Origin of the sequence: Kitasatospora sp. NPDC101155, assembly GCF_044768305.1 — a bacterium.
Taxonomy (GTDB): Bacteria; Actinomycetota; Actinomycetes; order Streptomycetales; family Streptomycetaceae; genus Kitasatospora.
Genome location: NZ_JBIWPN010000034.1, coordinates 36,817 through 90,543, shown reverse-complemented (window position 1 = coordinate 90,543; position 53,727 = coordinate 36,817). Strand labels below are relative to the sequence as shown.

At 73.2% G+C, this 53,727-nt stretch carries 41 protein-coding genes, 1 tRNA gene, 1 pseudogene and 1 riboswitch; of the genes and pseudogenes, 13 read left to right on the top strand and 30 right to left on the bottom strand.

What is annotated here, in order from left to right; all coding sequences use genetic code 11:
* Positions 1–176 precede the first annotated feature (176 nt).
* A complete protein-coding gene (gene ilvA, locus ACIRYZ_RS34335) occupies positions 177–1,388 on the bottom strand; it encodes a threonine ammonia-lyase (RefSeq protein ID WP_393027244.1) in 1,212 nt (403 codons plus the stop codon).
* Between the two features lie 122 nt (positions 1,389–1,510).
* Between ilvA and ACIRYZ_RS34330 the strand changes: the two genes are divergently transcribed.
* Complete coding sequence (locus ACIRYZ_RS34330) at positions 1,511–1,993, top strand: MarR family winged helix-turn-helix transcriptional regulator (protein WP_402951973.1); 483 nt, start codon at positions 1,511–1,513, stop codon at positions 1,991–1,993.
* A 5-nt stretch (positions 1,994–1,998) separates the two neighbouring features.
* Here the strand turns inward: ACIRYZ_RS34330 and ACIRYZ_RS34325 are convergent, their stop codons facing one another.
* The gene (locus tag ACIRYZ_RS34325) at positions 1,999–3,153 is read right to left on the bottom strand and encodes a cystathionine gamma-synthase (RefSeq protein WP_380612138.1); all 1,155 of its coding nucleotides are present in this window, start codon (positions 3,151–3,153) and stop codon (positions 1,999–2,001) included.
* A 106-nt stretch (positions 3,154–3,259) separates the two neighbouring features.
* Here ACIRYZ_RS34325 and msrA point away from each other — a divergent pair, with 106 nt between their 5' ends.
* Both msrA and ACIRYZ_RS34315 read left to right on the top strand, forming a co-directional pair.
* Positions 3,260–3,922, top strand: coding sequence for a peptide-methionine (S)-S-oxide reductase MsrA (gene msrA, locus ACIRYZ_RS34320; RefSeq protein WP_402951979.1), 663 nt, complete (start codon positions 3,260–3,262; stop codon positions 3,920–3,922).
* Positions 3,923–4,060: 138 nt separating this feature from the next.
* The gene (locus ACIRYZ_RS34315; RefSeq protein ID WP_402951971.1) at positions 4,061–4,423 is read left to right on the top strand and encodes a cupin domain-containing protein; all 363 of its coding nucleotides are present in this window, start codon (positions 4,061–4,063) and stop codon (positions 4,421–4,423) included.
* Between the two features lie 10 nt (positions 4,424–4,433).
* Here the strand turns inward: ACIRYZ_RS34315 and ACIRYZ_RS34310 are convergent, their stop codons facing one another.
* The 5 genes from ACIRYZ_RS34310 to ACIRYZ_RS34290 form a co-directional block, all read right to left on the bottom strand.
* The gene (locus tag ACIRYZ_RS34310; RefSeq protein WP_402951969.1) at positions 4,434–5,231 is read right to left on the bottom strand and encodes a hypothetical protein; all 798 of its coding nucleotides are present in this window, start codon (positions 5,229–5,231) and stop codon (positions 4,434–4,436) included.
* The gene (locus tag ACIRYZ_RS34305) at positions 5,228–5,779 is read right to left on the bottom strand and encodes a SigE family RNA polymerase sigma factor (RefSeq protein WP_393027234.1); all 552 of its coding nucleotides are present in this window, start codon (positions 5,777–5,779) and stop codon (positions 5,228–5,230) included. The genes ACIRYZ_RS34310 and ACIRYZ_RS34305 overlap by 4 nt, the downstream gene beginning before the upstream one ends.
* 65 nt (positions 5,780–5,844) lie before the next feature.
* The gene (locus tag ACIRYZ_RS34300; protein WP_402951967.1) at positions 5,845–7,137 is read right to left on the bottom strand and encodes an Ig-like domain-containing protein; all 1,293 of its coding nucleotides are present in this window, start codon (positions 7,135–7,137) and stop codon (positions 5,845–5,847) included.
* A gap of 187 nt (positions 7,138–7,324) precedes the next feature.
* Positions 7,325–7,663: a hypothetical protein gene (locus ACIRYZ_RS34295; protein ID WP_402951965.1), complete on the bottom strand. Its 339-nt coding sequence runs from the start codon at positions 7,661–7,663 to the stop codon at positions 7,325–7,327.
* A 497-nt stretch (positions 7,664–8,160) separates the two neighbouring features.
* The gene (locus ACIRYZ_RS34290) at positions 8,161–9,564 is read right to left on the bottom strand and encodes a cystathionine beta-synthase (protein WP_393027228.1); all 1,404 of its coding nucleotides are present in this window, start codon (positions 9,562–9,564) and stop codon (positions 8,161–8,163) included.
* A 212-nt stretch (positions 9,565–9,776) separates the two neighbouring features.
* Between ACIRYZ_RS34290 and ACIRYZ_RS34285 the strand changes: the two genes are divergently transcribed.
* From ACIRYZ_RS34285 to ACIRYZ_RS34275, 3 genes are all read left to right on the top strand, one after another.
* Positions 9,777–10,883, top strand: coding sequence for an SGNH/GDSL hydrolase family protein (locus tag ACIRYZ_RS34285; protein ID WP_402951964.1), 1,107 nt, complete (start codon positions 9,777–9,779; stop codon positions 10,881–10,883).
* Between the two features lie 63 nt (positions 10,884–10,946).
* A complete protein-coding gene (locus tag ACIRYZ_RS34280; RefSeq protein ID WP_402951962.1) occupies positions 10,947–12,167 on the top strand; it encodes an acetyl-CoA C-acetyltransferase in 1,221 nt (406 codons plus the stop codon).
* 290 nt (positions 12,168–12,457) lie between these two features.
* A complete protein-coding gene (locus tag ACIRYZ_RS34275) occupies positions 12,458–13,387 on the top strand; it encodes a hypothetical protein (RefSeq protein WP_402951959.1) in 930 nt (309 codons plus the stop codon).
* Between the two features lie 91 nt (positions 13,388–13,478).
* On the opposite strand, the gene ACIRYZ_RS34270 is transcribed toward ACIRYZ_RS34275, so the two are convergent.
* The 3 genes from ACIRYZ_RS34270 to ACIRYZ_RS34260 all read right to left on the bottom strand — a co-directional run bounded on the left by ACIRYZ_RS34270 (position 13,479) and on the right by ACIRYZ_RS34260 (position 15,025).
* Positions 13,479–13,847 (bottom strand): hypothetical protein, encoded by a 369-nt coding sequence (locus tag ACIRYZ_RS34270; protein WP_402951957.1) that lies wholly within the window; start codon positions 13,845–13,847, stop codon positions 13,479–13,481.
* Positions 13,848–13,936: 89 nt separating this feature from the next.
* Positions 13,937–14,803 (bottom strand): Bax inhibitor-1/YccA family protein, encoded by an 867-nt coding sequence (locus ACIRYZ_RS34265; RefSeq protein ID WP_402951956.1) that lies wholly within the window; start codon positions 14,801–14,803, stop codon positions 13,937–13,939.
* Between the two features lie 137 nt (positions 14,804–14,940).
* Positions 14,941–15,025, bottom strand: a tRNA-Leu gene (locus tag ACIRYZ_RS34260).
* A 311-nt stretch (positions 15,026–15,336) separates the two neighbouring features.
* Between ACIRYZ_RS34260 and ACIRYZ_RS34255 the strand changes: the two genes are divergently transcribed.
* Together ACIRYZ_RS34255 and ACIRYZ_RS34250 are read left to right on the top strand one after the other, a co-directional pair.
* The gene (locus ACIRYZ_RS34255; protein WP_402951954.1) at positions 15,337–16,110 is read left to right on the top strand and encodes an ABC transporter ATP-binding protein; all 774 of its coding nucleotides are present in this window, start codon (positions 15,337–15,339) and stop codon (positions 16,108–16,110) included.
* Positions 16,111–16,175: 65 nt separating this feature from the next.
* A complete protein-coding gene (locus tag ACIRYZ_RS34250) occupies positions 16,176–18,734 on the top strand; it encodes an ABC transporter permease (protein ID WP_402951953.1) in 2,559 nt (852 codons plus the stop codon).
* A 286-nt stretch (positions 18,735–19,020) separates the two neighbouring features.
* Here ACIRYZ_RS34250 and ACIRYZ_RS34245 read toward each other — a convergent pair whose 3' ends face one another.
* The 7 genes and pseudogenes from ACIRYZ_RS34245 to ACIRYZ_RS34215 form a co-directional block, all read right to left on the bottom strand.
* Complete coding sequence (locus tag ACIRYZ_RS34245; RefSeq protein WP_402951951.1) at positions 19,021–20,388, bottom strand: NAD(P)/FAD-dependent oxidoreductase; 1,368 nt, start codon at positions 20,386–20,388, stop codon at positions 19,021–19,023.
* A gap of 428 nt (positions 20,389–20,816) precedes the next feature.
* Entirely contained in the window at positions 20,817–21,752 is a 936-nt protein-coding gene (locus tag ACIRYZ_RS34240) for an exopolyphosphatase (protein WP_402951978.1), read from the bottom strand.
* Positions 21,753–21,898: 146 nt separating this feature from the next.
* A pseudogene (locus ACIRYZ_RS34235) lies at positions 21,899–22,426 on the bottom strand (DUF501 domain-containing protein); the annotation flags it as partial.
* Entirely contained in the window at positions 22,398–22,868 is a 471-nt protein-coding gene (locus ACIRYZ_RS34230; protein ID WP_402951949.1) for a septum formation initiator family protein, read from the bottom strand. The pseudogene ACIRYZ_RS34235 and the gene ACIRYZ_RS34230, both read right to left, overlap by 29 nt.
* A gap of 165 nt (positions 22,869–23,033) precedes the next feature.
* On the bottom strand, positions 23,034–24,323 hold the full coding sequence (gene eno, locus ACIRYZ_RS34225) for a phosphopyruvate hydratase (RefSeq protein WP_393027208.1): 1,290 nt from the start codon (positions 24,321–24,323) through the stop codon (positions 23,034–23,036).
* Between the two features lie 266 nt (positions 24,324–24,589).
* Positions 24,590–25,402: a transglycosylase family protein gene (locus ACIRYZ_RS34220; protein WP_402951948.1), complete on the bottom strand. Its 813-nt coding sequence runs from the start codon at positions 25,400–25,402 to the stop codon at positions 24,590–24,592.
* 4 nt (positions 25,403–25,406) lie between these two features.
* Positions 25,407–25,573, bottom strand: a riboswitch (cyclic di-AMP (ydaO/yuaA leader).
* A 210-nt stretch (positions 25,574–25,783) separates the two neighbouring features.
* Entirely contained in the window at positions 25,784–27,073 is a 1,290-nt protein-coding gene (locus tag ACIRYZ_RS34215) for a cytochrome P450 (RefSeq protein ID WP_402951946.1), read from the bottom strand.
* Between the two features lie 267 nt (positions 27,074–27,340).
* Here ACIRYZ_RS34215 and ACIRYZ_RS34210 point away from each other — a divergent pair, with 267 nt between their 5' ends.
* Positions 27,341–27,766, top strand: coding sequence for an SDR family NAD(P)-dependent oxidoreductase (locus ACIRYZ_RS34210; protein ID WP_393027202.1), 426 nt, complete (start codon positions 27,341–27,343; stop codon positions 27,764–27,766).
* A gap of 22 nt (positions 27,767–27,788) precedes the next feature.
* Here the strand turns inward: ACIRYZ_RS34210 and ACIRYZ_RS34205 are convergent, their stop codons facing one another.
* From ACIRYZ_RS34205 to ACIRYZ_RS34190, 4 genes are all read right to left on the bottom strand, one after another.
* A complete protein-coding gene (locus ACIRYZ_RS34205; protein WP_402951944.1) occupies positions 27,789–28,826 on the bottom strand; it encodes a MazG family protein in 1,038 nt (345 codons plus the stop codon).
* A gap of 354 nt (positions 28,827–29,180) precedes the next feature.
* A complete protein-coding gene (locus tag ACIRYZ_RS34200) occupies positions 29,181–30,833 on the bottom strand; it encodes a protein kinase (protein ID WP_402951942.1) in 1,653 nt (550 codons plus the stop codon).
* The gene (locus ACIRYZ_RS34195) at positions 30,830–31,498 is read right to left on the bottom strand and encodes a hypothetical protein (RefSeq protein ID WP_402951940.1); all 669 of its coding nucleotides are present in this window, start codon (positions 31,496–31,498) and stop codon (positions 30,830–30,832) included. The genes ACIRYZ_RS34200 and ACIRYZ_RS34195 overlap by 4 nt, the downstream gene beginning before the upstream one ends.
* A 138-nt stretch (positions 31,499–31,636) precedes the next feature.
* Positions 31,637–33,805, bottom strand: coding sequence for an N-6 DNA methylase (locus ACIRYZ_RS34190; protein WP_402951938.1), 2,169 nt, complete (start codon positions 33,803–33,805; stop codon positions 31,637–31,639).
* 206 nt (positions 33,806–34,011) lie between these two features.
* On the opposite strand from ACIRYZ_RS34190, the gene ACIRYZ_RS34185 reads away from it, so the two are divergent.
* A complete protein-coding gene (locus tag ACIRYZ_RS34185; RefSeq protein ID WP_402951937.1) occupies positions 34,012–34,683 on the top strand; it encodes a DUF4352 domain-containing protein in 672 nt (223 codons plus the stop codon).
* Between the two features lie 128 nt (positions 34,684–34,811).
* Here ACIRYZ_RS34185 and mfd read toward each other — a convergent pair whose 3' ends face one another.
* The 4 genes from mfd to ACIRYZ_RS34165 all read right to left on the bottom strand — a co-directional run bounded on the left by mfd (position 34,812) and on the right by ACIRYZ_RS34165 (position 44,641).
* The gene (mfd, locus tag ACIRYZ_RS34180) at positions 34,812–38,441 is read right to left on the bottom strand and encodes a transcription-repair coupling factor (protein ID WP_402951935.1); all 3,630 of its coding nucleotides are present in this window, start codon (positions 38,439–38,441) and stop codon (positions 34,812–34,814) included.
* A 738-nt stretch (positions 38,442–39,179) separates the two neighbouring features.
* A complete protein-coding gene (locus tag ACIRYZ_RS34175; protein ID WP_402951933.1) occupies positions 39,180–40,553 on the bottom strand; it encodes a hypothetical protein in 1,374 nt (457 codons plus the stop codon).
* A gap of 265 nt (positions 40,554–40,818) precedes the next feature.
* A complete protein-coding gene (locus ACIRYZ_RS34170; protein ID WP_402951931.1) occupies positions 40,819–43,572 on the bottom strand; it encodes an SUKH-4 family immunity protein in 2,754 nt (917 codons plus the stop codon).
* A 67-nt stretch (positions 43,573–43,639) separates the two neighbouring features.
* Entirely contained in the window at positions 43,640–44,641 is a 1,002-nt protein-coding gene (locus ACIRYZ_RS34165) for an SMI1/KNR4 family protein (RefSeq protein WP_402951929.1), read from the bottom strand.
* A gap of 666 nt (positions 44,642–45,307) precedes the next feature.
* Here ACIRYZ_RS34165 and ACIRYZ_RS34160 point away from each other — a divergent pair.
* Positions 45,308–45,769, top strand: a complete 462-nt coding sequence (locus tag ACIRYZ_RS34160) for a YwqJ-related putative deaminase (protein ID WP_402951927.1) — start codon at positions 45,308–45,310, stop codon at positions 45,767–45,769.
* A gap of 61 nt (positions 45,770–45,830) precedes the next feature.
* On the top strand, positions 45,831–46,388 hold the full coding sequence (locus ACIRYZ_RS34155; protein ID WP_402951976.1) for an SUKH-3 domain-containing protein: 558 nt from the start codon (positions 45,831–45,833) through the stop codon (positions 46,386–46,388).
* 54 nt (positions 46,389–46,442) lie between these two features.
* Here the strand turns inward: ACIRYZ_RS34155 and ACIRYZ_RS34150 are convergent, their stop codons facing one another.
* Positions 46,443–47,711, bottom strand: coding sequence for a sensor histidine kinase (locus ACIRYZ_RS34150; RefSeq protein ID WP_402951926.1), 1,269 nt, complete (start codon positions 47,709–47,711; stop codon positions 46,443–46,445).
* A 335-nt stretch (positions 47,712–48,046) separates the two neighbouring features.
* On the opposite strand from ACIRYZ_RS34150, the gene ppc reads away from it, so the two are divergent.
* Positions 48,047–50,782: a phosphoenolpyruvate carboxylase gene (gene ppc, locus ACIRYZ_RS34145; protein ID WP_402951974.1), complete on the top strand. Its 2,736-nt coding sequence runs from the start codon at positions 48,047–48,049 to the stop codon at positions 50,780–50,782.
* Positions 50,783–50,842: 60 nt separating this feature from the next.
* Here ppc and ACIRYZ_RS34140 read toward each other — a convergent pair whose 3' ends face one another.
* From ACIRYZ_RS34140 to ACIRYZ_RS34125, 4 genes are all read right to left on the bottom strand, one after another.
* Positions 50,843–51,565 (bottom strand): sigma factor, encoded by a 723-nt coding sequence (locus ACIRYZ_RS34140; protein WP_402951924.1) that lies wholly within the window; start codon positions 51,563–51,565, stop codon positions 50,843–50,845.
* Positions 51,566–51,658: 93 nt separating this feature from the next.
* On the bottom strand, positions 51,659–51,982 hold the full coding sequence (locus tag ACIRYZ_RS34135) for a hypothetical protein (protein WP_402951922.1): 324 nt from the start codon (positions 51,980–51,982) through the stop codon (positions 51,659–51,661).
* A 139-nt stretch (positions 51,983–52,121) separates the two neighbouring features.
* Positions 52,122–52,700, bottom strand: coding sequence for an aminoacyl-tRNA hydrolase (pth, locus tag ACIRYZ_RS34130; protein ID WP_393027172.1), 579 nt, complete (start codon positions 52,698–52,700; stop codon positions 52,122–52,124).
* Between the two features lie 112 nt (positions 52,701–52,812).
* On the bottom strand, positions 52,813–53,391 hold the full coding sequence (locus tag ACIRYZ_RS34125; RefSeq protein WP_402951920.1) for a 50S ribosomal protein L25/general stress protein Ctc: 579 nt from the start codon (positions 53,389–53,391) through the stop codon (positions 52,813–52,815).
* Between the last annotated feature and the right edge of the window lie 336 nt (positions 53,392–53,727).

Sequence of the window (53,727 nt, the reverse complement as noted above, 5' to 3'; positions counted from 1 at the left end):
GCTCGTGCAGCACCACGCCGTGCGCCGCGACCAGTTCGCCGAGGTTTGCGATGTCGCCGTCGACCACCTCGTAGGAGCCGTCCGGGCCCGGCTCGCCGACCGTCGTGAGGTTCTCGAAGCCGGTCAGGTACTCGTCGACCGCCGCGTACCGGCCGGACAGCCCGATCCGGGCAGCCTCAGCTGGAGACCACGTACCCCGCGTCCCGCAGCTCGCCGACCACCAGCGCGCAGTGCTCCGGCCCCTTGGTCTCCAGGTGCAGGTCCACCTCGACCTCGGTCAGCCCCAGCCGGGGGTCGATCCGCACGTGGGCGACGTCCAGCACATTGGCGTCCACCCTGGTCAGCACGCCCAGCAGGTCCGCCAGCGAACCCGGCTTGTCCGCCAGGCGCACCCGCAGCGACAGGTAGCGCCCGGCCGCCGCCAGCCCGTGCCGCAGCACCCGCTGCATCAGCTGCGGGTCGATGTTGCCGCCGGACAGCACCGCCACCACCGGGCCCTCGAAGGAGTCCGGCTGCTCCAGCAGCGCCGCGATCGGGGCCGCCCCGGCCGGCTCGACCACCAGCTTCAGCCGCTCCAGGCCGAGCAGCAGGGCCCGCGACAGCGCGTCCTCGGAGACCGTGCGGATGCCGTCCGCCAGCGTGTTGACCACCTCGAACGGGATGTCCCCTGGGCGCCCGACCATGATCCCGTCGGCCATGGTGCCGAAGTGCTCCAGCGACACCGGCCGCCCGGCCGCCAGCGAGGGCGGGTACGCGGCCGCGGCCGCCGCCTGCACCCCCACCACCCGAACGTCCGGTCGCAGCGGCTTGACCGCTGCCGCGATCCCGGCCAGCAGCCCGCCGCCGCCCACCCCGACCAGGATGGTGCGCACCTCGGGGCACTGCTCCAGGATCTCCAGGCCGACGGTCGCCTGGCCGGTGACGATGTCCCAGTGGTCGAAGGGGTGGATGAACACCGCACCGGTCGCCTCCGAGTACCGCTGCGCGGCCAGCAGCGCCTCGTCCACGGTGGCGCCGTGCAGCCGCACCTCGGCGCCGTACTCGCGGGTGGCCGCGACCTTCGGCAGCGGCGCCGCGACCGGCATGAAGACGGTGGAGCGCACCCCCAGCAGCGAGGCCGCCAGCGCCACCCCCTGGGCGTGGTTCCCGGCGCTCGCCGCCACCACCCCGCCGGCCCGCTGGACCGGCGAGAGCCCCGCGATCCGCACGTACGCCCCGCGCAGCTTGAAGGAGCCGGTGCGCTGCAGGTTCTCGCACTTCAGGTGGACCGGCGAACCGATCAGCCCGGACAGGTGTCGGCTGCCCTCCATCGGGGTCACCCGGGCGACCCCGGCGAGCATCTTCTGGGCCCCGCGGACGTCGTCGAGGGTGAGCGGCCAGTTGTGCATGATCCCAGCGTAGGGGTCGCGACACCGCCAATCGGGGACGTCGGGGCTGTTCCCGGGTCCGCCCCGCCCGCGTACGCTGCTGCTTCTGAGACTCTCTCACCGCACGACGATCGTGAGCCGCGATGACGACGACCTCGCCCCGGGCCACCGACCGAACCGAGCCCGTGCACACCCAACTCCAGTACCAGCTGGCGGTGTTCGCCCGCCGGATGGAACAGGTCCGAACCTCCGGCGGCGGCGTCGCCGCGCTGGACCGGGCCGCCTACCTGCTGCTCGACCGCCTGGAGCGGCACGGGCCCGCGAACGTCAAGGCGCTGGCCGAGGCGCTCGGAGTGGACTCCTCCACGGTGACCCGCCAGGTCGCCCCGCTGGTCGCGGCCGGACTGGTCGGCCGGGTCCAGGACCCGGCCGACCGCCGCGCGGTACGCCTCGCGCTGACCCCGGGCGGCACCGGTCGGCTCGCCGAAGTCCGGGACGGCCGGGCCGAGTTGACCCGCCGACTGACGGCCGGCTGGCCGCCCGAGGAGCAGCAGGCGTTCTGCGCCCTGCTGGCCCGCTTCAACCACGCGATGGAGTCGTACACGGCGGACCAGCAGGGGCAGTAACCCACTCAGCCCAGCGCCTGCTTGAGGTCGGCCAGCAGGTCGTCGACCGACTCGATGCCGACCGAGACGCGCACCAGGTCGGCCGGCACCTCCAGCGGCGAACCGGCCGCCGAGGCGTGGGTCATCCGGCCCGGGTGCTCGATCAGCGACTCCACGCCGCCCAGCGACTCGCCCAGGGTGAACAGCTGCGCGCGGTTGCAGACCTCGACGGCCGCCTCCTCGCCGCCGGCGACCCGGAACGAGACCATGCCGCCGAAGGCCTTCATCTGCTTGGCGGCGATGTCGTGGCCGGGGTGCTCGGGCAGGCCCGGGTAGAGCACCTGGCTGACCTTGGGGTGGCTCGCCAGCAGCTCGGCGACCTTCTCCGCGTTGGAGCTGTGCCGGTCCATCCGGACGCCCAGCGTCTTGATGCCGCGCAGCACCAGCCAGGCGTCGAACGGGCCGGAGACGGCGCCCATCGCGTTCTGGTGGTACGCGACCTCCTCGCCCAGGCCCGCCTCGGCCAGCACCAGCGCACCGCCGACGACGTCCGAGTGGCCGCCCATGTACTTGGTGGTGGAGTGCACGACCGCGTCCGCGCCGAGCGCGATCGGCTGCTGCAGGTACGGGCTGGCGAAGGTGTTGTCGACCACCAGCAGCGCCCCGGCACCGTGCGCGACCTCGGCCAGCGCGGCCAGGTCGGTGATGCCCAGCAGCGGGTTGGACGGGGTCTCCACCCACACCGCGCGGGTGTTGGGGCGCAGCGCGGCCCGGACGTCGTCCAGGTTCTGGGTGTTGGCGACGGAGAACTCGACGCCCCAGCGGGTCAGCACCTTGGCGAACAGCCGGAAGGTGCCGCCGTAGGCGTCGTTGGGGATCACGATGTGGTCGCCCGGCTTGAGGATGGTGCGCAGCAGGGTGTCCTCGGCGGCCAGGCCGGAGGCGAAGGCGAGGCCGCGGGCGCCGCCCTCCAGCGCCGCGAGGCACTCCTCCAGCGCGGTGCGGGTCGGGTTGGCGCTGCGGCTGTACTCGTAGCCGCCCCGCAGGCCGCCCACCCCGTCCTGCTTGTAGGTGGACACCTGGTAGATCGGCGTGACGACGGCCCCGGTCTGGGGGTCTGCTTCCTGACCCGCGTGGATGGCGAGGGTCTCGAAGCCCTGGGGAAGCTGGTGCTCGGTCATGGCTCCGAGCCTAGTGGCCGTACGCCGGCGCGCTCGCCGGAATCCGCGGACCGCCCGGTGCGTTGAACCCAGGGCAACCCTCCCTAGCCCGCTGGAGCAGGCCGTGATGTTCAGCCGCGACAAGACCTCGCTCGTTCCCGCCGACCAGGCGCTGCCCGGCCGCCAGGCGCCGGCCTTCACCCTGACCGAGCCGCACACCGTGCTCGGCCACCCGCTCACCGGGCCGTACCCGGAGGGACTGGAGGTGGCCGACTTCGGGCTGGGCTGCTTCTGGGGCGCCGAGCGCACCTTCTGGCAGCTGCCCGGCGTCTGGACGACACTGGTCGGCTACCAGGGCGGTTACACCCCGAACCCGACGTACGAGGAGGTGTGCAGCGGGCTGACCGGGCACACCGAAGCGGTCCGGGTGGTGTTCGATCCGGCCGTGGTCTCGTACGAGCGGCTGCTGAAGGCCTTCTGGGAGGCGCACGACCCGACCCAGGGCAACCGCCAGGGCAACGACGTGGGCACCCAGTACCGCTCCGCGCTCTACACCCACTCCCCCGCCCAGGCCGCCGCCGCGACCGCCACCCGGGACGCCTTCCAGCCCGCGCTGACGGCACTCGGTTTCGGCTCGATCACCACCGAGATCGCCCCGGCCGGCCCGTTCTACCCGGCCGAGCCGTACCACCAGCAGTACCTGTCCGAGGCCAAGAACCCCAACGGCTACTGCGGTCTCGGCGGCACCGGCGCCTCCTGCCCGATCGGTGTGGCCCGCACCCGGGGCTGACCGGTCGCATCCGGGCCCGACCGGGGGCCGGGCACCCGAGGTGACCGCTCCCGGGCCCGGGCGCAGACTGGAATGGCCGGCGAGTCCGGCCCGGCCACTCGCTGGCGGCCGGGCCGGACTCGCGGAGAGGAGCGCGCCATGTCCGGTCTCTACCGACGGAACTTCGACGATCCCGAGGAAGTCCGCCTGTTCGAGGAGGGCATGGGGGAGCTGCGCCTGGTCAACCTGGACGCCGGCCCGGTCGGCAGGGCCGTGTTCCAGCCGGGGTGGCAGTGGTCCCAGCACGTGAAACCGATCGCCAGGACCGACAGCTGCCAGGCCGCCCACCTGGGGTACGTGATCTCGGGCCGGATGCGGATCGTCATGGACGACGGCCAGCAGACCGACTTCGGCCCCGGCGACTTCATGGTCTGCCCGCCCGGCCACGATGCCTGGATCCTGGGCGACGAGCCGTGCGTGATCGTCGACTGGCAGGGCTTCGCGGACTACGCGAAGCGGTGAGCGGTACGGCTCAGAGCGTGGCCGGGGCCCGGTCTTGGGCCCCGTCCGTCCGGTAGGCGGGGTTCTCCGCCACCAGCTTGCCGTCGGCGTCGTAGCCGGCGACGGTGGTGCCGATCTGTTCGTGCCCCTTCGGCTCGGGGGCCTTGTGGGGCAGGACGACGTAGTACGCCGCCCAGTCCTTCATCCCGGGCGCGGTGACCAGGGTGACGACATAGGGCTTGCCGTCCCGGAAGGCGACCAGCCGGGCCGGGGTCACGGGGCCGAGGAACATGCCGAACAGCACGTCGTGGTCGGCGTTCTCGGCGCCCTGGGTGTAGATGTTCGGCTTGCTGTGGTCGAGGTTGTCGCTGGTGACGTCCCGGCAGCCGAAGGTGCTGCGCCAGACGCCGTCGGGCCCACGGGACTCGTCGCAGCGCTGGGTCGGCGTGACCCAGATCCGGGTGCCGTTGATCACGTCGATCTTCTCCCCGACCCCGACCCGCCGCACTGGCGAGAGCGGCAGCGCGGACGCCGTCGGGGTCGCGGTCGGGGCTGGGGTCGAGGCGGCCTCCGGGGCCAGGGCGGCCGCCGCCGGGGGCGTCATCGCCGCCCCCGCCCCGGCCGCGACCTCCCCGACGTGCCGGGCGTTGCCCGCCGTCACCGCCGTCACCCCGCAGACCAGCGCCGCCGCGAGCGCGACCGCCCCAACCCCCAGCCTGCGCCGGGCGCGGCGGCGTCGGGCCCCGGCGATGACCGCCCCCGGGTCCGGTCCGACCGTGTGCGGGTCCTCGTCCTTGAGCAGTTCTCCGAGTCTGTCCTCGAAGCTCATACCGTCACCTCGATGTCCGTCATGGGACCCGCCGCTCCGCCGGTGCGGTCGGCGAGTTCGGGGAGTGCGCGCAGCTTCGACAGCGCCCGGTGCAGGGTGCTCTTCACCGTGCCGGGGGCGACGCCCAGTTCGGCCGCGATGGCGGCCTCGGAGAGGTCCCCGTAGTACCGCAGCACGACGACCGTCCGCTCCCGGCGGGTGAGCGCGCCCAACGCCTGGTGCACCAGCGCCCGTTGGGCCTGCAGCTCGGCGAGGTCCTCCGCCAGCGGCCGGTCCGGGGTGTGGTCGGTGGGCAGCTCTCGGTTGCGCAGCCGGCGCCACCAGTCGCGGTGCTGGTTGACCACGATCCGGCGGACGTACGCGGTGGGGTCGTCGCCGGTGATCCGGTGCCAGTGCAGGTAAGCGCGTTCCAGCGCGGACTGCACGATGTCCTTGGCCCGCTCCGGGTCGCCGGTCAGCAGCTCCGCCGTCCTCAGCAGTTGGCGGCCGCTCCCGGCGACGAACGCGCTGAACTCCGCGTCCCGTCGCTGTCTCTGCTCGCGTTTCACACCCACCTGACTCCTCGGGCGGGCCGCGAGGTTCGGTCCGCCCGGGGAGAAGTTTCAGGTGACGGTCAGACCGCGCTGCCGGCCTTCCAGTCGGCCCAGCTCAGGTTCCAGCCGTTCAGGCCGTTGTCCGGGGCGACGGTCTTGTCGCCGGAGTTCACGACCTCGACCACGTCGCCGACCATCGAGGACTTGTAGAACTTGAAGCCGTCCGTGCTGCTGTCCTGCGCGCCCTTGGCGTCCTGCAGGCCGACGCAGCCGTGGCTGGTGTTCTGACCGCCGAAGATCGACGGCGAGGACCAGTAGTTGCCGTGGACGAAGGTGCCCGAGGTGGTGAGGCGCTGGGCGTGCGGCACGTCGGCGATGTCGTACTCGCTGCCCAGGTTGACGGTCTGCGAGTTCATCCGGGTCTGGGTGAACTGCTCGGAGATGACCATCTTGCCGCCCCAGGTGGTGTGCTCGGGGGCGCCGCCGGAGATCTTGTAGACGGCGCTGACCTGGCCGTCCGTGGTGACGGTGAGCTTCTTGGTGGCGAGGTCGGCGACGCTGGTCTGGGCGCGGCCGATGGTGAAGCCCACGTCCTTGGACTGGGTGCCGAACACGCCCTTCGCGCCCTCGACGTCCTTGAGCCGGAGCTTGAGGGTGACCTTGGTGCCCTTGGCCCAGTACTCCTGCGGCCGGAAGTCGAGCCGGGTGCTGGAGAACCAGTGCCCGACGATCTCGACGCCCGGCTCGGCTATCACGGTGATCGCCTGCTGGACAGCCTTGCGATCGGTGATCGGCTTGCTGAAGTTGATCGAGACCGGCATGCCGACGCCGACGGTCGAGCCGTCCTCGGGGGTGAAGTAGCCGACGAAGGTGTTGGCCGGGGTCGCCGTGGTGAAGGTCGCGTTGGCGTCCGCCTCCAGCTTGTCCTTGTCGAGGGCGGTGGCGGTGACGGAGTACTTGGTACCGCTGGCCGGGGCCGCGGCCGAGGTCCAGCTGGTGTTGTCCGAGGAGAGCTGGCCGGCCAGCTCCTTGCCGGTGGAGTCGGCGACCTTGACGGTGCCCAGGGTGCCGTTGGCGACGGTCACCTTGACCGGGTCGCTGAAGCTGGCACCGGTGGCGCCGTCCGCCGGGCTGACGGTGATGACGGCGGCCGAGGTCTTCGGGGCGCCGCTCCCGCCGCCCGGGCCCGGGGTGGCGCCGGCTCCGGAGCCGCCGCTGCCCCCGCTGCCCCCACTGCCCCCGCTGCCCCCGCCGCCGCTGTTGTCGTTGCAGGCCGCCAGCAGCAGCACCGGAGCCCCGATCAGGCCCGCGAGCACTCCGCGTCGGTTCCAGTTCCCTCCGGCCACCCGCCCCTGACCGTCCTGTGCCGTCACGTCGCGTCTCCCTGCTGATCATCCCGGGCATTTACGGATACAGAAACGCAATCCACCCGTTCACGGTTCCACCACCGAAGGGTAAGTGATCGTATGAGATGACCCAACTTCCCGGCGAACATGGACAAAACGCCCAGCCCGCCGAAGCGGACCGGGCGTTCACGAGCGGCCACGGTACGGACGGCCGTTACTCGGCCGACTCGTCCACGGTGTACTCGTCCCACTCCTCGTTCTCGGGGTCGAACTCGGTCTGCGCCGACTCCCAGGTCGCCGAGGCGAGCTCGACGCCCGGAACGTCCCCGAGCAGCGCGACGGGGTCGATGAAGTGGGCGAGCGAACCCGACGGGTCCACCTCGATGGCGTCGACGGACTGGGCCCGCTCCTCGTCGTCGAGGTACTCGTCCTCGGCGACCTGCTTCAGGGCGGCCGCCTTGAGCGCGCCCTCGTCGGTGATCTCCGCGATCAGCTCGATCTTGAGCTTGACGTAACGCGGGGCGTCCTGGTCGGTCGTTTCAGTGCTGGTCATGCGTGCGAGCGTACGGGACGACGGAGCGACGGGTTGCCGGGGCGCACGGAAGGCCTGGGCGCACGGGAAGGGCCGGTCCCTCGGAGAAGGACCGGCCCCACCGTCTCTCCGCATCGGCTCCCCCACCCGGGAGTCGCGGAGACGCGCCGTACGGCGCGGTGTGCACCGCGGGAGCCGCCGCACCCTGTCGACCGGCCGGAGCCGGACAGGGGCGGGACGACGGCGCCTCCCGCGGAGGGCCCCTCCCTCCGATGCCGGTCGGGGAGGGCGGACACGACGGGCCGGGTCAGGACCGTCCGACGCGTCCGGAGCCGACCGCGTCCACCGGGGAGCCGCTCCCGGTGGGCCGCCGCCGTCTCGCTCGGCGTCTTGCCGTTGACCACCACGATGCCGGAGCGTTGTTAACCACGTGCTGCGGGCAGGTGACGCCGGTGTACCACTTCGCCCGTGGACGAACCCACCGGATCCCTGCACGGGCGAAGCGGGGTGACCGAGCGTCAGTGGGCGGTGCCGCGGGTGGTCAGGAAGCCCAGCAGGTCCTGGCGGGTGACGATGCCCTGCGGCTTGCCCTCCACCAGCACGACCGCCGCGTCGGCCTTCTCCAGCACGGTCATCAGGTTGGTGACGGTCTCACCGGAGCCGACCACCGGCAGCGGCTTGGACATCACCTTGTCCAGGGTGTCGGTGAGCTCGATCTCCTTCGCGAAGATGCCCTCCAGCAGCAGCTTCTCCACCACCGAGCCGATCACCTCGCCGGCCATGATGTCCGGGTGCCCGGCGCCCGGGGAGACCACCGGCATCTGCGAGACGCCGTACTCGCGCAGCACCCGGACCGCCTCGGCGACCGTCTCGTTCGGGTGCATGTGGACGAACTGCGGGACGCCGCCCTGCTCGATGCTCTCCTTGCGGCCCAGCACCTCGCCGATGTGGGCCTCGTCGGTGGCCGAGGGCAGGAAGCCGTAGTCGGCCATCCAGTCGTCGTTGAAGATCTTCGACAGGTAGCCGCGGCCGCCGTCCGGCAGCAGCACCACCACGACGTCGTCCGGCCCGAGCCCGCGGGCCACCTCCAGCGCGGCCACCACGGCCATGCCGCAGGAGCCGCCGACCAGCAGGCCCTCCTCCTTGGCCAGGCGGCGGGTCATCTGGAACGAGTCCTTGTCGGAGACGGCGACGATCCCGTCCGCGACGTCGCGGTCGTAGGCGGTCGGCCAGAAGTCCTCACCGACGCCCTCGACCAGGTACGGACGGCCGGTGCCGCCCGAGTAGACCGAGCCCTCCGGGTCGGCGCCGATGACCTTGACCTTGCCGCCGGAGACCTCCTTCAGGTAGTTGCCGGTGCCGGAGATGGTGCCGCCGGTGCCGACGCCCGCCACGAAGTGGGTGATCTTCCCCTCGGTCTGCTCCCACAGCTCCGGGCCCGTGGAGTGGTAGTGCGAGGCCGGGTTGTCCGGGTTGGAGTACTGGTCCGGCTTCCAGGCGTTCGGGGTCTCGCGGACGAGACGGTCGGAGACGTTGTAGTACGAGTCCGGGTGCTCCGGGGCGACGGCGGTCGGGCAGACGACCACCTCGGCGCCGTACGCGCGCAGGGTGTTGATCTTGTCGGTGGACACCTTGTCAGGGCAGACGAAGATGCACTTGTAGCCCTTCTGCTGGGCCACGATCGCCAGACCGACACCGGTGTTGCCCGAGGTCGGCTCCACGATCGTGCCGCCCGGCTTGAGGGCGCCCGAGGCCTCGGCGGCCTCGATCATGCGCATCGCGATGCGGTCCTTCACCGAGCCGCCGGGGTTGAAGTACTCGACCTTCGCCAGCACTGTCGCGCTGATGCCCTCGGTGACCTTGTTCAGCTTGACCAGCGGCGTGTTGCCGACCAGGTCGATGATCGAGTTGTGGTACCGCACGGGGGTCCTCCCGGTCTATGGGCATGCAAGCTTTCGGTAAGGCAAAGCCTATGGCGTGGGCGCCGCCCCGGGGCTCCCCTCCGGCGCACCTCCCCCAATGGCCCACCCCCGCCGCCGCCTCCGGTACTGCCGCCCCCCATCCGGGTAAGACCGCTGGTGCAGACGATGCGCGTCCCCGGAGGGGCGGCACGAGGACGCGAAGGGGGCACCGGATGCCAGGCGCACGGGACTCGCGGGCTCGGGTGGCCCGCCGGATCGCCACCGCGGCGGCGTACGGCGGCGGCGGGCTCGGCCTGCTGGGGGTGGGCCTGGTCGGCCTGCTGCTGACCGAGAGCAGACTCGCCATCCAGGCCATCGGCATCCTGGAGACCGTCCCGCCCAAGGCCGACGGCGTCTACGGCGAGGCCTTCGCCGACCGCTCCACCGCCCCGCAGCCGCCGCTGGTGCTGGCCGTCCTCGGCGACTCCACCGGCGCCGGCCTCGGCGTGGCCCGCGCCCGCGAGACCCCGGGCGCGCTGCTGGCGGCAGGCCTGGCCTCGGTGGCCGAGCGCCCGGTGCGGCTGGTCAACGTGGCCCGCTCCGGCGGCCGCTCCGCCGACCTCTCCGGCCAGCTGGAACAGGCGCTGCCGCACCGCCCCGACGTCGCCGTGATCATGATCGGCGCCAATGACGTGACCCGGCACAGCCCGGCCCAGGTCGCCGTCCGCCAGCTCGGCGAGGCCGTCGCCGCCCTGCGCGCCAACGGCTGCGAGGTGGTGGTGGGTACCTGCCCGGACCTCGGGACGATCAAGCCGGTGCGCCCGCCGCTGCGCTGGGTGGCGCGGCGGCTGAGCCGCCAGCTGGCCGCCGCGCAGACCATCGCGGTGGTGGAGGCGGGCGGCCGCACCGTCTCGCTCGGCTCGCTGCTGGGCCCGGAGTTCGCCGCCCGCCCGGAGATGTTCGCCGCCGACCGCTACCACCCCTCCGCCCAGGGGTACGCCACCGCCTCGATGGCCGTCCTGCCCTCGGTCTGCGCGACGCTCGGCCTGTGGCCGGAGGAGGAGCGCCCGAGCGCCCCGGTCCCGGGCGGGACGGTGCTGCCGGTCGCGGTGGCCGCCGCGACGGCCGCCGGACGGGCGGGCACCGAGGTGGCGGCCGTGGAGGCGGAGGGCGCGGGCCGGCGCTGGGCCTTGTTGAGGCATCGGCTGCGGATCGGCCTGCCGGGCCCGGAGGGCGGGAAAGAAGCTGGTGGGGATCCCGATGGGGGTCCCGGCACGGATCCCGACACGAACCCCGGGAACACGTCGGCCAGCTCACACGCTGGAGCCGGTGACGCCTGAATGACTAAGCGGTAGCTTAGCCCCCGGACCGCCAGTCCGTCGTCACTCAGCGAGGAGCCCGCCATGCCCGAAGCCGTCATCGTCAGCGCCGCCCGTTCGCCGATCGGCCGGGCCTTCAAGGGCTCGCTCAAGGACGTCCGCCCGGACGACCTGACCGCCCACATCATCCAGGCCGCCCTGGCCAAGGTCCCGCAGCTCGACCCGCGCGAGATCGACGACCTGATGCTCGGCTGCGGCCTGCCGGGCGGCGAGCAGGGCCACAACCTGGCCCGCATCGTGGCCGTGCAGATGGGCATGGACTACCTGCCCGGCGCCACCATCACCCGCTACTGCTCCTCCTCGCTGCAGACCACGCGGATGGCACTGCACGCGATCAAGGCCGGCGAGGGCGACGTCTTCATCTCGGCCGGCGTCGAGACCGTCTCACGCAGCGTCAAGGGCAGCTCTGACGGCCTGCCGGGCACCATGAACCCGATCTTCGACGAGGCCCAGGCCCGCACCAAGAAGCGCGCCGAGGAGGGCGGCGGGGAGTGGCACGACCCGCGCGAGGACGGCCTGCTGCCGGACGCCTACATCGCGATGGGCCAGACCGCCGAGAACCTGGCCGCGCTCAAGGGCATCACCCGCGCCGAGCAGGACGAGTTCGGCGTCCGCTCGCAGAACCTCGCCGAGGCGGCGATCAAGGCCGGCTTCTGGGAGCGCGAGATCACCCCGGTCACGCTCCCGGACGGCACCGTGGTGAGCACCGACGACGGCCCGCGCGCCGGCGTCACCCTGGAGGGCGTGTCCGGCCTGAAGCCGGTGTTCCGCCCCGACGGCACCGTCACCGCCGGCAACTGCTGCCCGCTCAACGACGGCGCCGCCGCGCTGGTCATCATGTCCGACGCCAAGGCCCGCGAGCTCGGCATCACCCCGCTCGCCCGGGTGGTCTCCACCGGCGTCAGCGGACTCTCCCCCGAGATCATGGGCTACGGCCCGGTCGAGGCCTCCAAGCAGGCGCTCAAGCGGGCCGGCCTGACCATCGGTGACATCGACCTGGTCGAGATCAACGAGGCCTTCGCCGCCCAGGTGATCCCCTCCTACCGCGACCTCGGCGTCGACCTGGACAAGCTGAACGTCAACGGCGGCGCCATCGCGGTCGGCCACCCCTTCGGCATGACCGGCGCCCGGATCACCACCACGCTGATCAACTCCCTGCAGTGGCACGACAAGCAGTTCGGCCTGGAGACCATGTGCGTCGGCGGCGGCCAGGGCATGGCCATGGTCATCGAGCGCCTGAGCTGACCCCGCCGAACCACTCCGAACGGTCTGGACCACCCGTTTGGAGCGACATAGCGTGATTGAGGGCCGGATCACACCGCGAGGTCGATCCGGCCCTCTTCCCGTTCGCTTCCGGCCCGGAGATCGACACTGCGGAGTGGATCAACTCCACTGCGTAGAACGGTGTTACCTAACAATTTGGGGACAAGGCCGAAAGTCTTGGACGAATTAGACATTCGCCACTGCGGTAACAGCACCGAATGCGGCAGTGTGGACGCGTAACCCCGTTCCGCTCCTCGCTAGGAGTACGTTCCGTGAGCGCCGTCTACACCATCCTGCTGCTGGTCCTGATCGCCGTGTCGACCGCCGCGCTGCTCCACCTCCGGGGACTCTCCCGCCGGCTGGACGCGCAGGCCGCGCCCGCACCGGTCGACGAGGCCGCGATACGCCGGGCCGTCGCCGAGGCGCTCGCCGCCGACCGTGAGCGGGAGATCACCGAGGCCCGGGCGTTCTGGGCCGAGCAGGAGGCCCGCGCGGCCGAGGACGCGCCACTGTTCGACTCCCCCTTCACCGGGGTGTTCACCGGCACCGAGGAGTGGCCGCTGTTCTTCCCCCGCCCCACCGGCCCGCAGGACGCCGCCGACAACGCCGGGACGATGGACCCGGAGTTCGGCGAGGCGCTGCGCTCCGCGCTGGAGGACCTGATCAACGAGGGCAGCACCGGCCCGGCCGAGCCCGGCACCGAGGGCGGCGCGCCGCTGCGCCCCGGCCACCCGGTCGGCGAGACCGCCAAGGACGCCCGGGCCCGCCGCGAGGCCGACCTGCTGGCCACCGGTCTGGAGGCCGGGCTGCTGGACATCGAGCCGGCCGTGGCGGACGCCCCGGTCGCCGCGCCCGACCCGCGCCGCCACCCCTCGCACCCCGACTTCGTGCCGAGCCAGGCGCCGTCCCGCGAGTGGACCGACACCCGGCTGGCTGCCCTCGCCGAGGAGGCCGTCGCCCTGGTCGACGTCCGCCCGGGCCCGCTGGGCACCCTGGACGTGTACGCCTTCGCCGACGGCACCACGCTGTGCGTGGCCCCGGGCGACCGGGAGGCCGCCTACCGGCTGATCGACGCGGTCCGCGCCGGTGAGCACGTCCGGCTGCTCGGCGGCTCGCGCTTCTCCGGCTCCTACTCGCTGACCTTCTCCACCGACGAGGAGGCCGTCTACGTGCTCGCCGACCGGGTGGTCGCCAGCATCTGACGCCACCTCGGCCGCACGACGCGCCGAAGGCCGGCCGGGTCCAGGAGTCACCGACCCGGTCGGCCTTCGGCACATCCGCGCCCGTACCGACTCAGGCGCAGAGCTCGGCGGTCTCCCGCACCGCGGCCACCGCCCCGGCCAGTACCTCGTCCACGGTGGCCGGCCCCTCCGGCAGTGGCACCACGGCGCCTCCGGGCAGCGCCGCGAGCGCGGCCGCCAGGTCGTGCCCGGCGACGGCCAGCTGGTCCCCCACCGCGAAGGCCCCGGCGTCCGGGAACTCCCGCTGCGGCCCGCCCTCCGCCGCCAGCGCCGGCACGGCCAGCCGCCGGGCCAACGCCAGCACGGCCGCCGCCCGCGAGGCGTGCCCGGGCACGGCGCCCAGCAGCTTGCTCTGCGGCAGCGAGCGGAAACGATCCGCCAGTTTGTCGACGGCTTCGACCAGGGGCTGTACGTCATGCATGCAGTCGAGCCTAGAACAGCGGAAAGCCGCCGGGCCCCGGAGCGGTTCGCTCCGGGGCCCGGCGGCAGTGGTACGGCGGGAACTGGGCGTCAGTCGTCGCCGCGCAGGCTCGCGATGAGGCGCAGCATCTCGAAGTAGATCCACACCAGCGAGAAGGTGAGCCCGAAGGCGGCGCGCCAGGCCTCCTCCTGCCGGGCGCCCCGGGCGATCGCCTCCTCGACCTCGTTGAGGTCCAGCGTCAGGTAGAACGCGCCGATGGCGATGCCGAGCAGGCCGATGCCGACGCCCAGCGGGCCTCCCCAGGTGTTGAGGCCGCCGCCGAACGCCCAGGCGACGCAGTTGATCAGCAGCAGCACCGAGAAGCCCAGGCCGATCGCGAGGCCGATCCGGCGGTACTTCGAGCTGACCCGGAGCCGACCGCTCTTGTAGACGTAGAGCGTCGCACCGAAGACCACCGCCGTGCCCAGCACCGCCTGGATCGCGATGCCGGACCAGATGGTGTTGAGGGCATGGGTGACCGCACCCAGCGCGAAGCCCTGGAACGCCGCGTAGGCCAGGACCAGGGCGGGGCTGATCTTCTCCCGGAACTGGACGACCAGACCGACGATCGCGGCGACCAACGATGCGCCGACCGCGAAGCCGAAGTTCTCGAACGGCAGCGTGAACCAGGCCACCGCACCGGCCGCGACCACGGTCAGCAGCGTCATGGCGGTGCGGGCGACCACGTCGTCGAGCGTCATCCGCCCGGTGGCCGTCGGGCCGGCCGACGGCCCGTTGTACATCTGGTACAGCTGCTCGTCCGTCAGCGGGCCCTGCCCCTGCGGTTGGGCGTAGGGGGTGCCCGCATAGGGGTTGCCGTACTGGCTCCCGGCCTGTGAGGCGGTACCGAACCCCGCGTAGCCGGGCTCGCGGGTGAAGGACCCCTCCCGCGAGAAGACCGGGTTGCTGCTTCTCATTGCTCATTCCCTCCGTGGCGGCACTGCACCGCCCGCGCACCAGGGTAATGGCTTGGCAAAAGATTCGGGATACGCCGCGAGGAGGATACGGTGAACGACTCCCGGCGGGGACGCCGACGGCGCCCCCGCGGGTCGAGTGGTGCCCGGAGCCGGACTCGAACCGGCACGGCCTCGCGGCCAAGCAGTTTTAAGCTGCCCGTGTCTGCGTTCCACCATCCGGGCGTCCTGCGAAAGCACCCCTGAGCCTAGTCGCCCGGCTCGCCCTTTCGCATGTTCCCAGCCCGGGAAGTTGTCATGTTTCCTTGCCATCTGACGAACTGTTCGGGATTTCGGCCACGAAGCACGGTGATTCCGGCCACCGGGCCTCCCACCGGGCCTCCCTCAGGGTTGTCCTCATACCGCAGGAGGAGGACCCAGCCCCACCCGTACGCCCGGCGGTGGTAGGGCCAACCCTTCGGCAGAGCGACGCCAGACCATGATCACGTCGCGGAGTATGGAGGTACACGTCAGCCAGCCAGCAAGGAGTAACCCCCGTGACCACGTCGACCGCAACCGCCGTCCTCACCGGTCGGGCGGCCGCCCGCGCCACCGGCCTGAACAAGGTCTACGGGGAGGGGGAGACCCGCGTCGTCGCCCTCGACAACGTCAGCGTCGTGTTCCCCCAGGGCGAGTTCACCGCCATCATGGGCCCCTCCGGCTCCGGCAAGTCGACCCTGATGCACTGCATGGCCGGCCTCGACACCGTCTCCTCCGGCTCCACCACCATCGGCGACACCGAACTCGTCGGCCTCAAGGACAAGCAGCTCACCCAGCTGCGCCGCGACCACATCGGCTTCATCTTCCAGGCCTTCAACCTCCTCCCCACCCTGACCGCCCTGGAGAACATCACCCTCCCGATGGACATCGCCGGCCGCAAGGTCGACAAGCCCTGGCTCGACCGCGTCGTCGACACCGTCGGCCTGTCCGGCCGCCTCAGCCACCGCCCCTCCCAGCTCTCCGGCGGCCAGCAGCAGCGCGTCGCCTGCGCCCGCGCCCTCGCCGGGAAGCCCGACATCATCTTCGCCGACGAACCCACCGGCAACCTCGACTCCCGCTCCGGCGCCGAGATCCTCTCCTTCCTGCGCAACTCCGTACGCGAACTCGGCCAGACCGTCGTCATGGTCACCCACGACCCCGTCGCCGCCTCCTACGCCGACCGCGTCGTCTTCCTCGCCGACGGCCGGATCGTCGACGAACTGCACACCCCCACCGCCGACACCGTCCTGGACCGCATGCGCCGCTTCGACGCCAAGGGCCGCACCAGCTGAGGCGACACCCAGTCAGGGCCCCACGGCCCGCCGACCCGCTTCACCGAACCTTCCCAGGACACCTCATGTATCGCACCGCTCTGCGCAACGTGCTGGCCCACAAGGGTCGCCTACTGATGACGGCGCTGGCCGTCATGCTCGGCACCGCCTTCGTCGCCGGCACCATGGTCTTCTCCGACACCTTCGGCAAGGCCCTGCGGGACAGCAGCTCCAAGAGCTACTCGGACGTCTCGGTCCAGGTCGTGGACAACGCGGCCGGCTCCGACGCCTCCGCCAGGCAGAGGAGCGAGAGCAGCCCCACCGTCCTCGACGACGCCACCGTCCAGCAGCTGGCCGCCCTGCCCGGCACCGCCACCGCCCGCGGCGTGGTCAGCGGCTTCACCGGGGTCGCCGACCACAAGGGCGACCTGATCGGCCAGGTCTGGTCCGCCAAGGGCGCCAACTTCGCCCCGGGCCCGGACGGCAGGGACCCGCGCTACCCGATGGCCGAGGGTCAGGGCCCGAAGGACGCCAAGGAGGTCGCCCTCGACCGCAAGACCGCCGACCGGGCGGGCTACAAGGTCGGCGACACCGTCCGGGTCGCCGTCAACGGACCGGTGATCGAGGCGAAGCTCACCGGGATCTTCACCACCGACGACCCGGTGGTCAGCACCGGCGGCACGCTCACCCTGTTCGACAAGGCCACCGCCCAGCAGACCCTGCTGGAGCCGGGCCGCTACAGCAGCATCGTGCTCACCGCCAAGCCCGGCACCTCCGAGGACGCGCTGCTCGCCCAGGCCCTGCCCAAGATCCCGTCCGACCACCAGTTCGTCGTCAAGACCGGTGCCACGCTCAACGTCGAGGAGCAGGAGCAGATCACCAAGGGCACCGACAGCATGCGCACCATGCTGCTGATCTTCGCCTTCATCTCGCTCTTCGTCGGCATCTTCATCATCGCCAACACCTTCACCATGCTGGTCGCCCAGCGCACCAAGGAACTCGCGCTGCTGCGGGCCATCGGCGCCAGCCGCAAGCAGGTCACCCGTTCCGTGCTGATCGAGGCCCTGCTGATCGGCACCGTCTCCGCGGTGACCGGCCTGCTGGCCGGCGTCGGGATCGGCGCCGGGATGCAGGCCCTGATCGGCTCGCTGAACGAGGACATGCCGAACGGCTCGCTGGTGATCAGGCCGCTCACCGTCGTCATGACCATCGTGGTCGGCGTCCTGGTGACGGTCCTGTCGGCCCTGCTGCCGGCCCTGCGCGCCGCCCGGATCGCGCCGGTGGCCGCGATGAGCAGTGGCGACCAGCCGGCCAGCCAGAAGAGCCTGGTGGTCCGCAACACCATCGGCTCGGTGCTCGCCGGCGGCGGTCTCGCGCTGATCGGTTACGGCGCCTCCACCGGCGACGACAGCGGCCGGATGCCGGTCGGTGCGGGTGCCTTCCTGGCCCTGATCGGCGTGTTCGTCCTGCTGCCGCTGCTCTCCCGCCCGGTGGTCGCGCTGGTCGGCCCGCTGCTGCGGGGGCTGGGCGGCACCCCGGGCAAGCTCGCCCAGCAGAACGCGGTGCGCAACCCGCGCCGCACCGCGGCCACCGCGGCCGCGCTCACCATCGGGCTGACCCTGGTCACCGGCCTCACCGTGATCGGCACCTCGGTCGGCGACACCATCGACCGGGCCGTCACCAAGTCGATGAAGTCCGACTACATCGTCTCGGCCGCCAACGGTATGAACCTGTCCGGCCAGGTGCCCGCCCAGATCGCCAAGGCCCCCGGGGTCGCGGCCTCCTCGCCGATGACCGCCGCCTACTGGAAGCTCAACGGCACCTCCAAGGCGATCACCGGCCTGGACCCGGACACCTTCGACCGGATCGCCGAGGTCAAGCTGACCAGCGGCTCCAGCGCCGCGCTCGGCAAGGGCCAGCTGCTGGTGGACCAGGACGTCGCCGCGAAGTTCAACGTCACCACCGGCTCGACGATGACCGCGTCCTTCCCGGACGGCTCCAGCGGCCAGCTCACCGTCGGCGGCGTGTACGAGAAGGGCGGCATGCTCGGCCCGGTCCTGCTGGCCAACGGCGAGATCGCCAAGCACGAGTCGAAGCCGTACGTCGCCGACGTCCTGGTCAAGGGCAAGGACGGCGCCACGGCCGAGCTCAAGCAGTCGCTCAAGGACGCCACCGGCGCCAACCCGGTGATCGAGGTCAAGTCCAAGCAGGACGTCCGGGACGACTTCAGCCAGGTCATCACCTTCGCGCTGAACCTGATGTACGGCCTGCTGGGGATGGCGGTCCTGATCGCGGTCCTGGGCGTGATCAACACGATGGCCATGTCGGTCTTCGAGCGCAAGCGCGAGATCGGGATGCTGCGGGCGATCGGCCTGGACCGCCGGGGCATCAAGCGGATGGTCCGACTGGAGTCGGTGGTGATCTCCCTGTTCGGTGCCGGGATCGGCCTGCTGCTCGGCTGCTTCATCGCCTGGGCGATCAACGGGACGCTGAAGTCCAGCCTTGCCGGGCTGACCACCGTCCTGCCGTACGGCCAGCTGGCACTGTTCCTGGCGCTGGCCGGGGTGGTCGGCCTGGTGGCCGCGATCTGGCCGGCCCGCCGGGCGTCCAAGCTGGACATCCTGTCGAGCATCAAGACCGACTGACGCCCGCCTCGAGCCAAAGGGCGCGCCGGTGCCGAAAGGGAGAAGCGAGGGAGCGACGAAGGAGCGGCTGAGCGCCGACCGTCGACACCGGGCCCAGAGCGCCCGGAGGCGAGTGGGCGAGTAACAGAGAGCCCCTGCCGGAGGGTTTCGGCAGGGGCTCTTCTACTGCTGTACTCCGCCCGGTCGCACGGCCGGCTGAGCACCACGGAGGTCGTGGTCCGGCGTCGCTGCCGGGCGGAGGGCCTCCGACTCATACCCCGGCGCTCCCACACCGGGGTCCAGTCGCTTACTTGCTGGCGAGCTCCTTGTCGGCGGCCGGCTCGGCGGCCTCGACGGGCTTGGTGGGCGGCGTGACCTCCTGGATCGGCAGCTGCGGCCGCTCCATCTGGGAGAGGCCGACCATCTCGCGCTTCAGGAACATCGCGAGGGTCCAGTCGGTGAAGACGCGGACCTTGCGGTTGAAGGTCGGGACCATCGCGCCGTGGTAGGCACGGTGGAACCACCAGGCCAGGCGGCCCTTCAGCTTGACCTTGCCGAAGAGGATCGCGACACCCTTGTGCAGGCCGAGACCGGCGACCGCGCCCAGGTTCTTGTGCTTGTACTCCTTCTGCGGGAAGCCCCGCATGCCGGAGATCACGTTGTCGCCGAGGACGACGGCCTGACGGCAGGCGTGCTGCGCGTTCGGCGGGCACCAGGCGCCCTCGCCGGAGGCGAGGTCCGGGACCTGGGCGTTGTCACCGGCGGACCAGACGTAGTCGAAGCCCTGGACCTGCAGGGTGGCCGCGGTGTCGACGTGGCCGCGCGGGCCCAGCGGCAGGCCGAAGTTGGCCAGCACCGGGTTCGGCTTGACGCCCGCCGTCCACACGATGGTGGAGGCGTCCATCTCCATGCCGTTCTTCAGCATGACGTGGCCGTCGATGCAGGAGTCCATCGAGGTCTCGATGTAGACCTCGATCTTCCGCTCCTCGAGCTTCTCCTTGGTCCACAGACCCAGGTCCGGGCCGACCTCGGGGAGGATGCGGTTGGCCGCCTCGACCATGACGAAGCGCATGTCGTCACGGCTGACGGTCTTGTACAGCTTCGACGCGTCGCGCGCCATGTCCTCGATCTCGGCGATCGTCTCGACGCCGGCGAAGCCACCGCCGATGACGACGAAGGTCAGCGCCTTGCGGCGGACCTCCTCGTCCGTGGTGGACTCGGCCTTGTCGAGCTGGGCCATGACGTGGTTGCGGAGGCCGATGGCCTCCTCGACCGTCTTCATGCCGATGCCGTTCTCCGCCAGACCCGGGATCGGGAAGGTGCGGGAGACCGAGCCGGTCGCGACGACCAGGTACTCGAAGGGCAGCTCGTAGCTGTCGCCGGCCGCGGGCTGGATGGTGGCGACCTTGCGGGCGTGGTCGATGCCGGTGACGGAACCGGTCAGCACCTCCGCCTGCTTGAGGGCGCTGCGCAGCGGCGCGACGAGGTTGCGGGGCGCGACGTTGCCGCCGGCCGCCTCGGGGAGGAAGGGCAGGTACGTCATGTACGACCGCGGGTCCACGACCGTGACGGTCGCTTCGCCGTAGCGCATCTTCTTGAGGATGCGCATCGCGGCATACAGGCCGACGTAACCACCGCCGACAATGAGGATGCGAGGACGCTCCGTGGTGCTCATATCCGAAAGTATCCAGCACCGTCCGAAGCAGCCTTCGTGAGCCCGGTCACAAGCGCATGGACACCCCGTGCTACAATCCGCCCCCACAAAAACGGCACCGGCACACCGGCTCACAACCCCCGACAGCGCCCCGTGAACACACGCCGGAGCACCACCCTGCTGAGCAGCAACGATCCGTGCAGCACCTGGGTTCCCGCGCGTGATTCCGATTTTCAAACCTCAAGCAAGGCCTGACCTGCGATCCAGCGGGCGTGACCACCGACAGGCCTTCGGTCTCACAATTCGGGCGTAGCGGGCCCCGGGGTGCGACGAATGACCCGATCGCCATGTGAAGAAATTCACGAACATTTCCGCCCGTGCCCGGGCAAGCCCCGGCCCCGGCACCCAGGAAGGGGTGCCGGGGCCGGTTCCGTAAGCCGTGCGGGCCGTCAGGAGGCCGTACTCCAGGCGATGCCGTCCAGGATGTCGTGCTCGCTCACGACCACCTCGGCGGCGCCGGTCCGCTCCATGATCTCCAGCAGCTCCAGCGCCCCGGCCGCGATCACGTCCACCCGGCCCGGGTGGATCGAGGGGATGGTCGCGCGCTCGGCGTGGGTGGCGCCGAGCAGCCGGCGGGCGATCCCGGCGACCTGCTCACGGCTGATCCGGGAGTGGTGGATCCGCTCGGAGTCGTACGCGGGCAGGTCCTGGGCGATCGCGGACACCGTGGTGACCGTCCCCGCGAGACCCACCAGGGTGGCCGCGCCGGTCAGCGGGACCACCTCCTCGGCCTTGTCGAGCTCGGCCCGGACGTGCGCCCGGGCTTCGGCGATCTGCTCCTCCGAGGGCAGTTCGGCGCCGCCGAAGTGCCGCTCGGTGAGCCGCACGCAGCCGATGTCCACCGAGCGCGCCGCCTGCACGTCCGCCCCGCCGAGCACGAACTCGGTCGAGCCGCCGCCGAGGTCGAACACCAGGTACGGCGCGGGGAACTGGCCGCTGGTCAGCTCCTTGGTGGCGCCGACGAAGGACAGGTGCGCCTCCTCCTCGCCGCTCACCACCTCGGGCTCGACGCCCAGGATGTCGCGCACGCCCTTGACGTACTCGTCGCTGTTCTCGGCGTCCCGGGAGGCGCTGGTGGCGACGAAGCGGGTGCGCTCGGGGCCGACGCCGAAGCCGGCGATGATCTCCTTGTACTCCCGGCAGGCCGCGAAGGTGCGGGCCAGCGCGTCCGGGTGCAGCCGACCGGTCCGGTCCACGTCCTGGCCCAGCCGGTTGATGATCATCCGACGGTCGAGGTCGGTGATCGCGCCGGTCTCCGGGTCGAGGTCCGCGACCAGCAGGCGGATCGAGTTGGTGCCGCAGTCGATCGCGGCCACGCGGGTCATGCTCACTCGGACTCCTGCTCCCGGGCGGATTCCTCGGCGACGAGCTTCTTGGCGGCGCGCTCGGCCGTCTTCTGCTGCTTGGCCGCGATCACGGCCTCGTGGTCCTGCTCCTTGGCGCGGTTGCGGGCGACCCGCTCACCGGCCGCCTCGACCTCGGCCGGGGAGACGCACGGGCCCTTGGCCCACCAGTCCTCCAGCATGCCGATCGCCTCGTCGCCGAGCGGGTTGACGCCCTCGCCGGCCGCCAGCGAGTGGCCGACCAGCACGTGCAGGCACTTCACCCGGTCCGGCATGCCGCCGGCGCTCGGGAAGCCCTCCAGCACCTCGATCGCGTCGCGCCGGGCGATGTAGTCCTCGTGCGCCTTCTGGTAGGCGGCGGCCAGCTCCGGGTCCTCGGCGAGCCGGGCGCTCTGCTCCTTCATCACGCCTTCCGCCTCCAGGGTGCCGATCAGCGAGGCGGCCTTGGGGCAGGTCAGGTAGTAGAGCGTCGGGAACGGCGTGCCGTCCGGCAGCCGGGGGGCCGTCTCCACGACGTCGGGGTTGCCGCAGGGGCAGCGGTGCGCGACACCGCGCAGGCCGCGCGGCACCCGGCCGAGCTGGGCGGCGATGGCCGCGACGTCGGCGTCGGAGACGGCGGGGTGGTTCTCAGTGGTCATGGGGGGTGGGGTCTCCAACGGGGGGCGGGGGGAGCGGACGGGGGGTCGCGGGGGCCAGCGCGACGGTGTCGGCGGCGTCCACCGAGTCCCAGACGCTGGCGTACCAGGGCTTGGCGGCCGCCTGGGCCGTACCGCCGGAGGAGGCGGGTGCGGCGGGCGCGGAGGGCTGGACGACCGGGCCGGCCGGATTCACCGCGATGTACGGGGTCTCCCCCGGCACCGCGTAGTGCAGCCGGGCGCGGGCCTGCGCCTTGACGTACTCCGGGTCCTGCCAGCGGGCCTTGTCCCGGCGCAGCTGGTCGACCTGCTGGCGCACGTGGTCGGCCTTCGCCCGCTGGGCGGAGATCTCGGCGCGCTGGGAGATGAACTGCCGCGTCGGGTAGGCCAGGATCGCCACCAGGGAGCAGAGCACCAGGACGAGGACGGTCGCCCGGCTCGTGAACCGGGGTCGGGCCGCCAAGCCCGGGATCCTCCAGCCAGCCATCTCCCGTATCCCCTCCTGGTCGCGACGGTGCCCCGCCGTCCACCCTACGGGGTGTGCGGCGGGGCACCGGTCAGGCTTGCGCTAGCTCGGCTGCTCAGCCCTCGTGCTTGCTGTGCTCACTCGCCTGCGGAGCGACTGTGCCTACTGGTCCGCGGAGCGGAAGCGCGGGAAGGCACCGCGGCCGGCGTACTCGGCGGCGTCGTCGAGGATCTCCTCGATGCGCAGCAGCTGGTTGTACTTGGCGACGCGCTCGGAGCGGGCCGGGGCACCGGTCTTGATCTGGCCGCAGTTGGTGGCGACGGCCAGGTCGGCGATGGTGACGTCCTCGGTCTCGCCGGAGCGGTGCGACATCATGCAGCGGTAGCCGTTGCGCTGGGCCAGCTCGACGGCGTCCAGAGTCTCGGTCAGCGAGCCGATCTGGTTCACCTTCACCAGCAGCGCGTTGGCGGTGCCGGTCTCGATGCCCTTGGCCAGGCGGGCCGGGTTGGTGACGAACAGGTCGTCACCGACCAGCTGGACCTTGTCGCCCAGCTTGACGGTCATGGCCTTCCAGCCGTCCCAGTCCGACTCGTCCAGCGGGTCCTCGATGGAGACCAGCGGGTAGGCGGCGACCAGCTCGGCGTAGTACTCGATGAGCTCGGCGGCCGACAGGGCCTTGCCCTCGAACTGGTAGGCGCCGTCCTTGTAGAACTCGGAGGCGGCGACGTCCAGGGCCAGCGCGATGTCACGGCCGGGCACGTAGCCGGCCTTCTGGATGGCCTCGGTGATGAGGTCCAGGGCCTCGCGGTTGCTGTCCAGGTTCGGCGCGAAGCCGCCCTCGTCGCCGAGGCCGGTGGACAGGCCGCGCTCCTTCAGCACGCCCTTGAGGGTGTGGTAGACCTCGACGCCCCAGCGGACGGCCTCGGAGAAGGACTCCGCGCCGATCGGGGCGATCATGAACTCCTGGATGTCGACGTTGGAGTCCGCGTGCGAGCCGCCGTTGAGGATGTTCATCATCGGGACCGGCAGGACGTGCGCGTTCGGGCCGCCCAGGTAGCGGAACAGCGGCAGGTCGCTGGCCTCGGAGGCGGCGTGCGCGACGGCCAGCGAGACGCCCAGGATGGCGTTGGCGCCGAGCGAGGACTTGTCGGGGGTGGCGTCCAGGTCGAGCATGGCCTGGTCGATCAGGCGCTGCTCGGTGGCGTCGTAGCCGACGAGCTCCGGGCCGATCTGCTCGATGACGGCCAGGACGGCCTTCTCGACGCCCTTGCCGAAGTAGCGGTTCTTGTCACCGTCGCGCAGCTCCAGCGCCTCGAAGGCGCCGGTCGAGGCACCCGACGGGACAGCGGCACGACCGGTGCTGCCGTCGTCGAGGCCGACCTCGACCTCGACCGTGGGGTTGCCGCGCGAGTCGAGGATCTCACGGGCTACGACGACATCGATGGACGGCACGAGGCATCTCCTTGCGGAAGCAGGGTCCGGCTGACGGTGGTGCTGTCAGCGGGACGATTGCGGAGTCGTTACGACCCAGAGCCTAACCGCCCGGGCTCCCGGGGCCACGTTGGCCTCGGTCCCGTCTCAGCGTGTGGCCCTGCTACCCCCCGGTAGTTCACCTGCTTGTCCCAGTCTGTCCCCCCGGCGCGGACGAATGCGGACGAAGGGGGCCGGGCGCGGCCCCCTTCGTCCCCGGGGTGTTGTTCGAGGTCCTACGGACCGGTTCAGCTGAGGTGCAGGATCTGGCCGGGCATGATCAGGTTCGGGTCCCCGCCGACCGTGCCGCGGTTGCCGTCGTACAGCGCCTGCCAGCCGCCGGACACGCCCTGGGCGGCGGCGATGCTCGACAGGGTGTCACCGGAGTGGACGGTGTAGTCGTGGCCGGCAGGGGCGGCCTGGGCCGGCTGGGCGGCACGCGGGGCGGCGTGCTTCGGAACGTACTGCTGGACCGGCTGCTCCGCGGGCGTTTCGGCCTGCTTCGGGGCGGCGTGCTTCGGTGCGTACGGCTGGGCGGGCTTCGCGTCCGCCTTGGGGGTCTGCTGCTTCGGAGCCTGCTGCTTCGGGGTCTGCTGCTTGGGCGTCTGCTGCTTGGGCGTCTGCTGCTGGGGGGCGGACTGCGGCTTGGCGTCCGAGGAGGTGTCGACCGCGGCCGGGGCACCGCCCTTGCTCAGGCCCGCCTTGACGGAGCAGACCGGCCAGGCGCCCGGGCCCTGGGAGGCCAGCACCTTCTCGGCGACCGATATCTGCTGGCCCTTGCTGGCCTGGTTGGCCTGCGGCGCGTAGGCGGTGCCGCCGTACGCCTTCCAGGTGCTGGAGGTGAACTGCAGGCCGCCGTAGAAGCCGTTGCCGGTGTTGATGCTCCAGTCGCCGCCGCTCTCGCACTGGGCGACGGAGTCCCAGGCGGAGGCCGGGGCGGCGGAGGCGCCGGTGGCGGCGAGGAGCGGCATCGCGAGTCCGACGCCGGCCACACCGGCGACGGCGATGGCCTTCTCGGCCTGGGTGCGACGACGGTGACGGCCAGTTCCAACGAACAGCATGAAGGGTCCCTCTCCGCACGCCTGCGAGGTGAGCTGTCGGGTTCGGACCGGGAGGTGGCCCGGCCGCCGTGCGCGGAAACGTTCCGCTCGGGCGGCTTCACCCCAAGCCGTGGAGGACGGCAACAAACCTGGTTCCCCCGCCCCTGCCCAAGGGTCTGGTCGGTTTCCCGTGGCGCGGCGGGCAGGATTCGGCGTTCCGCGCACGAGGTCCGCAGCTGCGAACTCCAGGGAGACTAGACAGATCCTCAGACCAATCACAAGCTCATATCGTCGACATCACACCGGAATTACGGCACGTGACCAATCGCCTACCAACTGCGCCCGTTTGTCCGGATTGATGGGCGTTCACACCGTCATCAGGAGCGTGTCGACGACGCCCAGTCAGCGTGTCGGAGCCTCAGGAAGGGCATGCGGAGACCGGATCTCGGGACTGAATTCGACCGGAAGTTCGCGCAATCCACGCATGATCAGGCCACCTCGCCAGCGGAGATTCTCCGGAGTTTCGGCCAGTCGCAGATCGGGAAGTCGGGAAAGCAGCGTGGCCAGCGCGGCACGTCCTTCGAGCCGGGCCAGCGGGGCGCCGATGCAGTAGTGGATGCCGTGCCCGAACCCCAGGTGGGGATTGTCGGTTCGGGCCAGGTCGAGGGTGTTCTCGTCCGCGAACCGGTCCGGGTCGCGGTCCGCCGCCGCCAGTACCACCAGCACCGGATCGCCCACCGGGATGTCCACCCCGCCGATGGTCAGCGGCCTGGTCGCGAACCGCCAGGTCGCCAGCTCCACCGGCCCGTCGTAGCGCAGGAGTTCCTCGATCCCGGTCTCCAGCAGCGCGGTCTCCCCGCGCACCACCGACTCCTGCAGCAGCGCCCGCTGCCCCGGGTTGCGCAGCAGCGCGTACGTCCCGTTGCCGATCAGGTTGACGGTCGTCTCGAAACCGGCGAACAGCAGGATGAAGGCCATCGCGGCCGCCTCGTTCTCGGTCAGGTGCTCGCCGTGGTCACTGGCCCTGATCAGGCCGGAGATCAGGTCGTCACCGAGATCGGCCCGCTTGCGGTGGATCAGCTCCAGCAGGTACGCCCGCATCCGCTTCACCGCCCGCCCCACGCCCCCGCGTTGGCCCCCACCATGTCGGATCATCATCCCGGCCCAGTCGCGGAAGTCGTCCTGGTCCTCGGCCGGCACGCCCAGCATGTCGCAGATCGCGTAGATGGGGAGCGGGAAGGCGAACTCGTGGATCAGGTCCGCCGAGCCGCGCTGCGCGAAGCCGTCGATCAGCCGGTCGGTGAGCTGCTGCACCCGCGGCTCGAACTCGGCCACCCGGCGCGGTGTGAACGCCTTGGACACCAGTCGGCGCAGCCGGGTGTGGTCCGGCGGGTCGATGTTCAGCAGGTGGGTCATCAGGTCCGCCTGCCGCTCCCCCGGGATGCCCACCCGGCCGGTGCGGTGCGCCTGCTCGCTGTGGTGCGCCGGGTTCTTCGACAGCCGGCTGTCCGCCAGCGCCTGGCGTGCGTCCGCGTACCGCGTCACCAGCCAGGCCTCCACGCCGCTCGGCAGCCTGGTGCGGTGCACCGGGGCGTGCTCGCGCAGCCAGGCGTAGGCCGGGTACGGGTCGGCGGCGAACTCCCAGGTGAAGAGCTGCGGGGCGGGCTGGGCGGCGTCGGACTGAGCAGGCATGGGTCGACCGTAGCTGCTGGGTCGGGCGCGTCCCGACCGTTCCCGACCGTCAACACGTCGCGAACGGCGCGCGAGCGGGTCGCCAACGCTCCGTGGACGGCCGGTGGACGGTCCGTGGACAGCTCTTGGACAGCTCTTGGCCAGGTGGCAGGCGTGAGTCTGGTCACCTGCGGGGTAATCCCTGTTGCGGAGGGTCAGGTCGTGCCTACGATCCTCCGCAGTATGCGTGGGCGCCGGTGCGGTGTCGCCCACAGGGAGGAGCAGACCATGCGGGTCAGCGGGGCAGTCGTCGTCATCGCGGTACTCGACGGCGGTTCGGGAGCCGGCCTCGCCCGCCGGTTCACCGCGGCCGGCGCCGCCGGGATGCTGATCGCCGACACCCACGTCGGTGTCGCCGAGGACCTCGCCGCCGAACTCGACCGGCCGGGCTGCCCCGTCGTCGGCGTCGGCGCCGACATCCGCCGCCCCAGCGACGTCGCCGCCCTGGTCGACACCGCCGAGAAGCACCTCGGGCCGATCGACCTCTTCTGCGTCGCCGGCCCGAACGGCGAGCGGATCGTCTCCCTCGCCGACCTTCCCGACCACCTCGACCTGGAGCGCCTCGCCGAACTCCTCGCCCTGGTCGGCGAGGCCATCGGCGAACTCGTCCCGCCGCAGCGGCGCCCGACCGGGCACACCGCCACGGCGGCCTGAGCCGCTACTCCGGCCTCAGCCGTTACTCCGGCTTGAGCCCCTCGGCCGCGCGCACCGCGTTCCGGTAGCCCCGCGCGGCCGAGCGCAGCGCCGCGTCCACGTCCACCCCGGCGTCGTGCGCCCGCTGCACCACCGCCAGCAGCAACCGGCCCGCCGACTCCGCGGTCAGCTCCGCCGGCAGCTCGTACGGCTCGTCCGGCACGCCCTCGAACCCCGCCCGGCGCACCCGGGACACCAGCTTCGCCGCGTACGCCAGCGCCGGCAGCCCGGCCGGCACGCCGTCCAGCACCGACTCCCGGTCCGCCTTCTCCGCCGCCTTCAGCTGCTCCCAGTTCGCCTCCACCTCGGCGGCGCCCTCGGCCTCGACGTCCCCGAACACGTGCGGGTGGCGGTACACCAGCTTCTCCACGATGTCCCCGGCCACGTCGTCGATGGTGAACGGCCCGGTCGGGTGCTCCTCGGCGATCCGGGAGTGGAAGAACACCTGGAGCAGCACGTCGCCCAGTTCCTCGCGCAGCGTGTCCCGGTCCCCCTCCTCGATCGCCTCGACCAGCTCGTACGCCTCCTCGACCAGGTACTTCACCAGGCTCTCGTGCGTCTGCTCGGCGTCCCACGGGCACCCGCCGGGCGAGCGCAGCCGGTCCATCACCGACACCAGGTCCAGCAGCCGCGAACCGGGCAGGTCGTACGAACCCGGCAGCACCTCGATCTCCGGCACCTCCCCGGCGTGCTCCACCGCCAGCCGCGCCAGCGCGTCCGTCAGCCCCGGATCACCGTCCGGGCTCCCCAGCCACACCGTCGGCCCCGCCCCGGCCGGCTGCTCGGTCAGCATCCGCGCCAGGGCCGGCGCCGACTCCGCCGCCGCCGCCTCGACCGCCACCCCGGCCTGCCGCACCGCGGCCACCTGCGGATGCCCCTCGTCCCCCACCAACACCCGCCCGGCCGACCGCAACGCCTCCCACGCCGGCCACGCCAGCAACCCGGGGGCCACCCGGTGGGTGGTGGTCAGCAGGATCAACTTCGCGCCCGCACTGTTCGTCGGCACAGCATTCGTCGTCACACCTCGAACCTACCCGCCCCTCGACGGAAGGGCCGGGCCGCGGGCAGACCCGTCGCCCCCGGCGACTTCCCGCCCCCGAACCCGGCTCCCGAACCACACGCTCAACCCGCCCCACCGCCCTCCGGCACCCACGGAAGATCGGGCCCCGATCTGGCGGACCGCCAGGCCGGACCCACCAGCTGGCACAGGAAGTCGAACCCGTCGACCTCCCGCTCCTCCACGAGCGGCAGACGGTTGACACCAAGCGGCCGACGAGGGCGGCGGATTGCCAGGGGCAAGGAGCCGGAGCCAACACGACGAGCGAGCTCAGACCCGAGCCCCCGGCTCCCAGCTGCCGCAGAAGCGGGTCGGGGGTCAGCGCGCGGGGGGCCAGGGGGTGGAGTGGTGGGGCTGGAGGGTGGTGAGGGATTGGCGGAGGCGGCGGACGGCGGGGTGGTGGGGGCCGTCGCGGCGTTCGCGTTCGAGGAGGACTTGGAGGAGCCAGTGCCAGGCGTTCTGGGGGTCGCCGGTGGCGGCGAGGTGGAGGCCGATGCGTTCGCGGAGGTCGTAGGCGCGCTCGGGGTCGGTGTCGAGGCCGGATTCGAGGCGGGCGGTGTGGGCGGCGAGCAGGGCCTGGTACTCGGCGAGGGCTTCGGGGCCGTGGCCGAGTCGGTCGAGGCAGAGGGCGGCACGGTAACGGTGGTCGAGGCCCTGGGGGCCGTGCGGGCCGCCGTCCGCGGTGGCGGCGAGGCGGCGGTACTCGGGGAGGGCCTGCTGGGGGTGGCCCTCGTGGAGGAGGGTGCGGGCGTAGATGGTGCGGATGGTGCGGACCAGGGGCGCGCTCTCGCCGAGGTCGGCCTCGGCGCGGGGCAGCAGGCCGGCGGCGAGGCCGAGGACCTCGGCGTGGCGTCCGGCGTCGACCAGGTCGGAGAGGCGGGCGCATTCCGCACCGAGGTCCGGGCCCGAGGGGACGGCGGGAGGTGTCGAAGGGGCGGGAGGTACGAGGAACGGCCGCGGCTCCGAGCGGACCACCGGGGCGGCGGCCGCCACGGCCGACGGCTGCGGCTGCGGCTGGTGCGGGTAGCGGAAGGGGCGTGCGGGGTCGGGCAGCGGCGTGAGGCGCGGCTGCAGTGCGCCCTCAGTCGGGGGCAGCAGTGGGAGCAACTGCGCGTACACCGTCTGGGCGTCGGCGGGGCGGTCGGCGGGCTGCTTGGCGAGGAGGTCGAGGACCAGCCGTTCCAGCGGCTGCGGCACCTCAGGGCGCAACTCGCGCAGCGGGACGGGCGGTTCGTCGACGTGTCGGCGCAGGACGCCGAGAGCGGTGGGCGCCCGGAAGGGCTCCTCGCCGGAGAGCATCTCGTGCAGCAGGCAGCCCAGCGAGTAGAGGTCGCTGCGCGGGTCGGTGGTGGCGGCGAGGGCCTGCTCGGGGGCCATGTAGGCGGGGCTGCCGATGGGCACGCCGGTGAGGGTGAGACGGGTGGTCTCGGTGTCGAGGGCGGTGGCGATGCCGAGGTCGAGCAGGACGGTGCGGCCGTCCGTGCGGACCATGACGTTGCTCGGCTTGAGGTCGCGGTGGACCACCGGGATGGCGTGGACGGCCGCCAGCGCCCCGCAGAGCTGGGCCGCGACGGCCACCGCGCGCTCGACCGGGAAGGGCGCGTCCTCCGCGATGAGGTCGGCGAGGCTGACACCGGGGACGCGCTGCATGACGAGGTAGAGCTCGCCCTCGTCCTCGCCCGCGTCGAAGACGGTGACCAGGCCGGGGTGGTCGAGCGCGGCCGTCACCCGGCACTCGCGCAGGAAGCGGCGACTCAACTCGTCGCCGTGACGGCGGCGTTCGGTGCTCGTGGCGCCGGTGCCGAACCCGCTGCCGGAGCCGCCGGGCAGCAGGTGTTCGGGGCGGAGCAGTTTGACGGCGACCGGGCGGTGCAGCCGTTCGTCCTGCCCGGCCCAGACCTGGCCCATGCCGCCGTGGCCGATCTTCTCGGTGAGCCGGTAGCGTCCGGCGATCAGCCTGGTGCCGGTCACGAGCCGCCCTCGCCGGCCTGACGTCGCAACAGTTCGCCGAGTTCACGCAGGTCGTGGGCCGTTTCGGCGGCCGGGGCGAGGGCCGCGGCCGTCTCGCCGTACCCGGGCACGGTGGCCGCGTACGGCGAGACGGCCTGCGGTGCGTACGGCGAGCCGACCGGCGGCCCGTACGACGGGGCGGCCGGAGGCCCGTACGACGGACCGGTCGGCGAGGTCGGGTACTTGGACGCGGGACGGCCGGCCTCCCAGACCGCGCGGCTGTCCATCGCCAGGAAGTGCACGGTCGGCGTAAACCACAGCACGCCGAGGGTGATCCCGCCGGTGACGTCGGCGGTCGGGTCCTTGAGGCTGCCCGCGATCCCGGCGGAGACGATGAGCGTCAGCAGCAGCGCGCAGAACACCACCGCGCCGACGATGTCGTACGCCCGCCTGCGCCGGACCGCCAGCAGCAGCGCCGGGACCGCGCCGAGCAGGCCGAAGGACAGCAGCGGGGCGAGCGCGCACAGCACCCGGACGGTCACCCCGAACCGGCCCGGGACCGGGGCCCGCCCGGCAGCCGGGGCGGCCCCCGGAACCGACCCCGGAAACGCGCCCTGAACCGGCGCCGGGCCGTACGGCGGGCCGCCGGGCGTCGGTCCGTACGGCCCGGGTTGCTGCCCTGACATGTGTGCTCCTGAGCTGGAGGGAACCGGCGCCGACCGTGACACGGACGGCCCAGCACACCGTACCGCCCGGCCCGGCGGCCCCGGAGTCCTTCGGTCCGGTCGATGCCGAGCCGACGCCTGGCCGGTACTGAACCGACGTCAGTCCTCCGGCGGCGTCAGGACACCCGTCGCCAGGGCGTCCGTCGCGGCCCGGGCCAGGGTGTGGCCGAGGGCGGCGGCCTGGGTGAGGGCGGTGTCGAAGGCGGCGAGGCGGGCGAAGGCGGCGCCGAGGCGCCGCTGGGCGGGGAGCGGGAGGCGGGGCAGTTCGACGCGGCGGATGTCGAGGCGGGCGGTGGTGGTGGCGTGGCTGGCGGCGCGCCGGGTGCCTGCGGTGGAGCGGAACTGGCCGGCCAGGAACTCCGGGTCGAGCGCGGCGGGGTCGGGCCGCAGCAGGTGGAGTTGGCGGCCGAGGGCGGCGCCGACCAGCGGGCCCTCGGCGGGGACGACGCGGGCAGCGCCGCCACCGAGCGCCGGGACCAGGACGTCGCCCGGGCGGGTGCGGACGTCCCCGGCGGTGCCGGCGGTGCCGACGGCGTCCGTGGCGGCGAGGACGGCGCTGGGCGGGGCGCCGGTGGCGAGGTCCTGGTCGGTGATCACGGGGGTGCCGCCCGGGGCGGCGCCGGCCGGACGGGTGGCGGCGCCGGTGCCGGAGGAGTGCACCTCCAGCGCGCCGCTGCGGACCAGCTCGCCCACGGTGACCACGCCGGCCGGGGCCGCGCCGACGGCTGGTTCCGCACCGGGCTGCGGGAGCAGCCCGACCGGGTCGGCCAGGCCGGCCAGCAGCTCGGCCAACCGGGCACCGAGGTGCGAGAGTTCGGCCGCCCCGCCGAGTCGGACGGCGGGCGGGACGTGTCGGGCCGGGGAGAGGTCGGTCTCGTCGTCCAGCAGGTCGATGGCGGCCATGGTCCGGTGGACCCCGGGGCGGTCGGCGGGAACCGGCAGGCCCTCCCGGGCGGCGAGGTCGAACCCGCGCCAGGAGCCCAGGACGACCCGGCGCAGTTCGGGCCAGTCCACCTTGTCCCGACCGCCCTCCGCGGCCGCCGGGCCCGCGGTCCGGGCCGGACCGGCCGGCGCCGCCCCGGCATCGACCAGCAGGACCTGCCGGAAGTCGTCGCCCGGCTTGGGGGCGCGGAGCACCCAGAGGTGCAGCGGGACGCCGTACGGCGGGGCGGCCCCGGCGGGCAGCGCGATGACGGCGCGCAGGGCGCCGGTGCGGAGCAGCTCGGCCCGGATGCGGCGGCCGGCCCGGCGGGCGGCGACGGCCGGCGGGAGGAGCAGGGCGGCGAGGCCGCCGGGGCGGGTGTGGGCGAGGCAGTGCAGCACCCAGGCGAGTTCGGACTCGCCGCGCGGCGGGACCAGGCCGCCGAGCCAGCGGGTGTCGAACTGCAACTCGTCGTGGCCCCAGTCACGTTCGTTGTACGGGGGCTGGCAGAGCACCGCCTCGAAGGTGTCCCCGGGGTAGCCGTCGGCGCGCAGGGCGTCGCCGGTGCGCAGGTCGAGCGGGAGCGGGCCGGGTTCGTCGGCGGGGGTGTGCAGGGCGAGCCGGAGCCGGGTGAGGGCGGCCGCGACCGGGTCGGCGTCCTGGCCGTAGCGGCCGGTGGTCGGCGGGTGGGCGAGCAGGACGGCGCCGAGGCCGACGGCCGGGTCCAGCACGGTGGCGGGGACTCCGGCGACGGCGGCGAGCAGCTCGGCGGCCTCCGGCGGGGTCGGGCTGAGCTGACGGGTGTTGGCCTCGGCGTGGCGGGTGAGCAGTTGCTCGTACGCGCCCGCCGGACCGGCCTCGGCCGCGAGGGCGGCGAGCAGCCGGGCGAGGTCCAGCTGGGTGCTCCCGAGCAGGCTGGGCAGACGCAGGTCGCGCGGGCCGTCCGGACCGAAGGTGTGAACGGCGGTGTCAGCGACGACGCGGGGCAGCGCGGTGGCGAGCCGGGTGTCGGGCTGGTCGGCGAGTTCGACCCAGCGGCCGGGGGCGCGGTGCAGCAGCAGGAGCACGGCGCCGGCGTCGACCAGCGGGGCGGCGGGGTGGCCGGCCGGGTCGCGCAGGGTGTCGATCAGCTGCCAGACCCGTTCCAGCAGCGGGAGTTCGGCGATCTTGCCCTGGGCGCGCAACCAGGACTCGACCTCGTCGAGCGCGAAGGTCGGGCTGGTGTCGGTGCCGCCGACCGGACGGGGGAAGTCGGGGTGGCGGCGGCGCCAGTTGCTGACCGCGGCGCGGCCGACGCCGGCCAGCCGGGCGATCTCGACGGCGGTCACTTCGGGGCGGTCCGGCACGGGAGGCTCCTTCGATCGGGGTGACCGCGCGGCACGGCGCTGTGACCGCACAGCATAGCGACACCACCCTCCGGCTCCGTTCACGTGTGAACGGAGCTCTTTCGTGAATTCCCATTGACACAGTTCACGGCCGGTGGTGTGATTTCCCCGTCGCCACCGAGCAGGGGCGGCAGCCACCAGCACCGTCGACCACCGGGAGAACAGCCATGTCCGCCACCGCCCGCCGCACCACCAGCGCCCGCCGCGCCCGCCGCACCCGCCGCACCGCCGCCCTGCTGCTCGGCGCCGCGCTGGTCTCCCTCACCGCGACCGCCTGCAACTCCACCGGCGGCGCCTCCGTCTCGACCGAGGCGAAGCAGACCGCGGCCGCCTCCGCCGCCCCCGGCTCCGCCCAGCCCGCCGCGGGCGGCGCGGCCGGCGCGGCCGGCGCGGCCGGCAAGTCCACCGACACCCCCAAGGCCCCCGCCAAGGTCGCCGACACCATCGCGCTCAAGAGCACCGACACCGGGAACACCGCCGACGTCACCGCGGTGAAGGTGGTCGACCCGGCCGAGAGCGCCAACGAGTACCTCAAGCCCGCCGACGGCAAGCGCTACGTCGCGGTGCAGTTCCAGATCAAGGCCACCGGCGCCCAGGCCTACTCCGAGGCCCCGTTCAGCAGCGCCAAGGTCGTGGACACCCAGGGCCAGGCCTACGGCGCGAGCCTCGCGGAGACCAAGGCCGGCCCGGCCTTCCAGACCCCCACCAACATCGCCCCCGGTGACACCGGCAAGGGCTTCGTCACCTTCGAGGTCCCGAACGACGCCAAGCTCGACAAGGTCCAGTTCGCCCTGGACAACGGCTTCGCCAGCCAGATCGGCCAGTGGAAGATCGGCTGACGCCTGCGTTCACGGCGCGCACCACCGCGCGCCGAACGGACGGACCCCGGACGGACAAGGCCCCGGACAGACGGAACGGCGGCCCCGGACAGAGCCCGAGACCGCCGTGAACCACCGACCAGCCGGTGCTACTTCTTCGCCCCCGCCAGGTCGTCGAACATGGCCGACAGGAACTCCGTGCACCAGCCCAGCAGTTCCCGCCCGACCAGCGGCTTGCCGCCGATCCGACCGGTGCTCGGCCGGGGCACCAGCAGCTGCTGGGCCGCCGCCTTGACCTGGCTGCGCGGGTAGAGCCGGTTCAGCCGCAACTGCTGGGACTCCCGCAGCTCCACCGGCCCGAAGCGGATGTTCGAGCCCTGCAGGGTGATGTCCGAGATCCCGCACCGCCGGGCGTACAGCCGCAGCGCCGCGACCAGCAGCAGGTTCTCCACCGGCTCGGGCAGCTTGCCGTAGCGGTCCACGAGTTCGTCCCGGACCTGCTGGATGTCCGACTCCGAGTTGACCGCCGCGATCGAGCGGTAGGCCTGCAGCCGCAGCCGCTCGCCGGGCGCGTAGTCGTGCGGCACGTGGGCGTCGACCGGCAGCTCGATCTTCACCTCCAGCGGCTCCTCCTCCGGCTCGCCGCCGTTCGCCAGCGACTCGCGGAACTCGGCCACCGCCTCGCCGACCATCCGCATGTAGAGGTCGAAGCCGACCCCCGCGATGTGCCCGGACTGCTCGCCGCCGAGCAGATTGCCCGCGCCGCGGATCTCCAGGTCCTTCATCGCGACGTACATGCCGGCGCCCATCTCGGTGTGCTGGGCGATGGTGGCCAGCCGCTCGTGCGCGGTCTCGGTGAGCGGCTTCTCCGGCGGGTACAGCATGTACGCATAGCCGCGCTCGCGACCGCGCCCGACCCGGCCGCGCAGCTGGTGCAGCTGGGAGAGGCCGAAGGTGTCGCCGCGCTCGACGATCAGGGTGTTGGCGTTGGAGATGTCGATGCCGGACTCCACGATCGTGGTCGACACCAGGACGTCGAACTCCTTCTCCCAGAAGTCGACGACGACCTTCTCCAGCTGGGTCTCCCCCATCTGCCCGTGCGCGGTGGCGATCCGCGCCTCGGGCACCAGGTCCTTCAGCCGGGCGGCGGCCTTGTCGATCGACTCCACCCGGTTGTGGATATAGAACACCTGGCCCTCGCGCAGGAGTTCACGCCGGATCGCGGCCGAGATCTGCTTCTCGTCGTACGGCCCGACGAAGGTCAGCACCGGGTGCCGCTCCTCCGGCGGGGTGGTGATGGTGGACATCTCGCGGATGCCGGTGACCGCCATCTCCAGGGTGCGCGGGATCGGGGTCGCGGACATGGTGAGCACGTCCACGTTGGCGCGCAGCTTCTTCAGCTGCTCCTTGTGCTCGACGCCGAAGCGCTGCTCCTCGTCGACGATGACCAGGCCGAGGTCCTTGAACCTGGTCTCGGAGGAGAACAGCCGGTGGGTACCGATGACGACGTCCACCGAGCCCTCGAACAGCCCCTCCAGGACGGCCTTGGCCTCGCTGTCGGTCTGGAAGCGGGAGAGCGCCTTCACGCTGACCGGGAAGTTGGCGTACCGCTCGGCGAAGGTGGAGAAGTGCTGCTGCACCAGCAGGGTGGTCGGCACCAGCACCGCCACCTGCTTGCCGTCCTGCACCGCCTTGAACGCGGCCCGCACCGCGATCTCGGTCTTGCCGTAGCCGACGTCACCGCAGATCAGCCGGTCCATCGGAACGGACTTCTCCATGTCCGACTTGACCTCGGCGATGGTGGTCAGCTGGTCCGGCGTCTCCGCGTACGGGAAGGCGTCCTCCAGCTCGCGCTGCCACGGGGTGTCCGACCCGAAGGCGTGCCCGGGCGCGGCCATCCGCGCCGAGTACAGCTTGATCAGGTCGGCGGCGATCTCCTTGACCGCCTTCTTGGCCCGCTGCTTGGTCTTCGCCCAGTCCGCGCCGCCGAGCCGGTGCAGCGTCGGGGCCTCGCCGCCGACGTACTTGGTGACCTGGTCCAGCTGGTCGGTCGGCACGAACAGCCGGTCGCCGGGGTGGCCGCGCTTGGCGGGGGCGTACTCCAGCACCAGGTACTCGCGGGTGGCGCCCTGGACGGTGCGCTGCACCATCTCGACGTACCGGCCGACGCCGTGCGCCTCGTGGACGACGTAGTCGCCGGCCACCAGGGCCAGCGGGTCGATCGCGTTGCGGCGCCGGGACGGCATCCGGCGCATGTCCTTGGTGGAGGACTTCTGGCCGGACAGGTCGGTCTCGGTGACGACGGTGAGCTTCAGGTTCTCGTCCACGAAGCCGTGCTCGATCGAGCCGCAGGAGACGTAGACGACGTCCCGGGTGGGCGCCTCGGCGAGGTCGGCGACCAGCCGGGCCGGGATGCCCTCGTTGCCCAGCACCTCCGCGAGCCGGGAGGCGGGCCCGTGGCCCTCCGTCACCATGACGACCCGCCAGTCGGCGGCCAGCCGCTCCTTGGCGTCGGCGATCGCCCGGGCGGTGTCGCCCCGGTAGGCCTCGACGGCGTGCATGCCGAGGGCCAGCGTGTTGGCATCGAACTCCAGGATGCCGTCCACGGACGACTCGCTGGTCGCGAACGGGCTGACGGACCACCAGGGCAGCCCGATCTCGTCAGCGTGCTCGCGCACCTCGGCGAGCGAGCGCAGCGAGGCGGCGGAGACGTCGATGGCCTCCAGGTCGATCGGCCGGTCCCCGCCGGCCGCCGCCGCGACCCAGGAGGCGTGCAGGAACTCCTGACTGGTCGCCACCAGGTCGCCGGCCCGGGTGCGGACCCGCTCCGGGTCGCAGACCACCGTGACCGAGCCGAGCGGCAGCACGTCGAGCAGCAGCTCCATGTCGTCCACCAGCACCGGCGCCAGCGACTCCATGCCCTCGACCGCGATGCCCTCGGCGATCCTGTCCAGGATCTCGGCCAACCCGGGGTGTGCGGCGGACAGTTCGGCGGCCCGCGCCCGCACCTCGTCGGTCAGCAGCAGCTCACGGCAGGGCGGCGCCCACAGGCCGTGCTCGGCGATCTCCAGCGAGCGCTGGTCGGCGACCTTGAAGTAGCGGATCTCCTCGACCTCGTCGCCCCAGAACTCCACCCGCAGCGGGTGCTCCTCGGTCGGCGGGAAGACGTCCAGGATGCCGCCACGGACGGCGAACTCGCCGCGCTTCTCGACCAGTTCGACCCGCGCGTAGGCGGCCGCGGCGAGCCGGCGGGCCACCTCCTCCAGGTCGTGCGACTCACCGCGCCGGACGGCCACCGGCTCCAACTCGGCCAGCCCCTTGACCTGCGGCTGCAGCACCGAGCGGACCGGGGCGACGATCACCTGCACCGGCCCGGCCGCAGGGTCGTCCGCCCGCGGGTGCACGATCCGCCGCAGCACGGCCAACCGGCGGCCGACGGTGTCCGAACGGGGCGACAGCCGCTCGTGCGGCAGGGTCTCCCAGGCCGGGTACTCGGCGACGGCGTCGGCGGGCAGCAGCGAGCGCAGCGAGGCGGCCAGGTCCTCGGCCTCCCGGCCGGTCGCGGTGACGGCGAGCACCGGGCGGCCCCGGTCGCCGGCGGCCTGCCCGGCCAGCGCGCGGGCCAGCGCGGCGATGGCGAACGGCCGGGCGGCGGGCGGTCCGACCAGGTCCAGGTGGCGGCGGCCGCCGGCCGCGGCTCCGGTGGCGGTGGCCGCGTCGATCGCCTCGGCGAGCGCCGCGTCGCGCGCCACGACATCGAGCAGTCCGGTCAGGCTCATCTGGGGTCTCTTCTTCGTCCCGTGGCTGGTGCTGCCTCCGGGCGGCGAAGGCCCGCCGGGGCAACGCGAACGGCCCGGCGCGCCGAGCGGCCGGGGGTCTCCAGCCTACGCCGCGGCACGGACGGGCACGCGGTGTACGACCCCGGCGGGGCCGGGCGGGGGCGAACCGGCGGCCGCGACCCCACAGCTGTCAGGGACACGACCGCAGATGAACCACTGGACGGAACACCGGACGGCCGGTGGACGAACCAGCCGGGCGCCGGTCCACATCCGGGCTCCGCCATCCGCCACGAACTGGACATATTCCGGTCACTGGCCGTCCATGGAGATCGCGCACCATGGTGAACGTGCCCGCCGCACCCAACCGTGGGGGATGGCTGTGGCGGCACTGTCGCACCCCCGATGGGGGTCGGAGGTGCGAGGCCGGGCGGCCCTGGGTGGGGGCGCCCGCCAAAGCGCCGGGAACCGTGGCGCCCTTTCCTGGAGGGCGCCGCGGGTCTCGGCAGCGGCGCTTCGTCCACCCGTTCACCGCCCGGTCCGCCCGCAGGTCGGCCCGGACGTAAACACCCGCCCGGTCGGCGAAGGCCGGACCGCCGCCGCGGGAGCCGTTCGAAGGACCGCTACCGGCGCCGGCTGATCGACCGTGACGCGGAGGCCCCGACCGCCCGCAAGGAGACGGTCGGGGCCCAGGACGCCCGACTCACCCGGCAGATCACGGGTGAGGGCACGGATTGCGGGTCAGCGACGGCGGTAGGCCACCGTGTTGGGGGCCTCGTAGCCGCTGCCGTCGTCCACGATGATGATCTTCGGGACGATCCGGGTCTCGTCCTCGGACTCCCCGGCGCCCTCGCCGCCCTGCGCACCGTCCCGGTCGGCCACCGCCTCGGGCGACGCGGCCGGCTTCGGCGGCACCGCGGCCGGGACGACCGGGCCGGTCACCACCGGTCCGGCGGCATCGACCCCGGTCCCCTCCGCCTTGGCCGCGTCGGCCCTGGCACCGGCGGCGGGCCCGCCGACCACCGGCTGCCGCAGCACCACCGCCGACTTCTCCGGGGCCTGCGCCGGAGCCGGCACGGGGGCTGGGGCGGGGTCGGGGGCGGGAGCCATCACCGAGGCCTTCCGCAGGTTCGGCAGCGGCACCTCCCCGGTGTCCGCCTCCGAGTCCACCGGCACCGCATCCGCCACCTCGTCCGCCGGGTCGCCGTCCTCGACCGCCTCCTCCAGCGGCTCGATCTGCCCGACCGCCGCGCCCGTGAGCGAGGCCAGCGTCGCCTTGATGTGGTCCAGGTGCTTCTGGACCGTCTCCAGCCGGGTGTCGAACGCCCGCTGCTCGCGCTCGCTCTCCGCGTTGGTCTTCTCGGCGTCCCGGCGGGCCTGCTCGATCAGCTGGTCGGCCTTGGCCTGGGCGTCGGTCTCCAACTGCTTGATCTGGTTGAGCACGGTCTCCCGGTACTGCTCGGCCTCCTTGACCCGGCGCTCGGCGGTCTCGGAGACCTCGGCGTCCTCGGCGTCGGCCTTGGCCTGGGCCTCGGCGAAGGTCTCGTCGGCCTTGCGGCGCTTGGCGGCCAGCTCGGCCTCGGCGTGCTCGCTGGTCTCGGCGGCGGCCACCCGGACCTTGGCGGCGTAGGCGGTGGCGCTGTCCCGGGCGGAGCGGCTCTCCCGGTCGGCCTCGGCCCGGATGCCCTCGGCCTCGGCGCGGGTGCGCTCCTCGGTGCGGCGGGCGGCCGCGTCGGCCTCCGTGCGGGTGGTGGCGGAGTACTCCTTGGCCGCCTTGTCGAGCGCCTGCCCGGCCTCGTAGACCTCGTCGCGCAGGTCCTCGGCGAAGCGCTCGGCCTTCTCCTTCACGGCGCGGGCCTCGTTCCGCGCCATCTCGGCCAGTCCCGCGGCCTGCTCGCTGAGCACCTGGTAGTCAGGCTCCGGGGCCTCGTCTGCGGCGCGGCGGACCTCCGCCAGCCGGGTCTCCATCTGCCGGATCCCGGCACCCAGGACACTCAGCCGCTCCCACGCCTCGTCGCGCTGGGCGGTCAGGGCGACGAGCGCCCGGTCGACCTGCTCGGGCGCGTAACCGCGCCGGGCCTGGGTGAAGCCGTACTGGGGGACGGCGTCGCTCATGGGCTCTTCCCCTCGTTTCGCGGGCTGCGGAGCCCATGATCGGACGGAACGGCCGGATCCGGAACCGGTTCGGAAGCCGGGGCCGGATTCGGTCGTCGTGCGGACCGGAATACGTTGAGGACCGGACGGATGGCCCCATCCTCTTGACCTATTTTGCGCAGATCCGGACGAAACCCAACGAGGCAGGGCTGCCGCAGCATGCCGGAGGGGTCGTCCCGGACACCGGAACGACCCCTCCCCACCTGCGAGGATCCGCGACGGTCCGCTACAGCAGGCCGTCCCAGAACTGCTCCAGCAGCACGGCCCACCAAGTGTCGGCGTTCTGCAGGGCCGCCGGGTCGATCGCGGCGAGCTGCGCCTGGAAGTCGGTCGTCCAGCGACCGGCCTGCTCGGGCGTCAGCCCGTACCGCAGCCGCCACATCCGGCCCAGCAGGGCCAGCGCACGGACGAACTCCGGTACACCACTGTTGACGAAGCGCGGCGGCTGGCCGGTTCCGTCGATGTCCACGGCGACCACGTTCGCAGTGCCGTACTGGACGCACAGCTGACGGCCGTAGTCGTTGCCGAGCACCAGGTAGCCGCCGAAGTCCGGGGCCACCGGCAGGCCACGCTCGGCGGCCAGCTCGGCGAGGGTCGGGATCGGCCGGCCCTCCTGCGCCTGGGCCCAGAAGAACGGCCCGAAGTCGCGCGGCAGCCCGGCCCACATCAGGCTCTGCGACACCGGCTCCGGCACGCCCTGGCGGGAGACCGCGCGCTGCTCGTAGCGGAACAGGTTCTGCCCGAAGGCCTGGCCGACCTCCTGGGCGAGCTGCTGCGGCGGCGCCGGGGGCAGCGCCTGGACCGTCCCCGGCGCGGGCAGCGGCACCCGGAACGGCCGGACCCGCTGGGCGCCGGAGGCCAGCTGGTGCAGCTCGTCCAGGTGGTCGAGCAGCTCGGCCATCCCGGCCTGCCGGGAGGCGTGGTCGCGGCCGTACGGGGCGGTGTGGGTGAGCCGCACGTTCGGCCAGGAGGCGGCGATCATGCGGTTGCAGTAGCCACCGGGCAGATCACAGGACTCCAGCTCGGTGTAGAGCTCCAGCACCTGCTCCGGGGGCACGTTCAGCCGGCGCAGGTCCTGCAGGATCTTCCACTCCGGGTGCGGGGTGCCGGGCTCGCTGCGGTGCAGCAGCTTCTGCTCCGAGCCGTCCGGGCCGCGGTAGCTGAGCGCGGCGAAGTAGCCCGGGCCGACCGCGGGGACCCCGGGCGGTACGGGCGCGCCCTGCGGCGGGCCGGTGACCGGGGTCGGCGGGACGACCCCGGGCGCGGCGCCCGCGTTCGGGTAGCCGTACCCGGCCGCGCCCGCGGCCGGGGCTGCCGGACCGCCGGGCGGCGGCGGGACGGCGGGGCCACCGGACGGCGGGGTGCCCGGGTCCGCCGGACCCCCGAGCAGCGCCGGGTCGATCGCGTTGGCCAGCTGGGTCGCCTCGTACGCGATCCCGGCGGCGGGCGCGGCGGGCGCGCTCTGCGGGGTCGGGGCCGAGGTCGGGGCCGGAGCGTCACCGCCTCGCAGGCCCGCCGGGGGCGGGGGCGGCGGGGTGGAACCGGCCGCCCGGCCGCCGGAACCGCCGGCGGGCGTGCCGGAGCCCGGGGTGTGCCGCAGCGCGGCGGGCGGGGGCGGCGGCGGGGCGGAAGCCTGGCCACGGCCCAGCCCGCCCGACCCGGAGGCCCCGGACGGACCGCCGGCCGGCCCGCCGCGCAGCGCGGCCGGCGGGGGCGGCGGCGGGGCCGAGCCCGGGGCACGGCCGAGCCCGCCCTGCGCCGCCGCACCGGCGGGCGGGGCGGTGGGCGTGCCGGGGCCGCCGGGCAGGCCGGCCAGCCCGCCGGGCGAGGCCAGCATGGTGGGTGCCTGCTCCACCGGGGCGCCGCCCGTAGGCGGGGCGGCCGGGGTGCCGGGCGCGGCGAGCATGGTGGGCGCCTGCTCCACCGGGGCGCCGCCCGCGGGCGGGGCGGCCGGGGCACCGGGCAGGCCCATCAGTCCGGGCATGGCGTCCGGCGGCGCGAGCAGCGTCGGCGCCGGCTCGGCCGCCGCGGCGGGCACCGGGGCCGGCTGGGCGGCGGGCGGCACGGCCGGGGGCTGGGCAGCGGACGGCAGGACCGGAGGCATGCCGTAGCCACCGCTGCCCGGGGGCATCAGCATGGTCGCGGCCTCCGCCCCGGCCGGGGCGGGCGTGTCGGGCAGGTCCGAGCCGGAGGTGCGCAGGCCCTCGGACATCAGGACGGTCGCCGCCTCGGCGCCGAGCGGAGCGTTCGGCGCGACCGGCGCGACCGGCGGCGGCACGGGCGCGGCGGCCGGGGGCTGCGGCACGGAGGCCGGCTCGTCGCCGGGCGGCGGGGCGAGCATGGTCGGCGCGTCCCCGGCGGGCCGGTCGGAGACCGGCGGTCCGGTCAGCACGGCGGGTGCGGGCGGCACCGGCAAGGGTGCGGGCGGCACCGGCGCCGGCGGCTCCTCGGCGGCAGCCGTAGCGGCAGGCGGTGCGCCGGCCGGAGCCGGGACCGGAGCGGCAACCGGGGCCGGAGCCGGAGCGGCGGCAGCAACCGGAGCGGCCGCGCCGCCCAGCTTCTCCGCCTCCGCCGCGATCGCCGCGGCCCCCGCCTCCTGCAGCCACTGCGGCGGGCTGAGCAGGAAGGAGGTGGCCTCCACCGGCCCCAGTGCGGGCTTCGCCGCCCCGGCCGGGTTGGCCGCGACCGGCCGCCCGTAGATCTCCTCGTACTGCCGGACCACCTCGTTGACCGGCAGCGCCGGCCACAGCGTGCTGGCGCCCGAGTCCCGGGCGATCACCAGCCGCGCCTCACCCGAGCCGGCCTGGTCCGCACCGGCCGAGCCACCGTCCGGACCGGCGACCGCGTCCGCGGGCGCGACCGCCCAGCAGACGAAGCCCAGGTCGAACTCCCGGACCCGCACCTCGCGCTGCTGCGAGTGCGGCACGCCGCCGTTGATCCACTCCTCGGCGAGCTCCTGCGCCTGCGCGTACGTCACCACGCCCGGTTCACCCCTGTCCGCATCCTCTTCGTCCCCCGTTCCACCTGTACCCCGGCGCCCACGCGCGTCAGCCCACCGGGACGGCGCGGGCGAACCCGCCGTCCACCATCAGCTCCGCGACCGTCTCCAGCTCCGGCGGACTGCCGGCCAGCCGCAGCAGGAAGGCGTCGAAGTCGTCCCCACAGGGCAGCAGCAGCCGGGCGCAGCGGTCCTCGGGGGCCTCCGAGGCACCGGTGTCGCGGGCGTCGTCGTACAGGTGGAACCAGACCGAGCCGATCCGGTCGCCGCGCACCTTGAGCGCGACGATGCCGCCCTGCACGTAGGCGATGCCCAGGTAGTCCTTGGTGAGGTGGTCGCGCAGGCACTTGTTGGCGTACACGACGTCCTCGACGCCGTACTCCTCGCTGAGGGTCAGGAACGGCTGGTCGAGCAGCATGCCGAGCTCGGTGTCCAGCGCCACCCCGACCGGGCCGCGGCCGCCGCCCAGCTTGAGGAAGGTGCGGTAGGCGCTGGGCAGCCGGTAGCCGAGGCGCTCCTCGGCGCGCTGCACCAGGTCCTCGGGGACGCCGATCGGGTCGCCGCCGTCCTTGGCCAGCGAGAAGTGGACGGGCCGGCGCTCCTGCAGCGGACGGGTGCCCCGGCGGGAGTGGTCGGCGGGCGAGGTGGCCAGGCCGCCGTGGTGCCGCAGCAGGGCCTTGACCTCGACCGGGACGAGCTCCATCCGCCGCCAGCCCGGGGCGGCCCGGCCGACCGCGTGGTGCCAGGTCCAGCCGGGCGGGGTGGCCACCGCGGTCTCCAGGTCGGCCCAGAGCGGGTGGCCCTGGGTGAACAGCGCGGCGTTGGCCGAGACGTAGTCGGTCAGCCGCAGTTCGTCCACGCCGAAGCCGTCCGGCGGGTCGGCGACCTCGGCCGCCGCGGCGGCGTACGGACCGAAGTCCGGGTAGCCGGACTCGTCCACCTGGACCCCGGCCGGGTGCCGCTCCGCGCGGACCGGATCCGGGAACTGCACCACCTGACCTGCGTACGCCGCGTTCGGTGCGGCGGCGACGCCGGGCCGACCTGTCGTCATCTGGGAGCCCCCACTGGCTGCTGCAAATTCTCGGTGCGCTTGCTGGGCACCAGCCTATTGGGTCACCCGGCCGGCCGAACCCCCGCATCCGGGGCCCGTCCCAGGACCTCCGCCACCCCCGTCCGCCGGGTCCGCGTGGGGTGTGGCGGCCGTGGGCGGACCGGGGCGGGGGGTGCACCCGGCGTCGATCCCGGTGGCCGGCCGGACGTCGGCCTGCGGGGCGTCCGGCCGGGAGTTGAGGCCGGACCGCTCGTGTCGGCACTTCTCCCGCGCCCCGCGCCCTCCGATCATCCGTACGGTGTCGGCGAGTTCACCGCCGGACGGCCGTCGGCCACCCGCAACGGTTCCTCCATCGGCGAGAGTTGACCGAACCGGCGGCCGGGGCGCACCCCCCTTCGGCTCGCTGCCGGAACCGTAGCGACCGCGGCGGCGATCCGGGGCGGTTTCGGTAAATCAGCGGACAAGTCGTGACGACGGTGTGCGGATCCGGTCGGGGTCGGGCCAGGATGCCGACGGGTGCCCGGGCCGATCCGCCAACGGCCGTACGGGCGTTCGGCCGTGCCCGCACCCCGGTTGTGCGCTTGTCGGTGTCAAATGACAGGCTTGCTCCGGACCAACAGGAACCAACAGGGACCGGACCGCCGGGAACGAGGAGGAGGACACCGCATGACCACCGGTGAGCCGGCGGGCCCGCCCGTGCTGCGCCACCACCGCGACAGCCTGCTGCCCGCCGTCGCCGCCGCGCTGTCGCTCAAGGGCGGCGAGGTGCACACCCTGGCGGGCGACAAGGACGAGCGGCGCCCGGTCCTGCACCCGCTGGTCGGCGAGTTCCTGGACACCCTGCCGGTCGAGGCCCGCGAGCGGTTCACCGGCCGCTGCCCGGAGGCCGTCCTGCTCTCCCAGTACCTGACCACGGTCGACGGCAGGCGCTCCAAGCGCGCGGCCCGCAAGCCGATGAGCCTGCACGAGGCCCGCAAGGCGCTCAAGGGCGCCCGGATGACGACCGTCCGGATCCGCGAGGAGGGCGACCCGGCACACGGTACGCACGCCCCGCCGTGCCGTTCCTGCGCGCCGATGCTGGAGCACTTCACGGTGCAGAGCGTCGCCGTCGGACCGCCCGCACGCTGACCGGCCGCGCGCCGGCCGCCGCCCTTCGTACGTTCCCTGTCCCCGAGCCCCGGAGTCCGCCCTGAATCCGCCCAGCCCGCCCCCGCCTCCGGCCCCGGCCACCCTGTCCGCGACCGGCACCCTCGGGCGGACCCGCCCGCGCTTCCCCGCCGACGTCGCCGCCGAGCTCAAGGCGGCCGGCTGGCACCCCGGCCGCTGGCAGATCCTGCAGGCCGAGGAGTGGGCCGACACCCTGGCGGGGTACGGCGGGCCCGACGGCGTCCAGCACGCGGTGTTCCCTGCCGCGGTCGAGGCCTGGGCCGAGTTCGGCGCCCTCGCCTTCGACCTGTCCGGCCCTGGCCGCCAGCTGGCCCGCACCCCGTTCCTGATCGACCCGCTGTGCGGACTGCACCAGCCGCGCACCCTGTTCGACCTCGGCCGGGCGCTGGGCACCCGGCTCGCCCCGCTCGGCGAGGAGGCGTACGGGCAGGCGCTGCTGGCCGTCGACGAGGAGGGCCGGGTCTACAGCCTGGACCACACCGGCGAGTGGTTCCTCGGCCACGGCATCGACCAGGCGATCAGCGCCCTGGTCCTGGGCACCGCCCCGGAACGGCTGCGCACCGCGGAGGAGTACTCCTAGCCCGAGCGGTCCGCCCCCGGCCCAGCCGGTCCGCCCCGGCCCGAGCTGTCCGCCCTAGCCCAGCCGGTCCGTCCGGACCACCAGCCGGGACGGCAGCACCGCCTCGACCCGGAACCCGCCGTCCGCCTCCGGCCCGGACGAGAAGGTGCCGCCCAGCGCGACCACCCGCTCCCGCATCCCGACCAGCCCGTTGCCGCCGCTGGGCAGCTGCGCCGCACCCCGCTCACCGCCGGGACAGGCGTTCACCACGCTCACCCGCACCCCGTTCGGCGCGTACGCGAGCAGCACGGACACCTGTGCCCCGCCCGCGTGCTTGTGCGCGTTGGTCAGCCCCTCCTGGACGACCCGGTACGCGGTCTGCTCGGCCTCGCCGGTGAACTCCTGCCGGCTGCCGCTGACCGTCAGGGTCACCGCCATCCCGGCCGCCCGGGACTGGTCGACCAGCCGGGGCAGTCCGGCCAGCGAGTCCGGCTCCGGCTGCCGCTCGTCGTCCATCCGCAGCACGCCGAGGATCTCGCGCAGCTCGTTCAGCGCCTGCCGGCCCACCTCGCCCATCAACTTGGCGCTCTGCGCGGCCTTCTCCGGGTCCTTGCCGACGATCCGCTCCAGCGCCCCGGCGTGCACCACCATCAGCGACACCCGGTGCGCCACCACGTCGTGCATCTCCCGGGCGATCCGGGTGCGCTCCTCCAGCCGGGCCCGGCGGGCGCGTTCCTGCGCCTGCTCGGCGAGCAGGTCCAGTTCGGTCTCCAGGCCGTGCGCGCGGTCCTTGAGCGACTCGATCAGCCGCCGCCGCGCCCCCACGTACAGTCCGGTGACCACCGGGGGGACGGTCAGCCCGACCGCCACCAGCACCGCTATCAGCACCTGGACCCAGAGCGCCGGCTGCTCCACCGTCGAGTCGCCCGGCGTCAGCATCGACACCATCATCACCGCGACCGCCTCGGCGAAGGCGAGCACCGACAGCGCCACCACCCGCCAGCGCCGCGAGGGCCACTCCCAGGTCTCCGCCAGCGTGTAGAGGGACACCACCAGCAGCAGCACCCCGAGCATCCCGGGCAGCACCAGCAGGGTCACCAGCACCGGTACGGCCGGCCACCGCCGGCGCAGCACCAGCGAGCCGCCCGCCAGCGTGCCGAGCACCGCGACCGCGGCCGTGCCCGTGCCCGACAAGCTCACCCGGGCGCCCAGGAAGGCGATCGTGCTGGCCGAGCACTCCAGCGCGGCCAGCAGCGCCAGCACGATGTCCAGGAAGGCGCTGCGCGGCCGCTTCCACCACCAGAACGACCGGACCGGCGCGCGCTCCCCAGGCGACTTGCTCATGCGTGACAGCCTAAGCCGCAAACCCCTCCCCTCCCCACCGAGATGATCCGGCACACCTCGCGGACCGCTCAAGTGGTCCAGACCACAAGGGCTTCTCGGCGGGCCTGTCCGCCATCCGGCCACCTCTCGGACAGCGACCGCCCCGAGACCTATGCTGGTCGCGTCGGACAGCGCGGTCCGCACGCGTCACACCCGCCACACTGCGCGTGGACCTGTGACGATGAGCCGTTGCCGAACCCCACCACCACAGGGAGCCAGCCGTGACCGCTCCGGTCCCCACTCCGGCGGACAGTCCCACTGTCCTCGCCGCCGGCGCAGCCGCAGACAACTCGGCGCTGCGCGCGGACATCCGCCGCCTCGGCGACCTGCTCGGCGAGACGCTGGTCCGCCAGGAGGGCCCCCAGCTGCTGGGCCTGGTCGAACAGGTCCGACTGCTCAGCCGCACCGACGGCGAGGCCACCGCTGAACTCCTCTCCGACATCGACCTGGACACCGCCGCCAAGCTGGTCCGCGCGTTCTCCACCTACTTCCACCTCGCCAACGTCACCGAGCAGGTGCACCGCGGCCGCGAGTTCGCCACCCGCCGCGCCCGCGAGGGCTCGCTGCTCGCCCAGACCGCCGACCAGCTCGCCGAGGCCGACCCCAAGCATCTTGAGGACACCCTGGCCCACCTCGCGGTCCGCCCGGTCTTCACCGCCCACCCCACCGAGGCCGCCCGCCGCAGCGTGCTCAACAAGCTGCGCCGGATCGGCGAACTCCTCGACCGCATCCACCGCGAGGAGCTCACCTCCGGCCTGGTCGCCGCCGACCCGGCCCGCACCAGCAGCGCCAAGCGCTCCGCCGACCGCCGCCTCGCCGAGGTCATCGACCTGCTCTGGCAGACCGACGAACTGCGCATCGCCCGCCCCGAACCCACCGACGAGGCCCGCAACGCCGTCTACTACCTGGACGAGCTCTACCGCGAGGCCGTTCCCGAGGTGCTGGAGGAGCTGCACGAGGAGCTCGCCCGGGTCGGCCTGGGCCTGCCCGAGGGCGTGCGCCCGCTCACCTTCGGCACCTGGATCGGCGGCGACCGCGACGGCAACCCCAACGTCACCCCCCAGGTCACCTGGGACGTCCTCAACCTCCAGCACGAGTACGGGATCAAGGACGCCCTCGCCGCCATCGACGAGCTGCGCAACACCCTCTCCACCTCCGAGCGGCTGGCCGGCGCCTCGGTCGAACTGCTCGCCTCGCTCAACACCGACCTGCACCGGCTCCCCGAACTCAGCCCCCGCTACAAGCGGATGAACGCCGAGGAGCCCTACCGCCTCAAGGCCACCTGCATCCGGCTCAAGCTGGAGAACACCCGCGAGCGCCTGGCCGGCGGCACCCCGCACGTCGAGGGCCGCGACTACCTCGGCACCCGCGAGCTGGTCGCCGACCTGCGGCTGATCCAGGACTCGCTGCGCGCCCACCGCGGCGAGCTGATCGCCGACGGCCGGCTGGCCCGCGCCATCAACACCATCGAGGCCTTCGGCCTCCAGCTCGCCACCATGGACGTGCGCGAGCACGCCGAGGCCCACCACCACGCCCTCGGCCAGCTCTTCGACCGCCTCGGCGAGGAGGCCTGGCGCTACGCCGACATGCCCCGCGAGTACCGGCAGCGGCTGCTCGCCAAGGAGCTGCGCTCGCGCCGCCCGCTCGCCCCCACCCCGGCCCCGCTGGACGACGCCGGCACCAAGACCCTCGGCGTCTTCAGCACCATCCGCGAGGGCTTCGAGCGCTTCGGCGACGAGATCGTCGAGAGCTACATCATCTCGATGTGCCAGGGCGCCGACGACGTCTTCGCCGCCACCGTGCTGGCCCGCGAGGCCGGTCTGATCGACCTGCACGCCGGCATCGCCAAGATCGGCATCGTGCCGCTGCTGGAGACCACCGACGAGCTCCAGCAGGCCGACCGCATCCTGGACGAGATGCTCTCCGACCCCTCCTACCGGCTGCTCGTCTCACTGCGCGGCGACGTCCAGGAGGTCATGCTCGGCTACTCCGACTCCTCCAAGTTCGGCGGCATCACCACCTCCCAGTGGGAGATCCACCGCGCCCAGCGCCGACTGCGCGACGTCGCCCACCGCTACGGCATCCGGCTGCGCCTCTTCCACGGCCGCGGCGGCACCGTCGGCCGCGGCGGCGGCCCCTCGCACGAGGCGATCCTGGCCCAGCCCTGGGGCACGCTGGAGGGCGAGATCAAGGTCACCGAGCAGGGCGAGGTCATCTCCGACAAGTACCTGCTCCCCTCCCTCGCCCGGGAGAACCTGGAGCTGACCCTCTCCGCCACCCTCGCCGCCTCCGCCCTGCACACCGCCCCGCGCCAGGCCCCCGAGGAACTGGCCCGCTGGGACGCCGCGATGGACCAGGTCTCCGCGGCCGCCCACACCGCCTACCGGGCCCTGGTCGAGCAGGACGACCTGCCGAAGTACTTCTTCGCCGCCACCCCGGTCGACCAGCTCGCCTCGCTGCACCTGGGCTCCCGCCCGTCCCGCCGCCCCGACTCCGGCGCCGGCCTGGACGGCCTGCGGGCCATCCCGTGGGTCTTCGGCTGGACCCAGTCCCGCCAGATCGTCCCCGGCTGGTACGGCGTCGGCTCCGGCCTCGCCGCCGCCCGCGAGGCCGGCCTCGGTGACGTGCTGGACGAGATGTACGGCCAGTGGCACTTCTTCCGCAACTTCCTGTCCAACGTCGCCATGACGCTGGCCAAGACCGACCTGCGGATCGCCCGCCACTACGTCGAGCAGCTGGTGCCCGCCGAGCTGCACCACGTCTTCGACCAGATCGTCGCCGAGCACGAACTCACCCTGCGCGAGGTGCTCCGGCTCACCGGCGAGAGCGAACTGCTGGAGCACAACCCGGTGCTGAAGCAGACCTTCACCGTCCGCGACGCCTACCTCGACCCGATCTCCTACCTCCAGGTCGCGCTGCTGCGCCGCCAGCGCGAGGAGGTCGCCGCCGGCCGCCACGAGGACCCGCTGCGCGCCCGCGCGCTGCTGCTCACCGTCAACGGCATCGCCGCCGGCCTGCGCAACACCGGCTGACGGGCCCTGAGACACGACCGGGGGCCGGTGCTCGCGAAGAGCACCGGCCCCCGCGCCGTCTCAGAGGCTGACCGAGACCAGGAGCCCGAAGTGCTTGACGAGCTCCGCCCGGGCGGACTCCGCCTGCGGGGTGTGGACGATCACCCCCTTGCCGTCCACGGCGATCTCCACCCAGGCGATGAGCACGCCCTTCGTCGCCGCCCAGTCCCCGGCCTCCGCGCGGATCTCCTGGGCGAGTCTCAGCTGCATGGGGTACGAGGGCGCGGCGACGAACCGCAGCTTCACGGCGGGCCACTGGGCCGTGGCCTGCGTCGCGGCGGCGTCCAGGCCGGTCGGGCCGGGGTTGCGCATCACGACCAACGTGTCCTCGGCCGCGTCCCGGCAGGTCGCGAAGTAGTGGTCCCCGTAGTCCTGCCGGGCCAGCCGCTCGACCGCCTGGCCCGCCAGCACCAGGTCGTGCAACTGCCCGTCCCGCTCGGCCTCCTGGGCCGCCGGCCGGTCCGGCGGCGCGGACGTCAGCACCTCGCGCCTGGTCCGACGCCACCGCGAGACGTGGGTGCGGACCATCGTCCGGCGGACGTACCCCTCGGCCGCCCCGGGCTCCCGGATCGCCGACCGTTTCGGGTACACCCGCGCCAAGGCGTCGTGCAACAGGTCCCGGGCGTCGTGAACCTCCCCGGTGATCAGGTACGCCCCCCGCAGGAGGGCCTGGTACCGCGCCGCGACGAACTCGTCGAACGGGTCGGATCCGGAACCCCCCGGGCGCATCGATTCGCGCTTCATACCCTCATGACGCCCCACCCGACGGAAACGGATGACAAGACGGCGAGGGGCCTGCGCCCACTCCCGTGGAGACCGGCCCCTCGCCGCGAATTCCTACTCGCCGGGCTCGCCCGCGCGCCGCCGCTTCAGCCACAGCGCCGCACCGCCGGCCACGACCACCAGGCCGCCGCCGACCGCCAGCAGCCCGGCGTCCGGCCCGACCGAATCGCCGAGCACCGGGGCGAACTGCGCCGCCGCGGGCTCCGGCGAGACCACCGCATCCGGCTCTGCCGCCGGATCGGCGTGCGCCACCGCACCGCTCGACAACAACACCCCGGCCGCCCCCAGCGCACCGGCCGTGCCGACCCGCCGTCCGAGCTGCTTCAGCCGGACCACCCGGAGCCGCCGAAGTCGGCGGACCGGACGCAATCTCCGCATCGAGAACTCCCCAGGACCCGTTCGCGTACCAGGCCGACGCTATCCGATCCCGCACAGGGTTCTCACATGGATTCAGGTTTGGCACGGCAAGCGTTGTACGACTGTTGCGTACCCCGCACAGCACACCCATGACGGCATGTCAGGAGTTGTAGGTGCCCTGCGCCCGCTCCAGCCCCTCGGACAGCAGCGCCTCCACCGCGTCCGCCGAGCGGTCCACGAACCACTCCAGCTCCTTGCGCTCGGTCGAGGAGAAGTCCTTCAGCACGAAGTCCGCGACCTCCATCCGGCCCGGCGGACGGCCGATCCCGCAACGCACCCGGTGGTAGTCCGGGCCCAGCGACTTGGTGATCGACTTCAGCCCGTTGTGGCCGTTGTCCCCGCCGCCCAGCTTCAGCCGCAGCGCCGCGTAGTCGATGTCCAGCTCGTCGTGGACGGCGATCAGCGCCGACGCCGGCACCTTGTAGAAGTCCCGCAGCGCCGTCACCGGCCCGCCGGACAGGTTCATGAAGGACATCGGCTTGGCCAGCACCACCCGCCTGCCCGCCAGCCGCCCCTCGGCCACCTGGGCCCGGCTCTTGTGTGCCTTGAACTTGGCGCCCATCCGCTGCGCCAGCAGGTCCACCACCATGAAGCCGATGTTGTGCCGGTTCCGGGCGTACTGCTCCCCGGGGTTGCCCAACCCCACCACCAGCCAGGGGCCGTCGTACTCCTCAGCCATTCCCACTCTCCTCGTCGCCCTCGCGCTCGACGTCATCATCCCGGACACGCCGCTGCCCCGGCCGCTCCAGCGGGAGCGACCGGGGCAGCGGTCTCAGCGACTAGCGCGAGGCTCAGGCCTCGGCACCCTCGGCGGCCTCCTCGGCCGGGGCGGCCTGGGCGGCGATGACCTGCAGCACGACGGCGTCGGCCTCGACGGCCAGCGAGACGTTGGCCGGCAGGACGATGTCCTTGGCGTGGATGGAGGCACCGGCCTCCAGGCCCTCGACCGAGACGGTGACGGCCTCGGGCAGGTGGGTGGCCTCGGCCTCGACCGGCAGGGCCTGCAGGACGTGCTCCAGCAGGTTGCCGCCCGCGGCCAGCTCGCCCTCGGTGTGGACCGGAACCTCGACGGTGACCTTCTCGCCACGCTTGACCAGCAGCAGGTCGACGTGCTCGATGGTGCGCTTGATGGCCTCGCGCTGGACGGCCTTCGGCAGCACGTACTCGTCCTTGCCGTCGATCGGCACGACCAGCAGGGCGTTCGGGGCCTTGAGGGCCATCATCAGGTCGTGGCCGGGCAGGTTCAGGTGAACCGGGGCGTGGCCGTGGCCGTAGACGACACCGGGGACGAAGCCGGCGCGGCGGGCGCGGCGGGCGGCACCCTTGCCGAACTCGGAACGGGTCTCAGCGGCAAGACGGATCTCGGACACGACTGCACTCCTCGTGAAGACTGGCGCGGGGGTGCAGGCAACGCGAAAAACCGCCGGGACCACACCCTCAGTACGTTCGGGGGTCACTCGGCGGCAACGGCCTCTGCCGGCGGACGGAATCCGCTACCGGCAGCGCGTCGATCACGGTGTCGGCACCCGGCCAGCGGGCACACGGCATCCCTCGCCGAGCAGTTTCACGAGTCTAACCGCACCGGTGCCCTCCCGTGAAATCGGCGGGGGGCCCCCGCCCCGCCCGGCCGGGGCGCGCGCCCCCGGGCGGCGGGGGGGGGCGCCCGCCCAGAAGGGGGGGGGCCGGCCCCGCCCCCCCACCCCCCC

Excerpts from the sequence above, each read along its gene's own strand:
- ACIRYZ_RS34295 (WP_402951965.1), bottom strand. The coding sequence starts at position 7,663 with ATGACCAGCACTGAAACGACCGACCAGGACGCCCCGCGTTACGTCAAG.
- ACIRYZ_RS34165 (WP_402951929.1), bottom strand. The coding sequence starts at position 44,641 with ATGACGACAGGTCGGCCCGGCGTCGCCGCCGCACCGAACGCGGCGTAC.
- ACIRYZ_RS34265 (WP_402951956.1), bottom strand. The coding sequence starts at position 14,803 with ATGAGAAGCAGCAACCCGGTCTTCTCGCGGGAGGGGTCCTTCACCCGC.
- ACIRYZ_RS34310 (WP_402951969.1), bottom strand. The coding sequence starts at position 5,231 with ATGAGCTTCGAGGACAGACTCGGAGAACTGCTCAAGGACGAGGACCCG.
- ACIRYZ_RS34315 (WP_402951971.1), top strand. The coding sequence starts at position 4,061 with ATGTCCGGTCTCTACCGACGGAACTTCGACGATCCCGAGGAAGTCCGC.
- ACIRYZ_RS34245 (WP_402951951.1), bottom strand. The coding sequence starts at position 20,388 with ATGAGCACCACGGAGCGTCCTCGCATCCTCATTGTCGGCGGTGGTTAC.
- ACIRYZ_RS34160 (WP_402951927.1), top strand. The coding sequence starts at position 45,308 with ATGACCACCGGTGAGCCGGCGGGCCCGCCCGTGCTGCGCCACCACCGC.
- ACIRYZ_RS34210 (WP_393027202.1), top strand. The coding sequence starts at position 27,341 with ATGCGGGTCAGCGGGGCAGTCGTCGTCATCGCGGTACTCGACGGCGGT.
- ACIRYZ_RS34330 (WP_402951973.1), top strand. The coding sequence starts at position 1,511 with ATGACGACGACCTCGCCCCGGGCCACCGACCGAACCGAGCCCGTGCAC.
- ACIRYZ_RS34240 (WP_402951978.1), bottom strand. The coding sequence starts at position 21,752 with ATGACCCGCGTGGCCGCGATCGACTGCGGCACCAACTCGATCCGCCTG.
- pth (WP_393027172.1), bottom strand. The coding sequence starts at position 52,700 with ATGGCTGAGGAGTACGACGGCCCCTGGCTGGTGGTGGGGTTGGGCAAC.
- ACIRYZ_RS34195 (WP_402951940.1), bottom strand. The coding sequence starts at position 31,498 with ATGTCAGGGCAGCAACCCGGGCCGTACGGACCGACGCCCGGCGGCCCG.
- ACIRYZ_RS34285 (WP_402951964.1), top strand. The coding sequence starts at position 9,777 with ATGCCAGGCGCACGGGACTCGCGGGCTCGGGTGGCCCGCCGGATCGCC.
- ACIRYZ_RS34135 (WP_402951922.1), bottom strand. The coding sequence starts at position 51,982 with ATGCGGAGATTGCGTCCGGTCCGCCGACTTCGGCGGCTCCGGGTGGTC.
- msrA (WP_402951979.1), top strand. The coding sequence starts at position 3,260 with ATGTTCAGCCGCGACAAGACCTCGCTCGTTCCCGCCGACCAGGCGCTG.
- ACIRYZ_RS34270 (WP_402951957.1), bottom strand. The coding sequence starts at position 13,847 with ATGCATGACGTACAGCCCCTGGTCGAAGCCGTCGACAAACTGGCGGAT.
- ACIRYZ_RS34185 (WP_402951937.1), top strand. The coding sequence starts at position 34,012 with ATGTCCGCCACCGCCCGCCGCACCACCAGCGCCCGCCGCGCCCGCCGC.
- ACIRYZ_RS34150 (WP_402951926.1), bottom strand. The coding sequence starts at position 47,711 with ATGAGCAAGTCGCCTGGGGAGCGCGCGCCGGTCCGGTCGTTCTGGTGG.
- ACIRYZ_RS34325 (WP_380612138.1), bottom strand. The coding sequence starts at position 3,153 with ATGACCGAGCACCAGCTTCCCCAGGGCTTCGAGACCCTCGCCATCCAC.
- ACIRYZ_RS34140 (WP_402951924.1), bottom strand. The coding sequence starts at position 51,565 with ATGAAGCGCGAATCGATGCGCCCGGGGGGTTCCGGATCCGACCCGTTC.
- ilvA (WP_393027244.1), bottom strand. The coding sequence starts at position 1,388 with ATGCACAACTGGCCGCTCACCCTCGACGACGTCCGCGGGGCCCAGAAG.
- ACIRYZ_RS34250 (WP_402951953.1), top strand. The coding sequence starts at position 16,176 with ATGTATCGCACCGCTCTGCGCAACGTGCTGGCCCACAAGGGTCGCCTA.
- ACIRYZ_RS34175 (WP_402951933.1), bottom strand. The coding sequence starts at position 40,553 with ATGAGCGACGCCGTCCCCCAGTACGGCTTCACCCAGGCCCGGCGCGGT.
- ACIRYZ_RS34220 (WP_402951948.1), bottom strand. The coding sequence starts at position 25,402 with ATGCTGTTCGTTGGAACTGGCCGTCACCGTCGTCGCACCCAGGCCGAG.
- ACIRYZ_RS34280 (WP_402951962.1), top strand. The coding sequence starts at position 10,947 with ATGCCCGAAGCCGTCATCGTCAGCGCCGCCCGTTCGCCGATCGGCCGG.
- mfd (WP_402951935.1), bottom strand. The coding sequence starts at position 38,441 with ATGAGCCTGACCGGACTGCTCGATGTCGTGGCGCGCGACGCGGCGCTC.
- ACIRYZ_RS34215 (WP_402951946.1), bottom strand. The coding sequence starts at position 27,073 with ATGCCTGCTCAGTCCGACGCCGCCCAGCCCGCCCCGCAGCTCTTCACC.